The 55,923-nt window shown below is 68.2% G+C and carries 54 protein-coding genes and 1 tRNA gene (2 of these 55 running past the window's edge); 22 read left to right on the top strand and 33 right to left on the bottom strand.

What is annotated here, in order from left to right; translation table 11 throughout:
* The 4 genes from sucC to EPL03_RS15380 all read right to left on the bottom strand — a co-directional run.
* On the bottom strand, positions 1-448 hold the beginning of the coding sequence (sucC, locus tag EPL03_RS15395) for an ADP-forming succinate--CoA ligase subunit beta (RefSeq protein WP_135830220.1). Its footprint begins 701 nt before the window's first position; 448 of the gene's 1,149 nt are visible here — the first part of the coding sequence; it begins with the start codon at positions 446-448; its stop codon lies beyond the left edge, outside the window.
* 125 nt (positions 449-573) lie between these two features.
* Entirely contained in the window at positions 574-738 is a 165-nt protein-coding gene (locus tag EPL03_RS20145; RefSeq protein ID WP_168216279.1) for a twin-arginine translocase TatA/TatE family subunit, read from the bottom strand.
* A 122-nt stretch (positions 739-860) separates the two neighbouring features.
* On the bottom strand, positions 861-1,064 hold the full coding sequence (locus EPL03_RS15385; RefSeq protein WP_135830218.1) for a hypothetical protein: 204 nt from the start codon (positions 1,062-1,064) through the stop codon (positions 861-863).
* Between the two features lie 32 nt (positions 1,065-1,096).
* Positions 1,097-2,290 carry a redox-regulated ATPase YchF gene (locus EPL03_RS15380; protein ID WP_135830217.1) on the bottom strand — a complete coding sequence of 398 codons (1,194 nt, stop codon included), beginning with the start codon at positions 2,288-2,290 and terminating at the stop codon, positions 1,097-1,099.
* A gap of 750 nt (positions 2,291-3,040) precedes the next feature.
* Here EPL03_RS15380 and EPL03_RS15370 point away from each other — a divergent pair.
* Positions 3,041-4,360, top strand: coding sequence for a CDP-glycerol glycerophosphotransferase family protein (locus tag EPL03_RS15370; RefSeq protein ID WP_135830216.1), 1,320 nt, complete (start codon positions 3,041-3,043; stop codon positions 4,358-4,360).
* Positions 4,361-4,463: 103 nt separating this feature from the next.
* A complete protein-coding gene (locus EPL03_RS15365; protein ID WP_135830215.1) occupies positions 4,464-5,363 on the top strand; it encodes a glycerophosphodiester phosphodiesterase in 900 nt (299 codons plus the stop codon).
* A 15-nt stretch (positions 5,364-5,378) separates the two neighbouring features.
* On the opposite strand, the gene EPL03_RS15360 is transcribed toward EPL03_RS15365, so the two are convergent.
* Entirely contained in the window at positions 5,379-5,726 is a 348-nt protein-coding gene (locus EPL03_RS15360; protein ID WP_135830214.1) for a zinc ribbon domain-containing protein, read from the bottom strand.
* 119 nt (positions 5,727-5,845) lie between these two features.
* Positions 5,846-6,016: an HEWD family protein gene (locus tag EPL03_RS20140; RefSeq protein ID WP_168216278.1), complete on the bottom strand. Its 171-nt coding sequence runs from the start codon at positions 6,014-6,016 to the stop codon at positions 5,846-5,848.
* Between the two features lie 229 nt (positions 6,017-6,245).
* On the opposite strand from EPL03_RS20140, the gene EPL03_RS15355 reads away from it, so the two are divergent.
* On the top strand, positions 6,246-7,118 hold the full coding sequence (locus EPL03_RS15355; RefSeq protein ID WP_135830213.1) for a DUF7551 domain-containing protein: 873 nt from the start codon (positions 6,246-6,248) through the stop codon (positions 7,116-7,118).
* Here EPL03_RS15355 and EPL03_RS15350 read toward each other — a convergent pair.
* Positions 7,115-7,576, bottom strand: coding sequence for a hypothetical protein (locus tag EPL03_RS15350; protein ID WP_135830212.1), 462 nt, complete (start codon positions 7,574-7,576; stop codon positions 7,115-7,117). The genes EPL03_RS15355 and EPL03_RS15350 overlap by 4 nt on opposite strands.
* A 204-nt stretch (positions 7,577-7,780) precedes the next feature.
* Here EPL03_RS15350 and EPL03_RS15345 point away from each other — a divergent pair, with 204 nt between their 5' ends.
* From EPL03_RS15345 to moaC, 8 genes are read left to right on the top strand one after another with little or no spacing between them, the layout of a single operon-like run.
* Positions 7,781-8,926, top strand: a complete 1,146-nt coding sequence (locus tag EPL03_RS15345; RefSeq protein ID WP_135830211.1) for an extracellular solute-binding protein — start codon at positions 7,781-7,783, stop codon at positions 8,924-8,926.
* 3 nt (positions 8,927-8,929) lie between these two features.
* Positions 8,930-9,859 (top strand): ABC transporter permease, encoded by a 930-nt coding sequence (locus EPL03_RS15340; RefSeq protein WP_135830210.1) that lies wholly within the window; start codon positions 8,930-8,932, stop codon positions 9,857-9,859.
* Entirely contained in the window at positions 9,859-10,692 is an 834-nt protein-coding gene (locus EPL03_RS15335; RefSeq protein WP_135830209.1) for an ABC transporter permease, read from the top strand. Before EPL03_RS15340 ends, EPL03_RS15335 begins: the two co-directional genes overlap by 1 nt.
* Positions 10,693-10,695: 3 nt before the next feature.
* Positions 10,696-11,718, top strand: coding sequence for an ABC transporter ATP-binding protein (locus EPL03_RS15330; protein WP_135830208.1), 1,023 nt, complete (start codon positions 10,696-10,698; stop codon positions 11,716-11,718).
* Positions 11,715-12,524: an HAD-IIA family hydrolase gene (locus EPL03_RS15325; protein ID WP_135830207.1), complete on the top strand. Its 810-nt coding sequence runs from the start codon at positions 11,715-11,717 to the stop codon at positions 12,522-12,524. Before EPL03_RS15330 ends, EPL03_RS15325 begins: the two co-directional genes overlap by 4 nt.
* Positions 12,521-13,405, top strand: a complete 885-nt coding sequence (locus tag EPL03_RS15320) for a glycerophosphodiester phosphodiesterase (protein WP_135830206.1) — start codon at positions 12,521-12,523, stop codon at positions 13,403-13,405. The genes EPL03_RS15325 and EPL03_RS15320 overlap by 4 nt, the downstream gene beginning before the upstream one ends.
* Positions 13,406-13,430: 25 nt before the next feature.
* A complete protein-coding gene (locus EPL03_RS15315) occupies positions 13,431-14,870 on the top strand; it encodes an NAD(P)H-hydrate dehydratase (protein ID WP_135830205.1) in 1,440 nt (479 codons plus the stop codon).
* On the top strand, positions 14,863-15,354 hold the full coding sequence (gene moaC / locus EPL03_RS15310) for a cyclic pyranopterin monophosphate synthase MoaC (RefSeq protein WP_135830204.1): 492 nt from the start codon (positions 14,863-14,865) through the stop codon (positions 15,352-15,354). Before EPL03_RS15315 ends, moaC begins: the two co-directional genes overlap by 8 nt.
* 15 nt (positions 15,355-15,369) lie before the next feature.
* On the opposite strand, the gene EPL03_RS15305 is transcribed toward moaC, so the two are convergent.
* The 6 genes from EPL03_RS15305 to EPL03_RS15280 all read right to left on the bottom strand — a co-directional run bounded on the left by EPL03_RS15305 (position 15,370) and on the right by EPL03_RS15280 (position 21,865).
* Complete coding sequence (locus tag EPL03_RS15305; RefSeq protein WP_135830203.1) at positions 15,370-16,221, bottom strand: ABC transporter permease subunit; 852 nt, start codon at positions 16,219-16,221, stop codon at positions 15,370-15,372.
* Positions 16,218-17,156, bottom strand: a complete 939-nt coding sequence (locus EPL03_RS15300) for an ABC transporter ATP-binding protein (protein WP_135830202.1) — start codon at positions 17,154-17,156, stop codon at positions 16,218-16,220. Before EPL03_RS15300 ends, EPL03_RS15305 begins: the two co-directional genes overlap by 4 nt.
* Positions 17,157-17,234: 78 nt before the next feature.
* Positions 17,235-18,530: a GTPase HflX gene (hflX, locus tag EPL03_RS15295; protein ID WP_135830201.1), complete on the bottom strand. Its 1,296-nt coding sequence runs from the start codon at positions 18,528-18,530 to the stop codon at positions 17,235-17,237.
* A complete protein-coding gene (locus EPL03_RS15290; protein WP_135830200.1) occupies positions 18,527-18,883 on the bottom strand; it encodes a DUF2209 family protein in 357 nt (118 codons plus the stop codon). The genes hflX and EPL03_RS15290 overlap by 4 nt, the downstream gene beginning before the upstream one ends.
* A gap of 148 nt (positions 18,884-19,031) precedes the next feature.
* Positions 19,032-20,513: a glycosyltransferase family 2 protein gene (locus tag EPL03_RS15285; RefSeq protein WP_135830199.1), complete on the bottom strand. Its 1,482-nt coding sequence runs from the start codon at positions 20,511-20,513 to the stop codon at positions 19,032-19,034.
* On the bottom strand, positions 20,513-21,865 hold the full coding sequence (locus tag EPL03_RS15280) for a DUF2334 domain-containing protein (protein ID WP_135830198.1): 1,353 nt from the start codon (positions 21,863-21,865) through the stop codon (positions 20,513-20,515). The genes EPL03_RS15285 and EPL03_RS15280 overlap by 1 nt, the downstream gene beginning before the upstream one ends.
* A gap of 215 nt (positions 21,866-22,080) precedes the next feature.
* On the opposite strand from EPL03_RS15280, the gene EPL03_RS15275 reads away from it, so the two are divergent.
* The gene (locus tag EPL03_RS15275; RefSeq protein ID WP_135830197.1) at positions 22,081-22,401 is read left to right on the top strand and encodes an FUN14 domain-containing protein; all 321 of its coding nucleotides are present in this window, start codon (positions 22,081-22,083) and stop codon (positions 22,399-22,401) included.
* A gap of 22 nt (positions 22,402-22,423) precedes the next feature.
* Here EPL03_RS15275 and EPL03_RS15270 read toward each other — a convergent pair whose 3' ends face one another.
* The 6 genes from EPL03_RS15270 to EPL03_RS15245 form a co-directional block, all read right to left on the bottom strand.
* A complete protein-coding gene (locus tag EPL03_RS15270) occupies positions 22,424-23,149 on the bottom strand; it encodes a ribosome assembly factor SBDS (RefSeq protein WP_135830196.1) in 726 nt (241 codons plus the stop codon).
* Between the two features lie 89 nt (positions 23,150-23,238).
* A complete protein-coding gene (locus EPL03_RS15265; RefSeq protein WP_135830195.1) occupies positions 23,239-23,688 on the bottom strand; it encodes a UPF0179 family protein in 450 nt (149 codons plus the stop codon).
* Positions 23,689-23,749: 61 nt separating this feature from the next.
* Positions 23,750-24,028, bottom strand: a complete 279-nt coding sequence (locus EPL03_RS15260; RefSeq protein WP_135830194.1) for a hypothetical protein — start codon at positions 24,026-24,028, stop codon at positions 23,750-23,752.
* A 106-nt stretch (positions 24,029-24,134) separates the two neighbouring features.
* Positions 24,135-24,209: transfer RNA gene (locus tag EPL03_RS15255), tRNA-Glu, on the bottom strand.
* Between the two features lie 112 nt (positions 24,210-24,321).
* Complete coding sequence (locus EPL03_RS15250) at positions 24,322-25,002, bottom strand: NUMOD3 domain-containing DNA-binding protein (RefSeq protein ID WP_135830193.1); 681 nt, start codon at positions 25,000-25,002, stop codon at positions 24,322-24,324.
* 91 nt (positions 25,003-25,093) lie between these two features.
* Positions 25,094-27,073, bottom strand: a complete 1,980-nt coding sequence (locus EPL03_RS15245) for a 3-hydroxyacyl-CoA dehydrogenase/enoyl-CoA hydratase family protein (RefSeq protein ID WP_135830192.1) — start codon at positions 27,071-27,073, stop codon at positions 25,094-25,096.
* A gap of 114 nt (positions 27,074-27,187) precedes the next feature.
* Here EPL03_RS15245 and EPL03_RS15240 point away from each other — a divergent pair, with 114 nt between their 5' ends.
* Both EPL03_RS15240 and EPL03_RS15235 read left to right on the top strand, forming a co-directional pair.
* Complete coding sequence (locus EPL03_RS15240) at positions 27,188-28,342, top strand: acyl-CoA dehydrogenase family protein (RefSeq protein WP_135830191.1); 1,155 nt, start codon at positions 27,188-27,190, stop codon at positions 28,340-28,342.
* An 83-nt stretch (positions 28,343-28,425) separates the two neighbouring features.
* Entirely contained in the window at positions 28,426-28,842 is a 417-nt protein-coding gene (locus EPL03_RS15235) for a hypothetical protein (protein WP_135830190.1), read from the top strand.
* A gap of 31 nt (positions 28,843-28,873) precedes the next feature.
* On the opposite strand, the gene EPL03_RS15230 is transcribed toward EPL03_RS15235, so the two are convergent.
* Entirely contained in the window at positions 28,874-29,272 is a 399-nt protein-coding gene (locus EPL03_RS15230; RefSeq protein WP_135830347.1) for a GtrA family protein, read from the bottom strand.
* A 459-nt stretch (positions 29,273-29,731) separates the two neighbouring features.
* A complete protein-coding gene (locus EPL03_RS15225) occupies positions 29,732-31,102 on the bottom strand; it encodes an NAD(P)/FAD-dependent oxidoreductase (protein WP_135830189.1) in 1,371 nt (456 codons plus the stop codon).
* A 157-nt stretch (positions 31,103-31,259) separates the two neighbouring features.
* On the opposite strand from EPL03_RS15225, the gene EPL03_RS15220 reads away from it, so the two are divergent.
* From EPL03_RS15220 to EPL03_RS15210, 3 genes are all read left to right on the top strand, one after another.
* Positions 31,260-32,462, top strand: a complete 1,203-nt coding sequence (locus EPL03_RS15220; RefSeq protein ID WP_135830188.1) for an amidohydrolase — start codon at positions 31,260-31,262, stop codon at positions 32,460-32,462.
* Positions 32,463-32,573: 111 nt separating this feature from the next.
* A complete protein-coding gene (locus EPL03_RS15215) occupies positions 32,574-33,269 on the top strand; it encodes an archaellin/type IV pilin N-terminal domain-containing protein (RefSeq protein ID WP_135830187.1) in 696 nt (231 codons plus the stop codon).
* 61 nt (positions 33,270-33,330) lie between these two features.
* Positions 33,331-33,900: a hypothetical protein gene (locus tag EPL03_RS15210; protein WP_135830186.1), complete on the top strand. Its 570-nt coding sequence runs from the start codon at positions 33,331-33,333 to the stop codon at positions 33,898-33,900.
* Positions 33,901-34,238: 338 nt separating this feature from the next.
* Here the strand turns inward: EPL03_RS15210 and EPL03_RS15200 are convergent, their stop codons facing one another.
* From EPL03_RS15200 to EPL03_RS15180, 5 genes are all read right to left on the bottom strand, one after another.
* Positions 34,239-34,448, bottom strand: coding sequence for a hypothetical protein (locus tag EPL03_RS15200; RefSeq protein WP_135830185.1), 210 nt, complete (start codon positions 34,446-34,448; stop codon positions 34,239-34,241).
* A gap of 15 nt (positions 34,449-34,463) precedes the next feature.
* Positions 34,464-37,628, bottom strand: coding sequence for a SpoVR family protein (locus EPL03_RS15195; RefSeq protein WP_135830184.1), 3,165 nt, complete (start codon positions 37,626-37,628; stop codon positions 34,464-34,466).
* 22 nt (positions 37,629-37,650) lie between these two features.
* Entirely contained in the window at positions 37,651-38,964 is a 1,314-nt protein-coding gene (locus EPL03_RS15190; protein WP_135830183.1) for a YeaH/YhbH family protein, read from the bottom strand.
* Complete coding sequence (locus tag EPL03_RS15185; protein WP_244605292.1) at positions 38,955-41,225, bottom strand: PrkA family serine protein kinase; 2,271 nt, start codon at positions 41,223-41,225, stop codon at positions 38,955-38,957. The genes EPL03_RS15190 and EPL03_RS15185 overlap by 10 nt, the downstream gene beginning before the upstream one ends.
* A gap of 107 nt (positions 41,226-41,332) precedes the next feature.
* Entirely contained in the window at positions 41,333-43,396 is a 2,064-nt protein-coding gene (locus EPL03_RS15180) for a PrkA family serine protein kinase (protein ID WP_135830181.1), read from the bottom strand.
* Between the two features lie 544 nt (positions 43,397-43,940).
* Here EPL03_RS15180 and EPL03_RS15175 point away from each other — a divergent pair.
* From EPL03_RS15175 to EPL03_RS15165, 3 genes are all read left to right on the top strand, one after another.
* Complete coding sequence (locus tag EPL03_RS15175; RefSeq protein WP_244605283.1) at positions 43,941-44,387, top strand: DUF5820 family protein; 447 nt, start codon at positions 43,941-43,943, stop codon at positions 44,385-44,387.
* A 43-nt stretch (positions 44,388-44,430) separates the two neighbouring features.
* Positions 44,431-45,444 carry a D-2-hydroxyacid dehydrogenase gene (locus EPL03_RS15170; RefSeq protein WP_135830180.1) on the top strand — a complete coding sequence of 338 codons (1,014 nt, stop codon included), beginning with the start codon at positions 44,431-44,433 and terminating at the stop codon, positions 45,442-45,444.
* A gap of 74 nt (positions 45,445-45,518) precedes the next feature.
* Entirely contained in the window at positions 45,519-45,746 is a 228-nt protein-coding gene (locus EPL03_RS15165; RefSeq protein ID WP_135830179.1) for a glycine zipper 2TM domain-containing protein, read from the top strand.
* Positions 45,747-45,785: 39 nt separating this feature from the next.
* On the opposite strand, the gene EPL03_RS15160 is transcribed toward EPL03_RS15165, so the two are convergent.
* From EPL03_RS15160 to pyk, 3 genes are all read right to left on the bottom strand, one after another.
* The gene (locus EPL03_RS15160; protein WP_244605282.1) at positions 45,786-46,439 is read right to left on the bottom strand and encodes a DUF7500 family protein; all 654 of its coding nucleotides are present in this window, start codon (positions 46,437-46,439) and stop codon (positions 45,786-45,788) included.
* 89 nt (positions 46,440-46,528) lie between these two features.
* Entirely contained in the window at positions 46,529-46,729 is a 201-nt protein-coding gene (locus EPL03_RS15155; RefSeq protein ID WP_135830178.1) for a DUF7312 domain-containing protein, read from the bottom strand.
* 118 nt (positions 46,730-46,847) lie between these two features.
* A complete protein-coding gene (pyk, locus tag EPL03_RS15150; protein WP_135830177.1) occupies positions 46,848-48,614 on the bottom strand; it encodes a pyruvate kinase in 1,767 nt (588 codons plus the stop codon).
* Positions 48,615-48,730: 116 nt separating this feature from the next.
* Between pyk and EPL03_RS15145 the strand changes: the two genes are divergently transcribed.
* Positions 48,731-49,015, top strand: a complete 285-nt coding sequence (locus EPL03_RS15145; protein WP_135830176.1) for a GYD domain-containing protein — start codon at positions 48,731-48,733, stop codon at positions 49,013-49,015.
* 21 nt (positions 49,016-49,036) lie between these two features.
* Here the strand turns inward: EPL03_RS15145 and EPL03_RS15140 are convergent, their stop codons facing one another.
* Positions 49,037-49,801 (bottom strand): class I SAM-dependent methyltransferase, encoded by a 765-nt coding sequence (locus tag EPL03_RS15140; RefSeq protein WP_210425013.1) that lies wholly within the window; start codon positions 49,799-49,801, stop codon positions 49,037-49,039.
* 76 nt (positions 49,802-49,877) lie between these two features.
* The gene (gene metG / locus EPL03_RS15135; RefSeq protein ID WP_135830175.1) at positions 49,878-52,013 is read right to left on the bottom strand and encodes a methionine--tRNA ligase; all 2,136 of its coding nucleotides are present in this window, start codon (positions 52,011-52,013) and stop codon (positions 49,878-49,880) included.
* 553 nt (positions 52,014-52,566) lie between these two features.
* Between metG and EPL03_RS15130 the strand changes: the two genes are divergently transcribed.
* Complete coding sequence (locus EPL03_RS15130) at positions 52,567-53,769, top strand: M24 family metallopeptidase (RefSeq protein ID WP_135830174.1); 1,203 nt, start codon at positions 52,567-52,569, stop codon at positions 53,767-53,769.
* Between the two features lie 55 nt (positions 53,770-53,824).
* Here the strand turns inward: EPL03_RS15130 and EPL03_RS15125 are convergent, their stop codons facing one another.
* Both EPL03_RS15125 and EPL03_RS15120 read right to left on the bottom strand, forming a co-directional pair.
* The gene (locus tag EPL03_RS15125) at positions 53,825-54,802 is read right to left on the bottom strand and encodes a restriction endonuclease (protein ID WP_135830173.1); all 978 of its coding nucleotides are present in this window, start codon (positions 54,800-54,802) and stop codon (positions 53,825-53,827) included.
* Positions 54,803-54,887: 85 nt separating this feature from the next.
* Positions 54,888-55,923 carry the 3' portion of a BGTF surface domain-containing protein gene (locus tag EPL03_RS15120; RefSeq protein WP_135830172.1) on the bottom strand. The gene runs 494 nt beyond the window's last position, so only the last 1,036 of its 1,530 coding nucleotides appear in the window; its start codon lies off the right edge, out of view; it ends in the stop codon at positions 54,888-54,890.

Below are 55,923 nucleotides of genomic sequence, written 5' to 3'. Positions count from 1 at the left end.
AGGGGTGCATCCCGAACGCGGGGTCGACGTGCTCGCGCGCGATGGCGTCGGGGTCCTCCTCGGCGACCTCCTCGATGTCGACCCCGCCCTTGGTCGAGACCATGGCGACCGGCTTGCCCTCGCCACGGTCCATCGTGACGCCCACGTAGAGTTCGTTCACGAAGTCGACGGCCTCCTCGACGAGGACCGTCTCGACGGTGTACCCTTTGAGGTCCATGCCGAGGATGTCCTCGGCGGCCTGCTCGGCCTCCGCGCGGTCGTCGGCCAGCTCGATGCCGCCGGCCTTCCCGCGCCCGCCGACGTGAACCTGTGCCTTGACGGCGACCGGGTAGCCGATGTCCTCGGCCGCCTCGACGACCTCGTCTACGGACGACGCCAGCGTCGATTCGGGCGTCGGAATCCCTGCGTCGGCGAAGACCTGCTTCGCCTGATACTCGTGTAGTTTCATCAGTAGCTCGGCCGGTACTTCTCCCGTCCGAGAGTTAGTAGTATCGAAACGAAGCTCGGTCGAGCGCGCGAAAAGCGGCAAGAAACGTGGGTTGGACCGCCCGCGCGGTCCCGTCGGCGACCGCGTCACCGGGTGCCCGGCCGACCGCTGGAGTCGTCGACTTGCTCCTCGGCCTTGCCGCGAACGTATCCGAACGTTTCGCCGAGGGCTTCGCCGGCGTCCGGGAGTCGATTCGCGCCGAACAGGAGCAACGCGAGTACCGGGACGATAGCGAACTCGATAGGCCCCAAGTTCGATGAGAGGAAGTGATGGTCTGTATTCGTTACGTCGCTATCGGCGTGGGTTCTACGGAAAGACGGGCGTATTCTGTGAGTATCGATGGGCTTCGAGATTCGATTTCGGGGAGCGGTTGTCACTCCTCGGCGTAGAACCGGACGAGTCCGCACTCGGGACAGGCGCGCGCCGAGAGGTCTTTCGATTCGGTCACTCCGAGCGACCCCAGAAAGCCGTCGCGCTTCTCCCCGCTGTCGAGCGTGAGTCCGAAGCCGTCGCTGGTATGCACGTTCACGCGTTCCATCGTCACGCCACAGTCGGGACAGCGCGGGTCGGTGTCCATGCCCGACCGTAGGACGGTCCGCGCCTTAAACGTCAGTTCGTCGTGACCACGTCGATGACCGCCCTGTCGTCGAGCGCGTGGTCGGCTCCGACCTGTCGGTCGGTCCGGCAGTCGATGCCGTGGAGGAATCCCTCGCCGATGTCGCTGTGGACGTGGTAGGCGAAGTCCTCGGCGGTCGCGCCCTCGGGCAGCAGGAAGCAGTCGGGCAGGACCTCGCCGCGCTCGTTGCCGAGTCCGTTCGCGCCGCCGGGGAAGACGGGAACGACGCCCAGCTCGTCGAACAGCGCGGCTTCGAGCGCGCGCTGGACGCCCGTGCCCTCGTACTCGTCGACGAACCCCGCGATGGCGTCGAGGCCCTCGCGCTGGTCGGCGGCGAGGTCGCCCACGATTTCGAAGTCGGCGTCGCCGGGGCGGTACTCGACGACGCCCTGCTCGTCGGCGCGCTTGAGCGCCTTCTCGGCGTGGGCGCTGACCGGGACGAACGTGAGGTGGTCGTAGTCGGGGTCCGACGCGATTTCCTCGTAGTTGGCCTGCGCCTCGGGCGTGTCCATCTTGTTCGCGGCGACGACCATCGGCTTGGTGACCTTGCGAATCTCGCGCGCGAGGTCCTCGCGGTCGGTCTCGTCCCACGTCGCGGGGTCGAGGTCGAGCCCGAGCGACAGAATCTCGCGCTTTATCTCGTCTTTGTTCGTCCGGAACGCGCTCATCTGCTCGGCCAACTCGACCTCGATGTCGTCGTCCTCGCCGTCGTAGCCGGTCTCGTAGCGCTCGATGCCCTTCTCCAGGACTTCGAGGTACCACATGTCGAGTTCGTCTTCGAGGAAGTCGATATCCTCGCGGGGGTCGTGGCCCTCGGTGGGTTCGCCCTCGGCGTCGGTCGTGCCCGAGAAGTCGACGACGTGGACCAGCACGTCGGCCTCGTTCAGGTCGGTGAGAAACTGGTTGCCGAGGCCGTTGCCCTCGTGTGCGCCGGGAATCAGGCCCGCCACGTCCACGAGTTTCGTCGGGACGAATCGGGTGCCCTCCTCGCAGAAGCCGACGCTCGGGGTACACGTCTCGCCGAACTCCGGGGCGGCACACTCGACCCGGACGTAGGCCTCGCCGACCGAGGGGTCGATGGTCGTGAAGGGATAGGCTCCCTCGGGCACGTCGTTCATCGTCGCGGCGTTGAAGAAGGTGGACTTGCCCACCGAGGGTTTGCCCACGAGACCGATTCGGTAACTCATTGCTCCGACGTGGCGGGTCGGCGGCTAAAAGCCTCTCGAAGCCGGGAACGAGAGCTAAGGTTTGACACGGGTGAGAGTCGCACGGGGGCCCCGTTCTCGTGGGTTCTTGACCGATGCCTTCAGTAACTCCCGTGGACTCTCGACCAAGCCTACGGTCGGCGCGCGCCGGCGCGAGTTCATCTCGCGCCAAAACGCGCGAGGGCTGAGTAGCGCAGGCCTTGGCCGAGCAACGCAAGCGGTTGGGGAGGACGAGGCCGTCGCGGTGCTGTGCGGTCGCGGTGCTGTGCGGTTGCGGTGCCGTGCGGTAACTCATCGGTCGAGGCAGTAGCTCGCTTCGCGTCTCGTCCGACGCTGGCGGTCGCTGCGTGAGGACGTGATTCAGTCCTCCCGGAAACTGCGACCGTACAGCGAGTCGTGCTTGAACCGATGAAACCGCCACCGCAACAGAATCCGCGACCACCTCCGCCACCACAACAGCCACCACATCCGCATCCGCCACCGCAACAGCGACCACATCCGCCACCGCGACCGCACGGCGAGTCACGCTTGAGCCAATGAGAACCGCATCCGCAACAGCGACCGCCACCGCAACAGCGACCACAACCGCCTCCGCGACCGCAACCACCGCCACCGCATCCGCAACCACGCTCGCACCCACGACTACCCGCTCCTCGGACTGCCTTTTTGTCGCCGGCCGTCGTGCGTTCCGTCGATGATTCCCCGACCGCCCCCGACTCACGGGCCGAACCGATGACGCTTGCGACCCGACTCGCCACGCTCGCCGACCACCTTACGACCCGACTCGCCACCCTCGCCGACCACCTCTCCGTCCTCGCTCAGTGGCTACTCTACCGGATTCTCCTCCGTCTCGAACCCTTGCGCGAACGCCTGCCCGGACTCGGCCGCGACCCCGCGCTGTGGGCCTTCGGCGCGCGCGGCGGCGAGGCGTTTACGGGCAATGCCAAGTACCTCTACCTCCACGTCGCGGCCGAGCGCCCCGAGGTCAGGCCGGTGTGGCTCTCGAAGGACCCGACCGTCGTTTCCGACCTGCAGTCGGCCGGCTACGAGGCGTATCACTGCTACTCGCTCCGGGGACTCCTACTGAACCTCCGCGCGGGCGTGGTGCTGTTCACGCAGGGCCACCGCGACCTCGCGATGCCCTGCTGTGCGGGGGCGTTCGCGGTCCAGCTCTGGCACGGGGTCCCACTCAAGCGCATCTCGTGGGACGCCGAGTTCCCCGACCTCCCGCGCCCCGTCAGACTCGCCCACGCCGACATGGCCGACGAGGTCGACCTGCTCGTGGTCCCGGGCAGCGCGCTGGTCGACACCTTCGCGTCCGGCCTCCGAATCGACCCCGACCGGATGGCGCTGGCGGGCTACCCGCGCGTCGACGCGCTCGAAGGGGCGATTCCCGGCGAGGACGTGGCGACCGACGCCGGCGCGCTGGCTCGCGTCCGGGACCTCGCAAGCGACGGGCGACTCGTCGCCTACCTGCCGACCTACCGGGCGCGGACCGACGAGTCGGTCGCCGACCACCTCGACTTCGCGGCGCTCGACGACGTTCTGGCCGAGCGCGACGCGACCCTCCTCGTCAAGGCCCACCCGAAGGAATCGCTCGACGTGCCCGACGACTGCTCGCGGGTCGTCTCGCTCCCGCCCGGAACCGACCCCTGCCCGCTGCTCCGGCGCGCCGACGCGCTCGTGACCGACTACTCCTCGGCCTACGTCGATTACCTCGCGCTCGACCGCCCGCTCGTCTTCTATCCCTACGACCGCGACGACTATCGCGCTCGCCGGGGATTCTATCTCGACTACGACGCGGTCACGCCCGGCCCGGTCGCGGAGACGTTCGCTGGTCTGCTCGACGGTCTGGACCGCGCGCTCGCCCGTCCAGAGGCCGACACCGAGCGCAGGCGGGCGGTCCGCCGGCGACTCCTCGACGCCGACCCGACGGTGCGCGATGGCGACGCGACGACCGACCGGTCGGAGCCCGACGAGTCGCCCGCTCCGCGCTCGGCGACCGTCTACGCCCTGATTCGGGGGCGACTCGCCGGTTCGAGCGACTCCTGACCGGAGGCAGGCGACGCGGGTGCGTGGAAAGCAAGCTTCAAGTCGGCCTTGTGCCAACCCCGGACGAAGCGCCGACGGTCCGTTCGGGAGTGTCCGAACCCCCATGGAATCGACGACCACCACGACGCGACAGGCCAGGCAGAATCGACGGGACGCGACGCTCATCGCCCACCGAGGGTTCGCGGGCGTCTACCCCGAGAACACGGTCGCGGCGGTCGAGCGGGCGGCCGCCGAGTCGGTCGGCGGCCGCCCGCCCGAGATGGTCGAGGTCGACGTCTACCCGACCGCGGACGGCGAGGTCGTGGCGTTCCACGACGACGAACTCGGCCGGGTGACCGACGCGCCGGCCGACCTCGCGGGTCGCCCGGTGTGGGAGGTCCCCTACGACCGGCTCGCGGCCCTCGACGTCCTCGGGACCGGCGAACCCGTCCCGCGACTCGCCGACGTACGCGACGCCCTCCCGCCGGAGGTCGGCCTGAACGTCGAGTTCAAGAACCCCGGAACCGACCGGATTCGCCCCGGCGAGAACCTCCCGTCCGGCGAGCGCGCCGAGCAGGCCGACCTGTGGCGTGACTTCGCCGAGACCGTCCTCGCGACGGTGGCCGGCGACGACCGCGAGGTGCTGGTCTCGTCGTTCTGCGAGGGCGCGCTGGCGGCGGTCCGCGAGGTCGCGCCCGACGTCGACGTGGCGGTGGCGTTCGCCGGCTCCATCGCCGACGGGATGGAGGTCGCCCGGCGCTACGACTGCGAGGCGGTCCACCCGCCGTGGAACGCCGTCGCCGGCACGCCGCTGTTCAACGCCGAGTACGACTCGCTGGGGCCCTACGAGGACATCGACCTCGTGGCGGCCGCCCACGAGGAGGGCCGGGCGGTCAACGCGTGGACGGTCGAGAGCTGGTATCAGGCCGACCAGTTGCGCCGGGCGGGCGTCGACGGCCTCATTGCCGACTACCCCGGCGTCGTCCGGTTCGACGACGACGCGGCGTCGGGACGACGTCGATAGCTGGGGACGCCCCGACTACCAGTCGAGTTCGTCCAGACACTCGCCGCAGTATCGCGCGCCCAGCATGTTCGACGAGCCACAACGCCCGCAGTCGACGGTCTCCGAGCGCGGCCGGTGGGTTCCGGAGCGCCGACCGGGGTCGCCCGCATCCGCGCGTCCGCCGCCGTCCGCACGCGGGCGTCGATTCTTCAGGGCGCTGTCGGCCATCCGCGACACGTCCGCCGGCGCGTCGTCGCGCTCGGCGAGACTGGTCAGGAGGGCGTCGTCGCGGAGTCGTCGGAGGCCCGCGAGCAATCCGAGGTACAGCAGGGTCGGCGCGGCCACGACGACGCACGCGACCGCGAGTCGGAGGGCGAGGGTCACGTCCGGCGGAGGTGAGCGTGGCGGCTTAGTTGTACCGGAACGGCGGGGTTCGGGTGGCGTCCCGACGCAGCTGGGGGTCTCGGGCGACCGAGCGCCGAACGCCGGCGGCCCCGGTGCTCTCACTCCCTGATGGGGCGGTAGGTTCCGTTGATGTCCCACTCGTGGATGCAGTAGGCGTTCCCCGCTCGCGCGCCCGACTCGATTCGCCAGCCCGTCGCGTCGGGGTCCCAGACGTCCCGGCGTCCGCACTGCTGGCACTCCCGTTCGGTCGGCGGGTCCAGTTCGACCATGGCGTGAGAGAAGCGGGGGCAGACACTTAAGTCGGTCCACTGGCCCAGAGTTTGCCGGGCGGCCCTGCCGCGCGTATCGACGGCGACCGAGGAGCCGAACGCCCAGCGTTCGGAGGAGCCGAACCGGCCGAGGGCCTCCGTGGGCCCTCGCCGGCCCACCGCGTGTCTGGACGCTGTCAGTACCGGAGCCCGTAGTTATTTACGACGCGAGTTTTTAGGTTAGCCTAAAATGGTCGGCGACACCCTGCGAGACCTGCGCGAACGAATCGCGGACCGCCACGAGGCTGACGGCCGCTTCTACGTCAGTTGCGCCCGCACCGGCGAACGCCCCGTCCCGGTCGCCGGGAAGCGGTTCCCGGACCGCGAGACCGCGACCGAGGCGGTCCAAGCGGCGGCCGCCTACCGGGCCGAACTCCGGCGGTACGACCCCCGGCTCCCGTGTTACGACCTCGTGGTCTCGGAGGACCCGTTTCTCGACTCGGCGGCGGCCGAGCGCGCAGACCGGGGCGACCGCCTCGACGCACGGACCGACGGCGGGACCCGGATGGACTTCTGCCACGACGTGGCGGCCGCAGTGTTCGAGGCGCTGTCGGCGCTCGACGCCCGGTCGGTCGAGCGGGCCGTGATGGACGCGTACCTCTACTCGGCCGAGTCGGTGGCGGACCCCGACGACCTCTGTCTGGTGTTGCTCTCGACGATGGCAGCGGAACTCGACGCCCGACTCGACCCCGACCGCCAGCACGCGGTCCTCCGGAGCGCGGCCGACCGCCTCGGCGTCGAACCGACGGCCGAGGACCCGGTCTCGACGACGCTCGGCCGGTTCGCCGGGCGGTCGCTGCTCGACGACTACGCGGTCGCGCCCGAATCCGATTCCGCCCCGGACGGGCGGTCGTGGGCGGTCACGCTCGACGGGTACGCCTTCGAGGCGTCGACCGGAAATCTGCCGACGCTCCCGCTCGCGGTCGAACTGCTCGGCCGGTGTCCCGACGGGGCGATAGCCATCACCGACGTCAGTCGCGTCGGCGACGGGTGGGAGTGCGTCGTGACCGCCGGGGTCGACCGGTCGGTCGGCGTCGCGACCGCGGCGGTGGCCGACGATTAGGTCTCGAAGTCCGGCAGGTCGTCGGGGGCCTCGTACTCGCCGTCCCAGTCGATGTACTCGTCCTCCAGCACGTCGCAGACTATCTGGCCGAACTCGGTCAGCGCGGCGTTGATGCCCGAGACCGTGTTCCACGAGTCGACGTCGGGGTGGTAGTCGCGTTCCTTCCAGTCCTCGGGGATGCCCGGCGCGTGGTAGCCCACGCGTGTTGCGAACGAATCCCAGAAGAAGTCGTACTCCGCGAACATCCCGAGGTCGCGGGCGATGGCGAACTCGCCCTCGTCGAGGTCGGTGTGGGCCGCCCACTCCTCGAAGGCGTCGTCCCACGCGCCGTCTTCGAGGTAGTTTTCGAGTTCGTCGCGGCGGTAGTCGTCGCCCTGCACGTCGGCGTCCTCGTACTGCGAGACGTCCACGTTCGTCGAGAGCGAGGGCGGCGCGGGCGCGTCGACGTCGAGTGTCATGCCGGTGGCTACGCTCCCGCCGGCCAAAAAGGTGATTCTCCGCGCCCGGCGGTCGGTCGCGCCCGGCCGACCGCCTATCTAAATAGTAGTATGTTCGGCTCTATTCTACTGTAGAGGGATACGACGTCAATTGACACATCTATTGAATATTTATAGTGCCAACGAAGGGTTTATCATGAGTCTACCTGATTCTCAACCCGTTGCATGACGGATACTCGACTCACGCGGCGGAAGCTACTCGCGGGTTCGGCGGCAGCGCTCGGTGCGGGCACTGCCGGTTGCATCGAAAGCTTGCAGGGCGGCAGCGGTGGCGGGGGCGGCGAGAGCTACGACGTCGGCTACGGTGACTACGAGACGACAGTCAACTCGGCGGACTTCCCCACCGACGAGAAGCTGTACTTCTACTGCGTCCAGTCGGGCTGGATGAACTGGCCGTCGGTGATGGAGGCGTTCAACGACGAGTACGGCGTCGAACTCAACGACGACGACCGCTCGTCGGGCGAGGCGCTCCAGGACGCGCGGTCCCACGCCCAGAACCCGACCCACTCGGGATTCAACGGCGGCTACACGTACAACATCCAGGCCCAGAAGGACGACCTCACGCAGGCGTACAAGCCGGCCAACTGGGACAAGGTCCCGGACGACGCCAAGACCGACGACGGTCACGTCACCGGCACCCGGAAGGTCACGACCGCGCTCACCTACCGGAAGGACATCTACGAGGAGCGGGGCCTCGACGAGCCCGAGACGTGGGAGGACCTGCTCCACCCCGACATCATGCAGGACCTCGCGCTCCAGACCCCGCAGGCCGCGGTCGGCCTCGCGGCGGCGCTCTCGATCAACAGCGCCCGGGGCGGCTCGCTCGACGACGTCCAGCCGGTCGTCGACTACTACAACCAGATTCAGGAGGGCGGCGCGGAGTTCACCGACAACTTCCTCGCGCAGTTCACGCGGGGCGAGTACGCCTCGTTCATCCGGTACGACTACTCGGGGCTCGACATCAAGTACAACAACGACGACATCGCCGAGGAGGACGTCGGCGTCGCCATCCTCGGGAGCGAGGACGGCAACCCGAGCGCGTACAACGCGCTGTACGGCTACTCGCTGCTCGCCAACGCGCCCAACGAGGCGGCCGCCAAGCTGTTCATGGACTACGTGCTCTCGCTCGACGGCCAGCAGCACTTCCTCGACGCGTACGTCCGCCCGATTCGCGCCTCCGAGATGGAGATGCCCGACGACTTCATCGACCAGAGCGAGTACGAGGGGACCGAGTTCACGGTCGACCAGCAGGAGCTCATCGACAAGCAGGAGGGAATCATCGAGGACATCACTCGCGGCGCGAGTCTGTAATCCATGGCTGCAGGCGCAGACGCAGACGTTTCCGAGGCGCGAATCGGCGAGCGATTCCGGTGGGCGGTGTCCTCGCTGCGGTCGCCGACCACGGAGCGACAGCGCGAGCTCCGCCGAGTCGTCGCGCTCTGTTTCCCGTTTCTGGCGCTGCTGACGTTCTCGGGTATCTTTCCGCTGACCGAGATGTTCCGCATCAGCTTCTCGGAGTCGCGACTGACCACCGAGGGGTTCACGCTCGAATACTACAGCCAACTGGTCACCGACCCGTACTACCGGACCATCGCCGTCAACACGCTGTGGTTCGCGGCGGCGACGACCGTGGCTTCGATAGCGGTCGCGGTCCCGGTCGCCCACTCGCTGGAGAAGTACGACCTCCCCGGGAAGTCGGTGATACTCACGGTGCTGTCGTTCCCGAACAGCCTGCCGGGCATCGTGGCCGCGTTCATGATTATCGTGCTGTTCGGCAACACCGGCATCGTCACCAACTTCATCGCCGCACTGTCGGGCCAGTCGCCCATCGACCTCGCGATGGCCACCAGCGTCGTCGGCCTGTTCTTCGCGTATCTGTACTCGATGATTCCGCGCGCGCTGCTGTTGTTGCGCGGGACGTACGCCGAGGTCAACACCGACGCCGAGGAGGCCGCGCGTAGTCTGGGCGCGTCGCCGCTGAGGACGTTCTGGTACGTCACGCTCCCCCAGATAAAGCCGGGGCTCATCGGGGCGTGCATCCTGGTGTTCCGGACCGCGCTCGCCATCTTCGGCACCATCCTCATCCTCAAGAGCCTGCTGGTCTGGACCCTCCAGATAGACCGCGAGATAGCCCAAGGGTTCAACATCGCGCAGGCGTCGGCGATGGCCACGGTGTGGTTCGCGTTCGTGTTCCTGTTCACGCTGCTGGCGCTTCGGTACACCAGCGCGGAGGTGAGCATCTGATGAGCACCCGCTTCGACGAGGGCAGCCTCTCGGCGCGGTACGGTCGACAGTTCGTGACGCTCGTGCTGGCGGTCACGCTCGTCTTCCTCGCGCTCCCGGTCGTGATGACGTTCGTGAGTTCGTTCGCGGGCGAGTGGATGGGCGCGCTCCCCAGCGACTTCGTGACTCTCGAACACTGGAACGACGTCGTCGTCGGCACCGGCGTCGGCGCGGACGTGTCCGTCGGCTCGTCGCTGGCGTACAGCGCGGGCCTCGCGCTCGGCGGCGTGGTCATCAATCTGGTCGTCGGCGTGCCCATCGCGTACGCCATCGCGCGCTACGAGTTCTGGGGCCGCGACTGGGTCAACGTGTTCGCCATCCTGCCGCTCGCGCCCGGCATCATTCTCGGCATCGCCTTCCTCCGGACGTATCCGGACCTCTCGACGTCGGGCATCGCGCTGGTCATCGGCTACTCGCTGCTCAAGGCCCCCTACATGGTGATGGCGGTCCAGTCGAGCTTCCAGTCGATGGACCTCCAGCAGATAGAGGAGAGCGCGCGGTCGCTGGGCGCGTCGTGGCCCCGGACCTTCCTGACGGTCATCGTGCCCAACGCCAAGGCGGGCATCGTCGCCGGCTCCATCATCTCGTGGACGCTCGCGGCGGCCGAGTTCAACTTCTCGTACATCGTCTACTCTCGGGGGACGCCCCCGCTCTCGATATTCCTGTTCAACAACATCACGAACGCGTCGTTCCTCAACGCCGCCGCGGCCGTGTCGGTGTTCTTCCTGCTCATCGCGCTCGTGACCATCTCGCTCCAGATCGTCGGCAACAGAGGCGCAGTACGGAGGATATGACCCATGTCTGAAGTCACACTACAGAACGCGACGAAACGGTTCGACTCGACGCTCGCCGTCGACGACGTCTCGCTGACCATCGAGGACGGCGAAGTAATGGGAATCGTCGGCCCATCGGGCTGTGGCAAGACGACGACGCTGCGGATGGTCGCGGGGTTCGAGACCCCGACGAGCGGGTCGATACGCTACGACGACGAGGACGTCACCCACGTCCCGCCCGAGAACCGGAACGTGGGGCTGGTCTTCCAGTCGTACGCGCTGTTCAACAACATGACGGTCCTGGGCAACGTCACGTTCGGCCCGAAGATGCAGGGCGTCGGCCAGGAGGAACGCCGCGAGCGCGCTCAGGAACTGCTCGAACTCCTCGACATCGGCGAGCTTGGCGACCGCGACCCCCAGACCCTCTCGGGCGGTCAGCAGCGCCGGGTCGGGCTCGCGCGGGCGCTGGCCATCGAGCCACACATCCTGTTGCTCGACGAGCCGATGACCGGGCTGGACGCCAAGCTCAAGCAGACCCTCCGGAAGGAACTGGGCGAACTCCTCGCGGACTTGGGCGTGACCACGCTGTACGTCACTCACGACCAGGAGCAGGCGATGTCGATGTGCGACCGCATCGCGGTGATGAACGACGGCGTGGTCGAGCAGGTCGGCGCGCCCAGCGAGGTGTACGAGTCGCCCGCAAACGAGTTCGTCGCCAACTTCGTCGGCACGTCGAACCTGCTGGAGGGGTCGATAAGCGACGGCCGGGTCGACTTCGGGTTCGCGCAACTCGACGCCGGCGGTCTGCCCGAGCGCGAGGACGCCACCCTCGCGGTCCGGCCCGACGACTTCACGGTCGGCGAGGGGCCGATAACGGCCGAGGTCCGGAACCTGTTCTACCTCGGCGAGAAGGTGCAGGCCATCGTCACGCTCGACGACGGCACCGAGTTGACGCTCGAACTCGACCGCCACCGCGACGCGCTCTCGAAGGGCGACACCGTGACCCTCGACATCGACGCGACTCACGTCCACGTGGTCCGGCAATGAGCGGCGAGCCAGCTACGAACGCCCGCGACCGACCCGTCGCGGGAGCGCTCGTGGACCTCGACGGCACGGTGTACCGCGGCGACGGACTGCTCGCCGACGCCGACGAGGGAATCGAGGCGCTCAGGGCCCGCGGCTCGGTGGTGTTCGTCACGAACAAGCCCATCGAGCGCCGGGCCCAGTACCGCGACAAGCTCGACCGACTCGGCGTGCCCTGCGACCGCGACGACATCATCACCTCGGCGACCATCACCGCCGACTTCCTCGCGGACCGCCACCCCGACCGCTCGGTGTTCGTGGTGGGCGAGGACCCCCTCCGCGAGGAACTCCGCGAGGCCGACCTCGGCGTGACCGACGACCCCGGGGCGGCCGGCGTGGTCGTCGCCTCGATGGACCGGTCGTTCGACTACGCCACCCTCTCGGACGCGCTGGCCGCCCTCGACGACGGGACGCCGTTCTACGCGACCAACCCCGACCGGACCTGTCCGGTCGCGGACGGCGAGATTCCGGACGCCGCCGGGATGATCGGCGCGATAGAGGGCGTCACCGGCCGGGAGCTCGACCGGGTGCTGGGCAAGCCCTCCGAGACCACCGTCGAGGCCGCGACCGGGCGACTCGACGCCGACCCGGCCGACTGCCTGCTGGTGGGCGACCGGCTCGAAACCGACGTCGCGATGGGCAACCGGGCGGGCATGACGACCGCGCTCGTGCTGACGGGCGTGACCGACCGGTCGGACCTCGAATCGGCGTCGATTCGGCCCGACCACGTCGTGGAATCGCTCGCCGAAATCGGCGAGATACTGCCGTGAGCCTCCCCGACGACTCCGGCGACGGGGGCCTCGAATCCCGGGGCGACGACCGCCCGGCGATACTCGCCCACCGGGGCTTCGCCGGGGCCGCGCCCGAGAACACCGTGGCCGCCGCGCGCCGCGCCGCGGCCGGGCCGGGCCGCGCGGCGATGGTCGAGGTCGACGCGATGCCGACCGGCGACGGCACCGTGGTCTGCTTCCACGACGACCGCCTCCACGCCGAGGGCGGGAGCCGGGGACTCACCGACGCTCGCGGGACGGTCTGGGAGACGCCCGACGACGTCGTCCTCGACGCGGAGGTCCTCGACAGCGGACAGACGGTGCCCCGACTCGCGGACGTGTTCGGTGCGCTCTCGGACGACGTGGGCGTCAACGTCGAGTTGAAGAACCCCGGAAGCCACGACCTCAGGTTGGCCGAACCGCTCGACCCGGCGGAACTGGCCGACCGGCGAACGCTGTGGGACTCGTTCGTCGGGGACGTTCTCGCGGTACTCGACGACCACGACAACGACGTGCTGGTCTCGTCGTTCTACGAGGCCGCGCTCGCGGCCACCCGCGAGGCGGACCCCTCGGTTCCGGTCGGGGTCCTCGCGTGGGACGCGCTCGACGACGCCCTCGAAATCGCGGCCCGCTACGACGCCGAAGCGGTCCACCCGCCGGTGAACCTCGTCGCGGGGACGCCGTTCGCCGGCGAGCCGGGCCACCTCGACGCGTCCCCGGACGTGACGACCGACGTGGTCGCCCGGGCCCACGACGCCGGGCGGGCCGTGAACGTCTGGACCGTCTCCACGTGGTATCAGGCCGCACAGCTCCGGCGGGCGGGCGTCGACGGCCTGCTCGTGGACTACCCGTGTCTGCTGGCGGCCGACGACAGGACTTAACGCCGTCCCGGCCGAACGCCCGGACATGATTTCGGCAGCACGGATGGCCCAGGTCGACGCCAACGCGGCGGCGCTGGGCGTGCCGCGCAAGCAGTTGATGGAGTCGAGCGGCAACGCCGTGGCCCGCGAGGTCCGGGCGGTCGTCGACCCCGGCGCGCGAATCGCAATCGTCGCGGGCCGCGGCAACAACGGCGGCGACGCCTTCGTGGCCGCCCGCTTTCTGGACGACTACGACGTGTCGGTCCGCCTGCTGGGTCGCGCCGAGGCCATCGCGACCGACATCGCCCGCGAGAACTGGGCGGCGCTCGGGCGCGCCGAGTACGACCTCGCCGAGGTCCGCGACTCGCGGGACCTCGACCTGCCCGACTGCGAGGTGGTGGTCGACGCGATGCTGGGCACCGGCGTCGCGGGCGCGCTCCGCGAGCCCGAAGCCAGCGCAGCGGCGGCCATCAACGACGCGGACGCCACGGTGGTCTCGGTCGACGTGCCGTCGGGCGTGGACGCCGACACCGGCGAGGCGGCGGGCGTCGCGGTCGAGGCCGACCGCGTGGTCACGTTCCACGACGAGAAACCCGGCCTCGCTGCGCTCGACGCCGAGGTGACGGTCGCGGACATCGGCATCCCGCCGGCGGCCGAGCGGTTCGTCGGCCCGGGCGACATGCGCCCGGTTCGTCGGGGCGGGCCCGGCGACGAGTCCCGAGCCTACGTCGTGGGCGGCGGCCCCTACACCGGCGCGCCCGCGCTGGCCGCCCAGGCCGCGCTCCGGGCTGGTGCGGACCTCTCCTTCGTCGCCGCGCCCGAACCCGTGGCCGACGGGATTCAGGGCTACGCCGAGGACCTCATCGTCCAGTCGTACGAAGGCGACCGGCTCGCGCCCGAGCAGGTCCCCGACCTCGTCGCGACCGCCGAGCGCTACGACGACGTGGTGGTTCTGGGCCCCGGCCTCGGCACTGCCGACGAAACCCTCGTCGCGGCCGAGCAGTTCCTCGCCGAGTTCTCCGGGCCGACCGTGGTGGACGCCGACGCCCTGCCAGTGGTGCCCGACGTCGACACCGACGCCGCGCTGGTCTGTACGCCCAACCGCAAGGAACTCGCGAAGATGGGCGGGCCCGAAATCGAGTCGGACGAACCCATCCGCGAGTACGCCGACGAGATAGAGTCCTTCGCTGCCGACCTCGGTCACGTCGTCGTGGCGAAGGCGGCCGAGGACGTCGTCTCGGACGGCGAGCGCACCAGAATCTCGCGGGCGGGCACGCCCGGCATGCGGGTCGGCGGGACCGGCGACACGCTCGCGGGGATACTCGCTGGGCTGCTGGGCGACCACGACCCGTTCCGAGCGGCCTGCGTGGCGGCATACGCCAACGGCCGCGCCGGGGAACTGCTCGCCGACCGCCACGACGGACTGGTGGCGTCGGACCTGCTCGACGCCCTGCCGCGCGCACTCTGGGGTGAGGGGGATGAGTGAGGGCGACGGGAGCGACCTGACCCACACCGACGAGGAGGGCGACGTCCAGATGGTCGACGTGGGCGACAAACCCGACACGGCGCGTCGCGCGGTCGCGGCGGGGGAGATTCGCCTCCGGCCCGACACCGTGGCGGCCATCCGCGACGACGAGGTGAGCAAGGGCGACGTGCTGGCGACCGCGCGGGTCGGCGCGGTCCAAGCGGTCAAACACGCGTGGGAGACCATCCCGATGTGCCACCAGATTCCCGTCACCAACGTCGAGACCGACTTCGAACTCCGCGAGGACGGGGTCGCGCTCGAAGTCGCGGTCGAGACGACCGGCAAGACCGGCTGCGAGATGGAGGCGCTGGAGGGCGTCACGACCGGGTTGAACGTGGTCTGGGACATGGTGAAGGCCGCGGAGAAAGACGCCGACGGCCAGTACCCGGACGCCGCCATCGAGAACGTGCGGGTCGTCGAGAAGGTCAAACGCGAACTGGAGTAGCGCCGCGGGAGCGAGCTACAGGTCGGCGTCGCGGAAGCGCAGGTGACCCAGCACCACGGGAATCACGGTCCACGCGACCAGAACGACCACCATGAACCAGTCTTCGAGGTAGAACGGGGTCGGTCCGGAGACCCCGCCCGTCAGCGCGGCCGGGCCGCCACCACCCGCACCGGGGAGGTCGGCCCCCGAGAGGGCGGCGTCGACGAGTTGGCCGAACGCCCGCGAGGGGTTGAGTCGCTCGACCAGCAACTGCCACGCGGGCACCGACGCGCCGGGCGTCGGCAGGTTCCCGGTCCGGAGGTAGGTTATCGCCAGCATGGCGAGGTCCCACAGCAGCGCGAACACGAAGAACGCCCCGACCGCGAGCGACATGGCCCGCGAGCGGGTCGCGGTCGCGGCCGAGATGCCGACCGCGAGGCCGACGAACGCCACTCCGAGCGCCGCCGTCAGCACCGCGACCGACGCCAGTTCGGCCACAGCGAGTTCGCCGTAGACCACGAGCGCGACCCCGCCGGCCACCAGAAACCCCGCCAGAATCCCCGCGACGACCACGGCCGACCGCCCGACCAGTTTCCCGACGGTCACGTCCGCCCGCGAGTGGGGCGCGCCGAGCAGAATCTTGATGCTCCCCGACTCGCGCTCGCCCGCGACCGCGAGGTAGGCCGCGACCAGCGCCGTGATTGGCACCAGCGTCGTCGCGAGGTCGGCGGCGAAACTGTAGCCCAGCACCGGCCCGCCGATGCCTATCAGTTCGGGGGCGAGCGTGGCCACGCCGAGCAACAGTGCGAATATGCCGACGATGCCCCACAACATCCGCGACCGGACCGCGTCCGCGAAGTCCTTGCGTGCGACGGCGACCCAACTCATCGCCGACCCTCCCCGCCGACTGCTTCCGTGGCTCGCTCGGTGGTGTACGTCGTGAACAGGTCCTCTAACGACGACTCGCGGGTCGTGAGGTCCCGGACCGTCGCTCCCTCCGCCCGGACCCGGTCGAGGACGGCCAGCTTCGCCTCCGGTTCGAGACAGGTCGCCCGGATTCGACCGTCGAGTGCGGTCACCTCGCTGACGCCCTCGATTTCGAGCGCTTCGATTCCCTCCGGAACCCGGTCGACCACGAGTTCGACGGTCGACCCGCTCCCGACCGACTCGCGCAGTCCCTCGATGGTGTCGACCGCGACGAGTCGCCCGGCGCGCATGATGCCCACGCGGTCGCAGACCGCCTCGACCTGCCCGAGGACGTGGCTGGAGAAGAACACCGTCGTCCCGCCGTCGGCGAGGTCGCGGACGATTCGGCGGACCTCGCGCGCCCCGTTGGGGTCGAGCCCGCTCGATGGTTCGTCCAGAATCAACAGGTCGGGGTCGCCGACCAGCGCCATCCCGAGGACGAGTCGCTGAGCCATCCCCTTCGAGTAACCCCCGACCGCGCGGTCGGCGTCCTCTGCGTCGAGTCCCACGAGGTCAAGCACGCGCTCGGGGTCGTCGTCGGCGCGCTTCGAGTCGACCATGAACTCGACGTGCTTGCGGCCCGAGAGGCGATCGTACAGGCCGTACCCCTCGGGCAGGACGCCCACGCGCCGGCGAATCGCTGTCGACTCGGCCTGCGCGTCCCGGCCCAGCACGGTCGCCGACCCCGAACTCGGCCGCACGAAGTCGAGCAATACGTCGATGGTGGTGGACTTGCCCGCGCCGTTCGGTCCCAGAAAGCCGAACACCTCCCCGGCCTCGACGGTGAGGTCGAGGTCCTCGACCGCCGTCACGTCTCCGAACCGCTTGGTGAGCCTCTCGGTCTCGATGACCGCCATGGGCCGGATACATCGAATCCGCAATTATAGCTACGCGTCAGTTCGACGCGGACGAAAGCGACAAAAATCGGGCGGTCGTCAGGCCGACGCCGCGCTCGCCAACTCCCCGGCCTTGGCGCGGGACTGCTCGACGATGGCGGGCCGGGCCTCGAAGTCGACGACCACCTCGCTGTCGCCGTAGGTCACGTCGTCGACGCGGGCGTGGTCGTGAATCCACGACACCACGCTCATGGTGTCGTCGGTCATCGGCAGGACCAGCTTCTCGCGCTCCCAGTCGGGGAGTTCGTCGTCGATGCGCGCCCGCAGGCCCGCCAGATTCAGCTGTTCTTTCCCCGACACCGCGATGGGGTTCGGGGCCAGCGCCGACAGCGCCTCGGTCTTCTCGCGGAGTTCCCGCTCGCTCACGGCGTCGATCTTGTTCAGCACCGTCACGATGGGGGCCTCGTTGCGCTCGTAGAGGGTGTCGTGGGAGGTGACCAGCTTCTCGCGAATCTCGTCGATGGGCTCGCTCACGTCGACCACCAGCAACACGAGGTCGGCGTAGTACACCGCGTCGAGCGTGGACTTGAACGACTCGACCAGCCAGTGGGGCAGGTCGCTGATGAACCCGACCGTGTCGGTGAGCAACACGTCCCGGCGCTCGACGTCCATCTTTCGGGTGGTGGTGCCCAGGGTCGTAAAGAGGCGGTCCTGTGCCTCGGCCGTCGTGTCGAGGTCGGGGTGCAACTCCTCGTTCTCGCCAAGTTCGAGGTCGGCCGCGAGGCTCTGCATCAGCGTCGACTTGCCGGCGTTGGTGTAGCCAGCCATCGCCACGAGGTCGAACCCCGACTCGCGCCGGCGGTCCCGGCGGTCGGCCTCGGTCCGCGCGATGGCGTCGAGTTCCTCCTCGATGCGGCTAATCTGGTCCTTGATGTCCTGCTCGCGGCTCTCGTCGTACTCGCCAAGTCCCATGAACCCCGGCCGCTCGTCGCGCTTGGCGAGGCTCGTCTTGGCCTCCGCCCGCGGGAGCTCGTACCTGAGTTCGGCCAACTCGACCTGCAGTTGCGCTTTCCGCGTCCGCGCGCGCTGGCCGAATATCTCGAGGATGAGCCGGAAGCGGTCGATGACGCGAGTATCCTCGGGCATCTGCTGGCCGAGGTTGAACGTCTGGTACGGGCCGAGTTCGTTGTCGAACACGACCACTCCCGCCCCGGTCTCGGCGACGGCTCGGCCGATCTCGGCGGCCTTGCCCTCGCCGACCTGCGTGGCCGGGTCCTCAGTGCGGGACTGGGTGAACACTCCCGCGACCTCGTAGCCCGCCGCGCGGGCGAGGTCCTCGATCTCCTCGGTGTCTGGCGTGCCGTCGTCGACTCGTTTCGCGATTATCGCTCTCATAGGAACAGTTTGCGGGCGGCGTACGCGGCGTGGTGTGCAGCCTGCACGGTCTCCCGTTCGGCTATACTCTCGACGTACTTGAAACTCGGGCCGAGGAACTGCTCGACCCGAATCGCGGGCTCCTCGTAGAACTCCCCGCGCTCGGCGACCACCGGGCAGTCGGGTGGTTCCGGGAGGCCGTCGACGGCGTCGGCGACGACTCCGGCCGCGTGCTCGAACGTCGGCGGGTTCCGACTGGTGGCAAAGCCCATCCCGCGAACGGAGTCGAGTCGGTTGGCGTCGACTCCGGCGTGGACCGCCGCCGCCACCATGAGGTACTCGCCCGACTCCTCGTGGCGACCGCTGACGTCCACCCCGACGACGCTAGCCTCGCCGGGCCTTCACCTCGGTTCGGCCGGCCGCGGTGCCCATGTTCCGGCGTACGAGTTCGGCCCATTTGAATCAACCGCCGCGAGTCATGGCCCGGAGAGGTCACGCCACGCACGGGAGCGGAGTCGACCGTCAGTCCGACCGGGACTCGGCCACCGTCGTCTCGCGCTGGTCCGCCCGCGTCGCACTCGTCCACGTCAGTTCGCGGTCTCTCAACACGTCGAGGACGCTTTTGACCATCACGAGGTCGTGGAAGTGCTTGTATCCGACGACGAAAAACGGCGAGTAGAGGACGTATCGAGGGCTCTCACCCTCGATTCTGATAGCGAGGAGGTTCACGAGGGCGACGATAGAGACGAAGAGCGCGAACACCCACAGGACCGCGAGCAGGCCGGTCGTCACCGCGAGATAGGCGACGACGCCCAGAATCAGCCAACTCGCCACGGGCATGAACCCCATCGTGACGAGCGCCAGCGGCAGATGTATCCGCCGGAGATAGCGGTTATCGGGGTTCACTCCGTCGAACAGGTGTTTTTTGACGGTCATCACGTTTCCGCGATACCACCGCAATCGTTGCTCGTAGAGGTCCCGCCACGTGTCGGGACCCTCGGTGTACACGACCGCCTCGCTGAATCGGACCTCGTACCCCTGCTTCAGCAGCTTCATCGTCGTGTCGTAGTCCTCGGTCAAGGTGTGCGGGTCGTATCCGAGGACGTCGTCGAGCGCACGGCGACGATACGCGCCGAGACAGCCAGGAACGATGGGGACCGCGCCGACGTAGTCGAAGAGCCGCCGGTAGATGTTGATGCCGAAGACGTATTCGAGCGTCTGGCACTTCGTCACGAACGAGTCCCGGTTGAACAGTTTGACGTTGCTGGCGACGGCACCGATGTTCGGCTCGACCTCGAACGGGGCGACGATTTTCCGGAGCGCGTCGGCGTCGACCACGCTGTCGGCGTCCACCGTGACGATTATCTCGGTGTCCGCGAACAACAGTCCGTAGTTGAGCGCGGCGTACTTCCCGCCGTTTTTCTTCCTGACTACGGTGACCCTCTCGGACTCGTACTGCCGGGCCTCCTCGTAGGTACGGTCGGTGCTTCCGTCGTCGACGACTACGATTCGTTTCTTCCCGTCGGGATAGTCGGCGTCGAGGAGGCTGGCGACGGTTCGGCCCACGTATCCCTCCTCGTTGTACGCCGGAACGAGTACCGTAATCGGCGGATACTCCGACGCGGATTCGAACTCGCTCCGCGCGCTCGACGCGTGGGAGAGCGCCGCGAGCATGACGAACCAGTAGGTGAACACGAGCGCGATGGCCGCCAACTGGACGAACGCGACCGGCGAGCGCGGCATCCACCCGAGCGCGAGGACCGAGACAGTACAGACGGCAAGCGCGACGCAGAGCGTCTTCGGCGAGCAGACGTGTCGATACGCCGGCCGGTACTCGACGACGACGTACGACCAGCCGAGGTACGCCGCGACGACCGCCGCGTACGACCCGAGTGCGTAGAGCGTCCGCCGGTCCATCGCGTCCACGAGCAGCAGGTACGCGCCGAGCGTCACCAGACAGACGAGTATCGAGCCGGGGTCCCGGGCGGAGAGCCGCGACGCCATCACCGCGCCCCCGGCATCGAGTGTGACGTGAGTCGCTCCCACAAGTGCCGTCCGGCGTCTGCGACGCGCTGGGACGCGGGTTCGGAGTCGTCGCCGGTCGCCTCGACGCGCCACCCCTCGGCAGTCCGAGTCAGTCGTCCGTCCCGGTACTTCCGAGCGAACTCGCCGACCGTCATGAACGCTACGTCCTCCTTCGATTGCATGTGGTGGATGAGTCCGCGGAGCCGGTCGCGCTTTGCCTCGTCGGTGAACGTCGGATAGTGGAGCATCTGGACGTACACCTCGCCGTTCCGATACGCCTCGTCGAATTGGCGTTCGAGATGTCGCTGGTCGTGAAACTCGTTTGTCGTCCAGTTTTTCACGAACGACTGTGCGTTGGGCAGGTGGACGACACCGCCGTCCTCGAACGGCCCCGTCTCGTCGTAGTACTCGGCCGCGAACCAGCCGCCGCCGGAGACGACGGTGTAGTTCCGGGCCGCGAGCGCGCTCGCGGTCTCGTCGTCGTACGTGTCGAACGGCGGCACGAACGTCGCCGGCGTTCGGTCGACGCAAGATTCGAGCGCCCTCGTCCCCTCCGCGAGGAGTTCGCGCTGGCGGTCCGGAGCGACGCCGCCGAACTCGCTACCGCCGTGGAACTCCGACCGTCGCTCGTGGGTGTAGCCGTGGAGCGCGTACTCGAACGTGTTCGGATGCTGGCGCATCTGTGTCCGCAGGTACCGACAGAATTCCCCCTCCGGGTCGAGTCGTTCGTCGCCGATGGCGGGGACGACGCCCTGCGTTACCGGCACGCCTTCCTCGACGAACACGCGGTCGACTGCACGCATCTGGTCCGAGCGGTAGTTCGGTTGCACGTCGTCGTTCCGGAAGACGACGATAGTCCGGTAGTCGGTCGCGGTGCTGTTCGCCGACCCGTCCGCACGGTCGGTGACGGCGGCCGTCCCGAACACCCCCACGGCCGACACCGAGACGGCGAGAAAGAGGACGGCGACGACCAGCACCCGCCTCGGCCAGCGCGACTGGCGGGCCGACTGGTCGGCCGCCGCGATGCGGTCGCGGACGCTCGCAAGCCGGTCGTCGGTCCCGTCGGCTTCGCCCGCGTCCTCCGCGTCGGGTCGCTCACCTCCCGCGAAGTTGTACCCGCACTTCGCACACGTCGAGGGCGAGCCTCGGGCGACGTATTCGACGTCCTCGCACGCCGTCTCGCATTCGGGACAGACCACGCCGTCGTCGGTGACGAACGCCGACACCGGTTTGATGGCTCCGCACGACTCGTGTTCCATCGCGCGAAGCGGACGCACGGCGGGAGACCCGCAGTTCGGACACGCGTCGTCCGTCTGCGCTCCGTCTGGCATTATCGGATAGTGGACACGTTAAGAGTTAGTTATACGCCGTTTGCCGGCGGTTACGAGCGCCCTACGCGACTCCGGCTTCCGAGTAGCCTTCCTCTGTCGTCACGTCGGTCGCAGTCGGCGACAAGCGCTGTGATTCCGGCCGCTTCGTCCCTACCGAGCGCACGCCGCCGACCTGACCACAAGAGTCTTAATGTCTCAATGAGGGAGATTCGTCCATGGACGTAGGTCTAGATCCACAGCAACTCGGCCTCGAACTCGGGACGGGCGCGGTCATCGGTGCCGTGATGGGGTTTGCGGCCAAGAAGGTCGCGAAGGTCATCGCCGTGCTGGTCGGTCTCGAACTCGCGCTGTTCAAGTTCCTCGAATCGCGGGGCATCCTGTCGGTCGACTGGGACCGGCTGAGCGCCGGCATCCTCCAGACCGGCGAAGTCGCGCAAGGGAGTACGCCGCCCTCGTGGGTGAGCAGCATCCTCTCGACGCTGTCCATCGGCGCGGGCTTCACCGGCGGCTTCATGGTCGGCTTCAAGAAGGGATAGTTCGGCGCTGGCTCTCGGAGCGTCAGCGCGTCTGAATTTCGTCCTCGTCTTTGATTATCTGGGTCTCGGCCTCGCCGCTCGTGTGTTCGTTCACGAGGTCGTAGAAGTCGTTTTGCATCCCCGCCGGGAAGGTGAGCACCCCGACCCACGAGCCGTCGTTCTGCCACTCCTCGCGCTCGAGGTCGCCGAACTGGCGAATCTTGGCCTGCGCGCTCCCGGCGTAGTCGGCGGGCACCTGCACCGCCACGGTCACCTCGTCGAACCGGATGGGGATGACCGGCTTGAGCGCGTCGAGCGCGTCGTCGACCTGCGGCTCGACCGGTTCCATCGGGTCGATGCGGAAGTCGGTCTCCTCCAGGGCGGACTCGATGCGCTCGGGCGGGTGGGGTGCGTCGTCCATCTGGGGGTTGACCGCGTTGCGCGCGATGCGGTTGACCAGATTCCTGTGCTTCTGTTCTTGCATCTCGCGGCGCTGCTCGGCGGTGATCTGTATCTCGCCGCGCTCGATGACCTCCGGGATGATCTCTAGGGGCTCGGTCGTCTCGAACACCTCTTCGAGCGCGCTCTCGGCGGGTCGGTCGCCGCGGCTCGCGTTCTCGAACACGTCCTCGGCCGCGATGACGTCCTCCAGTTCGCCGTCGAACTCGCCGCGCCTGATGGCCAGCGCGGCGTCAGGGTCGACCAGCACCTCGAACCGCTCGCCGTGGGATTCGAGGCGCGCCGTCACGGCCTCTTCGAGTGGTATCATAGGCTACGGTAGTCCCCGCCGTCTCAAATAAGCTTGCCCTCGGCGGATTCGGTCGACGAGACCCCGGGTGGGGTCGGGAGCGGCCCGCGTCACTCCTGGGTCGGTCCGAACTCCACGAGCGTCAGCTCCCTATCCAGCATGCAGTAGTCGTGGGGCGGGTCGCCCTTGATTTCGGTTATCCGGCGGTCCTCGTCGAAGTCCACGCCCATGGGCTCGCAGTACTCGTGGCTCGGGCACTCGGTGTGCGGGCACGGCCCGGCGAGGCTGGCCTTGCTCCCGGCGTAGGCGTTCTTCGCGGGAACGTTGGCAGTCACGCCCACCGGTTCGACCTCGACCGCCGTGACCCCGGTGTCGTGGACGCCACACGCCAGCGTCTGTGCGCCCTCGCGCACGTCCTCGACCCGGTAGCGGACGCCCTCGCGCAGGTTGAGACACTGGTCGCGGTAGGGACACCCCTCGCAGGCGGGGGCCTCGCCCCGGTAGACGAACTCCTGTCCGGTCTCGGCGAGGCGAGTTCCGACGAGCGTGATGGATGACATAGCAGGTCGTACGGAGGCCTCGCGGTTAAGCCCCTCGTCCCGCGCAGCCGGTGATGCGACCCTAGGCGTCCCGACGCTCCTCGGCCAGTCGCTCGGCCGTCGCGCGCAACTCGTCGTCGAGGTCGTCGACGAGCGACCGGAGCATCGCCGTACACTGTGGCGACCCGAGCGCCCGCACCGCCTGGCGGCGATAGCGGTCGGCCAGCGAGTCGTCGCGCGCGAGGTCGGCCAGCATGTCGCACTCGTTGGCGGTCCTGAGCCCGTCGATGGCCTCCTCGCGGCGCTTCTCGCCCTCCGTGTCGTCCCCCGCTATCTCGAAGTTCCGCTCGGGCGTGCTCATGGAACGCTAGCCGTACGCTATCGACGATTATAGTCGTTGAGGTGCGGGGCCGCGAAGCCGACGGCGCAGAAACGACTCGTGGGTTTCGACTGCGACTGCCTGAGAATGCTCGCTAGGGGATTTGAACCCCTGTCACTGGCTCGAAAGGCCAGAATGATTGGCCGGGCTACACCAAGCGAGCGCGCCATCCGGAGCGTCCGGACGTACTCGGACAGTTGGCCTGGACGCTTATAAACCCCACTAATTCAACCGACGCCAGTGACGCGGTCCGGCCGAAGAGTCGACTTCCGCCGTCACGTCTCGAACAGGACCTCGATAGGAGCGTCGAACTCTATTTTCCCGTGGTCGGCTTTCCCGTGACATCGCTTACAGAGAAGTACGAGGTTGTCCTCGTCGTGTGCGTCCTCGACTGCGAGGTGCGGAGTCTGCCGAAACACTCGAACCGGGATTACGTGGTGGACTTCGAGGCGGCGATTGCTACCGTCGTGTCCGCAGTGCTGGCACACGCCGTCCCGCTCCCGAACGCGCTCACGAGCAATCGACCATCCCGAACCGTACCGATGACTGTAACCGCCGCGCCAGTTGGGGTTGTCTTCACCTGCTGTCGACTCGCTCATCTTTTTTCGGGTCTCCGGCGGTCGAGTCGTTCCTTCCAGTGAATCGGCAATTCGTTCGCGGACGTCGTCCGGTATCTCGTTGTCCGTGTGTGACTCCGACATTCGCCGACGGGTTTCCTCGGAGAACGAGCGGTTCGCCAGCGTTTCGGAGATTTTCCGCTTCGTGTCCTCGCTTCGCTCTCGACCGTACATGGGATGGTTCTCCCCGCGAATCTCTCGGGTCGGGATGTCGTATCGCCGCATGTACGTCCGGACTGTCGCGGGCGAGACGCCACACTCGTCGGCGATCTCGCGCTGGATGAGCCCTTCCTCCCAGTACTTGGTTTCGAGCCACCAGCCATTCCGATATCGCTTCATCGGTAGTCACTTGTGACTACATCGCTTATAAAATTCAGGTCGGTGGCGGCCGAATCGGGGCGACCTCAGTTCGCGTCCGCTCGAACTGGCCTCACTTCCCCTCGAACTCCGGCTCACCGTCGCCCATGAACGCCGTGACGCCCTCCATCAGGTCGTCGGTGTTCATGAGGTGGCCGAACGCCTGGGACTCGACTTCCAGTCCGGCGTCGGTGTCGTCTCGGCCCGCGAGCATCGCGCGCTTGGTGTACTGCTGGGCGACGGGCGGGCCGGCCGCGAGGTCGGCCGCCAGCTCGAAGGCGCGGTCCTCGAACTCGTCGACGGAGACGACCTCGTTGACGAAGCCGTAGTCGGCCATCGTCTCGGCGTCGAAGCGGTCGGCAGTGAAGATTATCTCCTTGGCGCGGCCCTCGCCGACGACGTGTTTCAGGCGTTGAGTGCCGCCCCACCCCGGCAACAGACCGAGGTCGTGTTCCGGCTGGCCGAACTCCGAGCGGTCGCTGGCGACCCGGAGGTCCGCGCAGGTCGCCAGTTCCATCCCGCCGCCCAGACAGTAACCGTCGACGGCCGCCACCACGGGCATCGGGCTGGATTCGAGCTTGCCGAACGTCTCCTGGCCCTTCTTCGAGAGTTCGACCGCTTTCAGGGGGTCGCCGCCGCCCGCCGCCATGCTCTGGACGTCCGCGCCCGCCGAGAAGGCGTCGTCGCCCTCGCCGACCACGAGCAGCGCGCGCACCGCCTCGTCGTCGGCCAGCGTCTCGACCGCGTCGGCGAGTTCGTCCAGCAGGTCCTCGCTGACCGTGTTCATCCGGTGGGGGCGGTCGAGCACGACCTTGCCCACCATCTCGCCGGGCTTCTCGACCCGGACGGTGTCGTAGTCGTAGCGGTCGCTCCCACCGCGGTCGCCGTCGCCGCCGTAGAAACCGCCGTCTTCGGCGGCCTCGCGGAGGTAGTCGGCGGCCTCGTAGCGAGCCGCGCCGGTGTCCTCGTGGCGGTCGTCGAGTTCGTCGACCAGCGAGTCGAGGCCGGCGTCGTCGGCCATCTTGGCCGGGCCGTCGGGGAAGCCCGCGCCGAGCATCACGGCCTCGTCGATGGCGTCGGGGTCGGCCACGTCGCCGCCGACGAGCTTGGCGACCTCGTTGGCCATCACCGCTTGCAGGCGGCGGACGATGGCTTCGTCGCCGGCGTCGGTGGGTACCTCCGCACCGCCGTCGTCGTAGTCGTAGAAGCCCTCGCCGGTCTTCTTGCCGAGGGTCTCGGCTTCGACCTTCTCGGCGAGGAGCGGGCAGGGCTCGTAGGCGTCGCCCAGCACGTCGTGCATGTAGTCGAGCACGTGGTAGCCCACGTCGATGCCGACCTGGTCGGCGAGTTCGAAGCTGCCCATCGGGAGCCCCAGTTCGAACTTGGTCGAGCTATCGACCTGCTCGACGGTGTACTCGCCCGACTCGACCAGCCACGCCGCCTCGTTCATCAGCGGGACGAGGATGCGGTTCACGACGAACCCGGGGCTGTCCTTCCGGACGCGGACCGGCGTCTTGTCCATCGCTTCCGCGAGGTCCTCGGTGAGGTCCAGCACCTCGTCGTCGGTGTGCGCCCCGGAGATGACCTCCACGAGCTGCATCCGGACCGGCGGGTTGAAAAAGTGCATCCCGCAGAACCGCTCGGGGCGCTCGGTGACCTCCGACAGTTCGGTGATGGAGAGGCTGGAGGTGTTGGTGGCGAAGACGGCCTCGTCGGGCGCGTACTCCTCCAGTTCACCGTACACGTCCTTCTTTATCTCCATCTTCTCGGGGACGGCTTCGACCACGAAGTCGGCGTCCTCGACGGCCGCCTCGAAGTCCACGAGGGGCGTGACCCGGTCGAGTGCGGCGTCGGCCTCGTCGTCGCCGATTTGGTCGTTCTCGGCGAGCTTGCCGAGGCTCCACTCGATCTGGTCGTAGCCGTCCTGGACGAACTCCTCGTTGATGTCCCGGAGGTTCACGTCGAACCCCGCGAGGGCCGCGACCTCCGCGATGCCGTGGCCCATGTTACCGGCTCCGAGAACCGCGATGGTGTTGATATCGTCGACTTCCATGTTCGAAGCCTCGGTTGCCGGGCGTTTCAACGTTTCCCTCTCGAGGCTAGAAACTCCGTCCGAGTTTACTCCGGGTTACAAAGGGATTTACGGGAGTGCGTGCAATCGTGACGCATGGACTTCGGACTCTCCGACGAACAGCAGGCCATCCGCGACGAAGTGCGACGGTTCGCCGAGAACGAGATCGCGCCGGTCGCCAGCGAGTACGACCGCGAGGAGAAGTACCCGTGGGAACTCATGGACAAGGCCGCCGAGATGGGCCTGACGGGTGCGAACATCCCTATCGAGTACGGCGGCGCGGGCTACACGCCCCTCGAAACCGCGCTCGTGGTCGAGGAACTGTTCGCGGTCGACCCGGGTATCGGCCTCTCGATAACTTCGGCGGCGTTCGGCGCGGACGCCATCCGCGAGTTCGGCACCGAGGAGCAAAAGGAGGAGTACCTCCGGCCGGTCGCGGAGGGCGACGCCATCATGGGCACCGCCATCAGCGAACCCGACACCGGGTCGGACGTCTCGTCGGTGTCGACCCGCGCCGAGAAGGACGGCGACGAGTGGGTGCTCAACGGCAACAAGATGTGGATTACCAACGGGTCGGTCGGCGACTACTTCGTCGTGATGACCGAGACCGACCCCGAAATCGAGGACCGCTACTCCGGGTTCTCGCAGTTGGTGGTGGAGGCCGACCGCGACGGGTTCGAGTCCGAGAAGATAACCGGCAAGCTGGGAATTCGAGCGAGCGACACGGCCGAACTCATCTTCGACGACGTGCGCGTCCCCGAGGAGAATCTGGTGGGCCAGCGCGGGATGGGCTTCCTCCAGCTCATGCAGTTTTTCGACGAGACCCGGACGATGGTGGCCGCCCAGGGCGTCGGCATCGCCAAGGGAGCCTGCGAGCGCGCGCTGGAGTACGCCCAGGACCGCGAGCAGTTCGGCCGCTCCATCTCGGAGTTCCAGGCCATCCAGCACAAGCTCGCGGAGATGCACACCCAGACCGAGGCCGCGCGCAACCTCACCTACAAGTCGGCGTGGAGCATCGACAACAAGGACGACCAGCTCACCCAGCTCGCGTCGATGGCCAAGGAGTTCGCCTCGCGCGTGGCGGTCGAGTGCGCCGACGAGGCGGTCCAGATTCACGGCGGCGCGGGCTACGTCGACGACTTCGACGTCGAGCGCCTCTACCGCGACGCCAAGATAACCCAGATTTACGAGGGGACCACCGAGATTCAGAAGAACGTCATCGCGCGCGAACTGCTCGGGAAGGGAATGTAGGCGACGCGCGGTCGCTTCCGGTCCGGCTCGAGCCTCTCGACGAAACGTAATATTTTTGCCTTTTCTCGAAGACGAAGCGTAGCATGCTCTCGCGGAGACGGGTGCTCCGACTCGGCGCTTCGGGGACTCTCGTGACGGTCGCCGGGTGCAGTCGCTTCCGGACGAACGGAACGAAGCCACTGCAGGTCAGCGTGATGAACGTCACCGAGGAGTCACACTCCGTGACGGTGTCCGTTTTCGACGACGCCGGAGACCGACTCGTCGAACAGGACGCCGAGATAGCGGCCGCAGAACCCAACGACGGCACCCAGATACACGCGGTCGTCCGAACCGAGTCGTATCCCGAGGCACCGACGTTTCGAGTCGAAGCGACGCTCGACGACGACGTGACCCGCGAGACGTCGGTGCGGGGACGGTGTGACTCGGCGTTCGACGGCGTAAACGTCATCGCCCGGATTCACTCCGGGCCGGACCTGACGATAGACGAGTCCTGCTTCTAGTCCCGAACTGCGAGGTGGAGTCCCGGTCGATTCAAATCTGCCACGTCCACCGCGAGTCCAGATAGTACCGGTAGAGTCCGCTGATGAAGATGGCGAAGCCGTTGGCGAGCAGGTACATCAGCCCCGCCCAGTTCACGAACGCCCACAGCAGTCCGACCTGTAGCGGAATCGCCGACCCGCGCACGACGTTGGTCCGCACGAGTCCGAGGAGGAAGTCCGAGCGCGTGGTGTGGCCCGCGTGCTGGAACGTCCACGCGTTGTTCACGAAAAACTGGAGTACGATGGTCACCTCGATGGAGGCGGTCGCGGCCACGAGGTAGTTGAGGTCGCCGAACTCCACGAGCAGCCACAGCAGTACCGTCTGGATGCCGGCGGCGAACGCGCCGACGGTCACGAACCGGTAGAGCCGCACGACGGTCGGGTGGTCCATCGCGGCGCGGTACAACGAATCGTCCACACCCGCCCGAAGAGTTCGAGCGGGGAGTACGTTCTGGTTTCGGCGAGGGCACTGGTTCGGGGGGAGACCGCGCTAGCTTCTGCCCGAATGGAGAGGGAGAGGAACAGACCGCGTTAGCTTCTGCCTGTATGGAGAGGGAGAGGAACAGACCGCGCTAGCTTCTGCCTCGACCGATGAGTTACCGCACCGCGACCGCACAGCGGGAGCCTCACGCCTCCCCAGCCTCGGGGCGCATAAACGCGCCCCTCCCTCGCGCGCGTTGCTCGCGCGCGCCGAAACACGCAGACAGAGTCTTCGGGCATCGCATACAGGTAGTCTTCGAGCATCGCACACAGGTCGCCTTCGAGCATCGCGCGAGGGAGCGTCACGGAAAACGGCGACTGACGCCACGGGAGACGACCGCTGACACCTCCGGGGGCGACGACCGCCGCCTCAGACCTCGTACTCGTCCTCGCGGAACTGGACGTACTTGCCGTTCCGGTACGTGCGCTTGGTCATCTTGTACTTGCCGACCAGTCGCGCGCCCCGGATGCCCGACGAGACCCGGTACTTCAGCAGTCGCCCCTCGCCCTCGTCGGCCAGGATGTCGCTGGCGACCGCGAACGCCTTGTCCCAGTCGTCGGGTCCGTAGTCGGCCACGATGTCCGCAAAGGTGACGTTCCGGAGAATCTCGTCGCCGATGGCCTCGTGCCACCGGTCGTTGTAGCCGTCGAGTCGGCCCTTCCCCGCCAGCTCGCCCGCGATGCGTCCGGTGCGGACCGCGACGTGGTACCCGCCCTCGTGGAACGCCGACGTGGTGCCCATCGCGCCGCCCGCGACGGCGACGTTCGCGGCGGTCGGCGACTCGATTGGGCGCGTCGAGGAGATGGGGTAGGTCTCGGTGCCGCCGCGCTTGCCCCGACCCTCGACCAGCGGGAAGTCCGAGAGGTCGTACTCGTCGCCGTACTCGCGTTCGAGCAGGCGCTCGATGTAGGTTCCGCCGCGCGGAATCCGGTCGTCCTCGGGCCGGAGCAGGTCGTAGTCCTCCCGGTTCGGAATGGCGTCGACGTCCATCCCGATGGGCATCGTGAGGCCGACGCGCGCGACCGTGCCGTCGTTGGGGAACACCCACGGGTACGCGGTCTCGCCGGGCATCAGCCCCCACCAGAACTTGAGCGACCGCTCGTCGAACAGTTCCTCGGGAAACTCCCGGTACTCCTGGTAGGCGATGTGGTTGGCCTCGTTGGGGGCCAGCACCTCCGAGACGGGGCGGTCGTCGGGCGCGAACCGGTCGAGGACCCGCATCGTGACCTGTCGCTGTGGGCCGTCGGCCAGCACGAGGTAGTCGGCTTTCACGTCCTCCCCGTCCGCGAGCTGGAGGGTGTGGGTCGGCGAACCCGACAGGTCGGACTCGACGTCGGTGACGCCGGTCCCCACGCGGTACTCCGCGCCGGCGGCCTCGGCGCGCTCGCGGAGCCAGTCGTCCATCCGGGCGCGGTGGAAGGTGAACCCGAACCCGTCGTACGACGAGTCGATGCCGGTGGCTTCGAGGGTACACGACTCGGTCGGGCCGAAGAACTCGGTCCGGTCGAGTTCCTGTAGGACCACCTCGTCGGGGATCTCCTCGTACGGGATGCCCATGATGTCGACCCAGTAGTCGAGCATCCCCGCCGCGTCGGTCGAGTCCGGTCCCAGCTGTTCGCGGTCGGCCCGCGGGACGCCCTTCTCGACGAGGAGCGCGTCCGCCCCCTGCTCGGCGGCCGCTCGCGCGGCGGACGCCCCGGCCGGGCCGCCGCCGACGATGGCCACGTCGACTCGCTTCATACCCCTACGGTTCCGCGCCGGGTATTAAAGAATTCACCTTCCGGGTTGGGGACGACGCCCGGATTCGCTCGGATGTCCCGTGTCGCCGACGAGCGAGCGACCGCATTCGGCGTTTCGAACCGAAATGCTCATGCGCGCGCTGTCACACGAACGACCCGTGCGAGCGATTGTCAATGGAACGGTCCACACGCTGACCGAGCGCGGGACCGTCGACGGCGGCACGGTACTGGTCGACGGCGCGGAGATAGCGGCGGTCGGAGCCGACGGCGAAGTAGACGTCCCGCCGGACGCCGAGACGTTCGACGCGGGGGGTCGACACGTCACGCCCGGCCTCGTGGACGCCCACAGCCACGCCGGGATGGCCGAGTGGGGCGAACCCGAGGACGGCGACTTCAACGAGGTCTCGGACCCGGTGACCCCGCACGTCAACGCGCTCGACGGGTTCCACCCCCGCGACGACGAACTCAAGCACGCGTTTCAGGGCGGGGTCACCACCGTCTCGGCTCGGATGGGAAGCGCGAACGTAATCGGCGGCATCATCTGCTCGATGAAGACCTACGGCGAGGTGGCCGACCGGATGTTCATCCGGGAGGACGGCATGAAGGCCGCGTTCGGCGAGAACCCCAAGCGCTTCCACGGCGACGAGAAGGACCGCCAGCCCGCAACCCGGCCGGGCGTGGCCGCCACGCTCCGGCAGGCGCTGATGGACGCCGAGGACTACGCCGAGCGTCGGGCGTCGGCCCGCGAGGCGGGCGAGCCGTTCGAGCGCGACCTCGGGCTGGAGAACCTCGCCCGCGTGGTCGAGGGCGAGTTGCCCCTGCGAGTCCACGCCCACCGCGCCGACGACATCGCCACGGTGTTCCGAATCGCCGACGAGTTCGGCATCGAGGCCCTGTCCATCGAGCACGCGACCGAGGGGTACGTCCTCGCAGACGAGTTCGCCGAGCGCGACGTGCCCGCCGTGGTCGGCCCCTCCATCTCGTCGGCCACCAAGTACGAACTCCGCAACATCACCTTCGAGACGCCGGGCATCCTCCACGACGCCGGCGTGAAAGTCGCCATCCAGACCGACGCACCCATCCTTCCTCAGGAGCACCTGGACGTCTGCGTTGGGCTGGCGGTCCGCGAGGGGCTGCCCGAGGAGGTCGCGCTCCGAACCGTCACTCGCAACCCGGCCGAGATTCTGGGCATCGAGGACCGCGTGGGCACGCTCGCGGCGGGCACGGACGCCGACGTCGTGGTCTGGGACGGGCCGATGTTCGACCTCGACTCGGACGCCCGACAGGTGTTCGTCGAGGGCGAGCGCGTCTACGACCGCGAGCGCGACGACGTGGACCCCCGTGACGACTACGCGTGGTGACGGTCGGCTACCGACTCCGACGTGGAATCGTCGGGCTGGGTCCGGCTCGTCGAATTATCACGAGCGAAAATCGACGCCACGTCTAATATACGTCACCGAGTGTCCGCGAGTATGTCCGAAGACGAGTCGTCGTCCGAGCGCGGGCAGGTGGGCATCGGTACGCTCGTCGTGTTCATCGCGATGGTGCTCGTCGCCGCCATCGCGGCCGGGGTCCTCGTCAACACCGCGGGATTCCTCCAGTCCAAATCCGAGCAGACCGGACAGGACTCGACCGCGCAGGTCTCGAACCGCGTGCAGGTCGTGAGCGCCTACGCCGAGGTTGGGTTCACCGACCTCGGGTTCCCCACGGCGGGTGGAACGTACAAGAGCGGTGGGGACGTCGTCGACTACGCCGAGGTCGTGGTGACCAGCGGTTCGGGGGCTGGCACCGTCGACCTCAGGGACGCGACGATAACGTGGAACGGACCCAACCGGACCCAGCACCTGACGTGGCGCGACCCGTTCGACCGCGAGGAAAACGCCGCGAAGATAGCCGCCAACACGACGCGGTTCTCGGCTGTGAGCCTCACCGACGACGACCCGGCGCTGCTCGACGAGACCGGCGACCGACTCAAGATAGCCATCGACGCGGAGGCCATCTCCGACGATGCCAACGACGACGCGTACGTCGGCGACACCGACCCGCCGGGCGGGTTCTACCCCGGACAGGAGGCCACTATCCGCATCACGACGAGTTCGGGCGCGGTCACGACCTATCAACTGACCGTGCCGGACACGCTCGCCGGCAAGCACGCGGTCTCGCTCTGAACGCGCCGCCGCTGACGGGAACCTATTTCCCGATTCCGTTCCGTACTATCGACCGACACGAATGAGTCCCACCACGCGGACCCTCGCCCGAGCGGTCGAGCGCGCCATCAGGTACGGAATCGTCACGGTCTTCGGCGAGGGGTTCCGCCGACGGAATCCGGGGGCGGTGGTGAACGCGGCCGTCACGTTCGCGGCAACCTTCCTGCCCGACGCCGTGGAGACGCTGTGGAACGTCGAGTTCCGCCCGTGGCAGCGCGTCTACGCCGGCGTCGCCATGCTCGCCCACGCGGTCGGGATGCTCGGCCCGTACGACGAGACGTGGTGGTGGGACCACGTGACTCACACGCTCTCGGCGACGCTGCTGGGCGGGGTCGTCCACGCCGTCTCGCGGCGGCGCGACCGCGACCCCCGGCCGCGCGTGCTTGGCGTCGTCGCCGTGGGCGGCGTGGTCTGGGAACTCGCGGAGTACGCCATCCACGCGGTCAGTCGCCGACTCGGCATCGAGCCGATTCTCGTGACCTACAGCAAGCGCGATACCCTCCTCGACCTCGTGTTCGACGCGGTCGGCGCGCTGGTGGTGCTGGCGCTGGGCGACCGACTGCTCGACAACTTCGTTCCCAACGACGACTGAATGCCGAACTCAACTCCCGCCAGCGGCCGGGTGGGCGTGGCCGACGGCTCGCTCGAACAGCGAGTACGCCAGCAGTCCCGCGACCGCGCCGATGGCGTGGCTCCCGACGACGGTGCGCTCGGTCCGGTCGATTCGGCGCTCGAACGCTCAAACGCTTTGCAATCGGGACGGGCCGTGTACGGCTGTAGACTGGAACCCGGCTGCGGTTGCCGTCACGGTCGCGGTCGCGGTTGCTGTCGCGGTCGCGGTTGCTGTGGCGGTGGCCGTTCTCATTGGCTCAAGTATCGATGTGGTCGTTGTTGTGGCGGTCGCGGTTGATACTGCGGATTAGGTCGCAGTCACGGTACGGCTTTCAGGAACACGAAGAGAATTGCGGTCACGACCGGTGAACCACGTCGAACCGACACCGCGACCGCCACTATCACTCCACCAGTGAACACCGCCACCGCAACCGCGGCCGCCACTGTCGCTCGACCAATGAAAACCGCCACCGCAACCGCTACTATCACTCGACCAATGAAAACCGCCACCGCCACCGCGACCGCCACTATCGCTCGAAAGCGCTACGCCAGCCAGTCGTCGGGCTTGGTGTCGTAGTCCACTTCGTCGGCCGCGATGTCCTCGACCTCGCTCCAGTCGAGGTCCCGCATCGTGAACTCCTCGCCGTCGTATCGCAGGAGCTTGCCCACCTCCTCGGGTTCGGGTTCGCGGTCGCGCCGGCGGGCGATTTCGGCGTCGCGGTCGTCGACCTCCTTCACGATGGTCTTGAGGTTGACCGGCCGGCCCCAGAGGTCGAACGCGCGTTCGAGCGTGCGCTTGGCCTGCTGGAGGTCGAGCATCACGCCGTTGTAGTGGTGGCCGAGCAGGAGTTCGTTCCGGTTGTCGTAGTTGCCGTCGTACACCGCGACGGTGGGCTTGCCGAAGTTGGTGAACTGCAACATCAGCTTCTTCTTGACGTCCTCGTAGTCGGTGCTGGCGACTCGGTAGTCGCCTGTGGTCTGGCTGAACTCGTAGGTGAAGTACTCGTTGTCGGTGACGAACTCCTGGGTCAGGAAGCTGTCGAGGAAGGTAACGTCGTTGTGGCTCTCCCGTACTTCCCGCATCCGGTCCCAGCCGGTGGCGTACTCGACGTCCGCGACGGCCTCCTCGACCGCGTCGTACCGGGCGTCGTCGACGACGTACCGGGCGAACCGTTCGAGGTCCTGCTGGGAGGTCGACCGGAGGAACCCCCGGTTCTGGCGCTTGCACAGCGAGAAGTGTCGCTCGGCCAGCCCCTCGTAGGTCAGCAGCTTCCACGGGTACCGCTCGACGTCTATCTCGCCGGCCTGAGCCCGGTCGAGCGCCTCGCCGTCGACTTTCTCCGGCACGAGTGAGTGTAGCTCGCCGAGGTTTTCGGGGTCGATGCTGTCGATTCGCGGGTCGGGCGCGAGCAGGTCCTGTATCCGGTCGAAGTCGACCGTGTCGTGGAAGTTGCGCCACGTGACGCCCTCCACGCGCAGGAGCTTCCGGGCGACCTCCCGGCGGTTCTCGGTGTTCTCGACGTACTCCCACAGCTCCTTGCCGAGCTGGTAGGGGTTGAGGCCGGGCGAGTTGAGGACCCGGGCCTGGTGGTCGGCGTACTGGAGGAACTCGTCGTCGCCCGCGAACGCCTCCTCGCCCATCATCATCGACTCCCAGTAGGAGTTGTGATTGACGAATCCCGCGCCAGCGTACCGATGCGTCTCCTCGACGGAGATGTCGTACACCGTCCCCTCGTCCGCTTCGATCTCGACGACTTCGTCGGTCCACGACTCGTCTTCGAACCACGCTAGTTCGTCGAGGTAGGTCCCGAGAGCGTCGGCTTTTTCGGGGTAGCCGAATCCGATCTCGTCGGCGAACCGCTTTGCAGACCGGCCCGTGAGGTGGACGTGGTAGCACCCGTCGTGCTGTTCGCGTCGCCGACTCAACACGTCGAAGTTCGTCAAGAGCAACTGTACGGTCTCGCTCATCGCCTCGCTCGTCGTGCTGAGGATGGCACCCTGCTCGCCAGCGTAGCCGTCAGCGTCCATCAAGCCTCTGATGAACTCGGCCACGACCGACTTCGGCGACCGAAGGACGTGTTCGGGCACCGCCTTTTCACGGGCGGCGTTTCCGACCGGAAGTCCGAGTTCGTTCACGAGCAGGTCTTTGAGGTTCTCCGAATAGGCGTAAACCCGCCAGCGCGAGCCGTCTCGTTCGACCTTCGGGTCGATCCCGAATAGCTCGTCGGTCAATCCAGCGAACTCCTCGGCGTGGTCTCTTTGTGCCGTCGTGAATCCGACGTGGCGCGAGTCTGTGGAGACGTGGCCGTCGCCGACGAAGAGCCCCAAGAACCTCCCGAACCGTTCGTTCACCTCGCCCGGAACTCGGATGGGTTCCCGTTGGGCGACGCTCTGATTCTCACCCTCGTATCGGGTTAACGCATCCTCTATCGCGTCGGCCTTCTCCGCTCGCCCGGTCTTCCGGTACCGCATCACGGTCCAGACCGACACGCCAGCGTGTTCGGCGACGTCTTCTAAGGTCACGTAGTCCGGAGTATCCCACTCGATAGACGCGAACTCCTCGGGCCAGACACCGTTGCCACCAGACACTTCGATCTCGTCCCCTTCAGTTAGTTCGTCCAACCGGACCCACGAACCGTCGGGACGGCGGATGCGGTGGTTGTTCGACCCCGTGAGTTCGAATCCCCGACGAGTTTCGATAGTCACGGTCTCGTGATTAGGGATGACGTTGGAGTCGTAGACCGCTCGTGTCTCTTCACCGTCCGAAACGGGCGTGTGGTTCTCGACTACCCTCTGCATCGAAACGAGCCCGTCCGACGTGAATATCGGTGTCTCGGGAGCCACACAGGCCCAGCCCTCGTTCATGACCTTCGTGAGCTTCTGGGCCGCGAAGTAGTAGGATTCGGCCCGGAGCATCTCCAGAATCTCGCGCTGCCACTCGGTCATCTCCTCGGCCTTGCTCGACTCCTGGTCGTAGGCCTTGCCGTGGTCCCGGAGGAAGGCCAACACGTCCATCTCGGGCTCGTCGAGGTCGGCCGTCGCGTCCTCGTCGAGGTCTTCCTCGTCGAACACCTGCTGGACCACCTCGTCGCTGAGGTCCATCTCGTCGAGCTTCTCGGCGAGTTCGGCCTCCTCGACCTCCTCGTCGGCGTCCTCGCGCTCGTACTGGCGCTTGAACGGCTCGTGCTGGTCGATGTTGTCTTCGAGACACAGCACGCTGTCTATCCACTCCTCGACCGCCTCGCGGTCGACGTCGGGGTCGGCCATGTACGCCTCGATGCGCCGGGCGTGGCGTTCGAGCATCGCGGCGGCGTCCAGCTCGTCGGCGAACATCCGGTACCACCGGTTGTTGGCGAAGAAGTCGGCGTGGGCCTCGACGTGGGTGATGACCGCCTTCTGATCGGCCAGCCCGTTCGACTCCTGGAGGAACGCGTGGGAGGGGTCGTCGTTGATGACGATCTCGAACGCCTTCCCGCCGGCGTACTGGCCCTGCTTTTGCTGGCGGTCGTACTGCATTCCCCACCGCCAGTGGGGGTAGCGCTCCTGGAAGCCGTTGTACGCGATGAGCTCGTTCATCTCGTCGTAGTCGACCACCCAGTAGTTCACGTCGTACGGGTCGAGTCCGAGCGTCTGGGCCAGCTTCCGGGCCTCGCTCGCGGGTTCCTGTAGCGGTTCGGCCGCCCGTTGGGTTCGGGGTCGCTCTCTCATGGGTCTGTCTCCGTAGTGGGTGTCACGATTCGGCCTCCGTGCTGAGTATCTCGTAGATGGCGTCGGTCACGTCCTCGGGGCTGTTGACGTAGCTCACCGCGACCTCGTCGGAGTCGGCGAAGTACTCGTCGACCTCCTCGGCGTGGGTCGCGTTGATGGCCTTCCCGTCGGGCTGGGTCTCGACGTAGGCGTGGAGGTTGGCCGGAATCTCCTCCATCAGCGGGACCACGTTCTCGCTGGTGTCGTTCCGGGAGTTCTCGCTGTCGCCGGCCGCGAACACGTAGCGGTTCCACTCCGACCACGGGTAGCGCTCGTCCAGAATCGCGGCCGCGAGCTCGTAGGCCGACGATATCTTCGTTCCGCCGCCCGACCGGATGCCAAAGAAGTCCTCGCGGGAGACCTCCCACGCCTCGGCGTCGTGGGCGACGTAGACGAACTCGGCGTTGTCGTACTTGCCGGTCAGGTACCAGTCCAGCGGCGTGAACGTGCGTTCGACCAGTTCGCGCTTCTTCTCGCGCATCGACCCCGAGACGTCCCGGATGTTGACGACGACGACGTTCTTCTCGCGCTCCTCGATTATCTCGGGGTAGCGGTAGCGCTCGTCCTCCTTCCGTAACGGGACGTGCCGGATGCCCTCCTCGGTTATCTTCCGGGCGGCCGACCGCTGGTCGGTGTTGTCCTCCATCTCGTCGATGCTGGACCACCTGGTGCGCTCGTCGGCCGGAATCGCGTCGTACTGCTCGTCGAGCCAGTGCTTCGAGACGTTGATGTTGCGCTCGCGCGCCCACTCGAACGTGCGCTCGGGGCCCCAGCCCTCGACCTTCAGCGCCTCGCGCACGTAGTCGGGGTCGAAGTCCATCGCCAGCTTGCGCTTGAGCCCCTCCTTGAACATCCGCTCGAAGTCCAGCGTCGAGTCGGGCCCCGTGCGGGTCATGTCGGTGAAATCGCCCTCCATCTCCTCGACGACCTCCTTGCCCTTCGGTTCGAGGTCGAGGCCGAGTTCGTCGTCGAGTTCCTCGGCGAACTCCTCGGGGTCCATCTCGTAGTAGTCGTGCTCGCCGCCCTCCTCGCCGGGGTCGTCGCCCTCCTCGCCGTCGTCGCCGGGCTGGGGCTGGGGCTCGCCGACCGGGTCGCCCACGTCGGGGTCGCCCTGCCCGACGCCGCCCCGGTCGCGCTGGTCGTACGCGAACTCCGGCAGGTCCACGATTTTGATTGGGACGTTTATCTCGTCGGGCAGACTCCGCCCGAGGTCGCCGTACTGGATGAAGTCCGCGAGGTCCTCGCGCTTGGCCTCGCCGACCTCGCGATAGCGTTCGAGGTCGTCTCTCAGTCCCATTTGTAGCTCACCTGGCTCATGACGTGCTGGCTGGTCAACTCGGCCGACGCCTCGGAGTAGCCGTACAGTTCGACCAGGTTGGCTATCGTCTCGGCCTTCACGGCGGCCGTCTCGGTGTCGGCCGGCGGGTCCGACCACTGGGTCGGGTCGAAGTCCTCGAACACCCGTCGGACGTCGTCCCAGTCGTAGTTGGCCAGCACGGTCCGGATGATGGGAATCTCCTTGGGTTCGATGTCGCCGACCTCGAACCCCTCGTCGCGGTTCTCCCACGCGTGGCGGTTCAGGGCGGTGATGACCTTGTTGCGCCGGAACTCCTCGACCGCCGGCGAGGGCGCGTGGTCGGTCCCGTAGCTCTCGGGGGAGAACCGGCCGAGGTGGTCGGTCTCGAACACCTTCATCTTGAGCGCGTCCGGCCCGACGCGCTCGCCCCGGTCGTTCTCGATCGTCTCGTCGGTCGCCCACGCGTAGACGTGCTCGACGTACTCCTCGACGGTCTCCTCGTCGACGCGCTTGTCGGCCATCATGGCGTCGAGGACGTCCTCCTGCTGGCGCTGGAAGACGTGGTTCTTGACTGGGACGAGCCGGTTCTCGTACTCGGTGCGTTCGGCGGTCGAGAACACGGGCGCGCCCGTCAGGCGCTCGGCCATCGCGTCGAGCACGTCCCGGGGCATGACGACCTCCTCGACCGGGTAGTCGGCGTGGGCGCGCTCGCTCCCCTCGTTGAGCAGGTCGGCGACGACGTCCCGGGTGTAGGTCACCGGGATGCCCTGCTCGCCGTCGTCGGCGTCGTCGTCGAACTCGAAGTCGTCCTTGTCGAGGCGGTCGTCGCCGTCGAGCAGGTACCCGCGGTCGAACAGCTCCGCCTTGTCCACGAGGTCGAGGCCCGCCGGCACGTCCTCGCCGTCGAGTCGGGTCACGACGCCGTACAGCGCGGCGGCCTCGACGGCGTGGGGCGCGAGTTCGCGCCGGGAGACGCCGTCGTCGTCCTCGCTCCGAACCTGTATCGTGAGGGACTCGCGGATGCGCTCTTCGAGCTCGTCGTAGCTGTCGGCCCGCCACACGTCCGTCTCGTCGGTCAACTCGCGTCGGACGAGTTCGGCTTCGAGGCTGAGGTTGGTGAGGTACTTGAACCGCCGTCGGTCGAGCCGGCGCTTGAGCGCCTTCAGCGGGTCGGCCCCGCCGGCGTCGGCGTGCTGGTTGAGCTGTGCTTCGAGGTCCGGGTTCGAGATGATGACCAGTTGGGTGTCGACGTCCATCCCGATGCCCTTGTCGAGCTTGACGGTCTGCTCGTCGGGCACGTTGAGCAGCTTCTGGAGCAGGTCGGCGTGCTGGGCGGCGTCCTCCACGATGGTCAGCAGACCGTTGCCCTGCGAGAGCACGCCGTCGTAGCTGAACGCCTGGGGGTTCTTGCGCCCGCGCGAGTCGAGTTCCTGCAACATCCCGCGCATCCACGACCCGACCAGCCGCTCTTTGGGCGGGCCGGCGTCCTCCGAGTGGAGGACGCCGATGCCCCGCCCCACGTCCACGACGTAGTTTTTCACCCGCAGGTGGCTCGGGTCGGTGATGGCCGAGAACAGGTCGTCCTCCCCGGCCCGGCGGTACTGCTCTTCGAGGTAGTCGTACGCCTCTCGACTGAACGGGTCGAGCGAGCTGTCGACTTTCACGTCGATGTGGTCGTCGGTGCGCTCGTTCAGCCGGGCGAGGACGTCCTCGCGGACCGGCTCGGGGAACACCGAGAGCGGGTTGGCCTGCACCGGGCTCGCGAACCAGTTCTCCTCGTCGGCGGCCGCGCGGTCGTCGCCGTAGCCCAGACCCCGGGAGTCGCTGGCGCTGGCGACGTTCCACTCGACGGTGTAGCGCCGGCCGGCGTCGGTCTTGGAGAACTCCCGGAGGCCGTTGACCAGACACCGCTTGAGCTCGGACTTGCCCGTCGCGGTCGGGCCGTCGAACCAGATTATCTTCTCGGCCTTGCCCCGCTGGGCCGCGATAGAGCGCAGGTCGTCGACGAACGCGTTGAGGACCTCCGTGTTTCCGAGGATGGCGTGCTCGCCGTCGTTGTGCGGGTCGTCGAAAAAGCGGTAGCGCCGCTTCTCCTCGCCCTCCTCGACGACCGTCCGGGTGCCCATCGACTCGATGGCTTCGAGCAGGTACTTGCTGGCGTGGGCCGCCACGGTCGGGTTCCCGAACGCCTCCTCGACGAACGCCGGGAGTCCCTTTGGCTCCTCGTAGGTCTCCCGGAGCTCGCGGTCGGCGGCCTCCACGAACGTCTCGCCGTCCGGGGAATCGTCCCGGCGCGAGGGGTCGTCGCGGCCGCGCGTACGGTCGTCGCGATCGCGGCCGGTCCGCCCGTCGTGGCCGGTCGCCACGGTCAGTCCTCCATCTCCGCGCGGGCGACCTCGGCTCCGGCGAACTCGAGCACCTCCTTGGCACCGTCGCGCGAGTACCCCTGGTCGACGAGCGCCTCGACCCACGCGTTCTGCTCGGCGTCGTCCATCTCGTTGGACGACACCAGCGCCGAGAAGTTGATGTTGTGCTTCTTGTCCTCCCAGAGCTTGCGTTCCAGGGCCCGCCGGAGCCGGTCGTTGTCCTGCGGGTCGAACGGCGAGCCCTCGCGGGCGCGCCGGCTGACCCAGTTGCTGACCTCCTGGCGGAAGTCGTTCTTGCGGTCGCGCGGGATGTCGAGTTTCTCCTCGACCGCCCGGAGGAAGCTCTCGTCGGGGTCCTGCTCGCGGCCCGTGAGTTCGTCCTCGACCGTGTCGTCGTCGATGTACGCCATCACGTGGTCCATGTACTTCTCGCCCTGGCGCTGTATCTCCTCGACGTCGTAGGCTAACGCGTGGCGCACGTCCTCGATGGCGCGGTCCTTGTACTCCTCGCGCACCAGTTCGAGGTAGCGGTAGTACGTCTCGAAGTTCTCCTGGGGAATCGAGCCGTGGTTTTCGAGGTTCTCCTCGAAGTGGTTGAACACCGACAGCGGGCTGAGAAAGCCCTTGTCGCGGTGGGTGGAGTTCATGATGGCCTCGGCGATCTCGTCGCCCACGAACCGGGCCGAGACGCCCTCCATCCCCTCGCCGATGTCGGCCTTCTCCTCGCCCTCCTCGCGGAGCTTCTTGACGTCGACGTCCTCGCCCTCGTCTATCTCGCCGTTGTACGCCTTGACCTTCTGGAGCAGGTCGACCGTCTCGGTGTCGGGCTCCTCGACCCGGGTGAGCACGCCGAACAGCCCGGCCATCTCCAGCGTGTGGGGCTCGATGTGGACGTCGGGCACGTCGGCGTTGCCCAGCATCTTCCGGTATATCTGGGCCTCCTCGTCGTACTCGAGGACGTACGGGAAGTCGATGCGCTTGGTCCGGTCGTTGAACGCCTCCATCTTCTCGTCGCCCTTCTTGTCGCGGTACTCGGGCATGTTCGTCCGACCGACGATGACCTGGTCGATGTCGATTCGGGGGTTGTTCTTGGGCTTGATGGTCTGCTCCTGGGTGGCGTGGAGGAAGTCGTAGAGGAACTCCCGCTGGAGCTTGAGCAGTTCCTCGCCGCTGAAGATGCCCCGGTTGGCGTTGCAAAAGGCCCCCGAGTAGTCGAAGGCCCTGGGGTCCGATTCGCCGTAGATGGCTATCTTCGAGTAGTTGACGTCCCCGGTCAGTTCGGTCTCGTCCTGGTTCTTCTTGTCCTTGGGCTCGAACGTCTCGACGGCCTGGCGCTTGTTCTCGTCGGCGGTGAGTCGCACGACCTCGACGTGGTTTTCGAGCACCTGCTGGATGTCGTCGTCGTAGTACGCCAGCAGTTCGTCCATGTAGAACGCCGACGCGGGGTCGAGGCTCTGCTCGTTCTGGATGGTGTACGGCGCGTCGAGGTTCTCGTTGAGGTCCGCGACCACGCGCTGGCGCTGCTCGACCGGCAGCAACACCAGGGGGTCCTGGTTCATCGGCGACCGGACCGTGTCGTCTGCGGGGTCCTGGTCGTGGACGACGTCACAGAGGTTGGTCCACCGGTAGGTGTACATCCGGCCCTCCTCGCGGAGGGTGTAGTCCTCGAAGTAGGTCCGGACCTGCCGGTCGAAGTCGGACTTGCCCGACCCAACCGGGCCGAGCAGGAGCTTGATGCGTTTCTGGGGCCCGAGCCCCCGAGCGCCCGACTTGACCTTGTTGACGAACTCGTGGATGGCGCGGTGTATCTCGTGGCCGTAGAAGGTGTTCTCCCCGTCGTGGAGCGGGTCCTCCGAGGCCAGCAGGTACTCCACCACCCCGGCGTCCTCGTCGTACTCCGTGCCGTAGTAGTCGAACATGTCCGCGACCCGCTGGTGGGCGTTGCGGGCCACCTTCGGGTCGCGGGACACCTCGTCGAGGTACCAGTCGAACGACTTGGTCTCGCGGAGGTCCTCGGGCATCGATTCCTGGTAGCGCTGGCTGAGTTCTTCCAGTGTTTCTGTCATCGTATCACGCGTTTGGTTGGGAGAGCGCAGAGAGAGCAGGCGACTGCCGAGTCGCAGCCACGGTCGGAGTATGTGGTAGTCGCACACGCACTAAGGTCTGGCGGCCCCCCTGCGATTCGGCAACGACACCCGGGCGTAGCGCCGCCGCCACGTCCCCCGTCCGGGCCGCCGTGTCCCTGCGCGGACGCAGGGGTCGTTGTCGAGCCGTCATGTGCGTGCCATCCCACTCCCCATCCACGGCGTCGACGCGTCGGAGGGCGACGATATCGGAACGTGAACAGGTTCTGGTAGTCGCTATCGAGTACCGTGTGGGTCGCTACCACCGATACTATCTATTGGTTGTGTTCGAGCATCATATACCTTCGCATCTATCAGATATCATGATAAGCTGAGTGATTCCATTGAAACCCGTGATCTCGGTGACCCCCCTGCCATCGGCGTGTCGATGTGGATTGTTAGCACGTTCTACTTTTAAGAGAATCCGCGCCGAACCGTCCCGCTCCCGACCGCCAAGACCTTATCGGGCGGCGACGAACGACCGGACATGACCGACGGCGACGCGTCCGAGGCGACGTCGGGCGTGGGGAGTCCGGACGGGGACGGTCGGGACGAGCCGAACCTACCGGCGGGGTGGCGCGTGTGGAACGACGAACCGGGCGGTCGGCGCATCCTCGCGTATCGGCCCGACGTGTTCGACACCGAGCGGTTTCCCCCGGCCTGTCTGCCGACGCTGTACGTCGCCGCGGGCGCGCCGAACCGGCCGGCCGCCGAGGCCGAGTACGGCACTACCGACGCGTGGCGCGTCCAGTTCTTCCTCGAACCCGAGGTGGAGCTGGTCCCAGCTCGCACGTACGACGACCGCGAGGCCGCGCTGGCGGGCGCGCGCGAACTCGCGGCCGAGTTCGCACGCGGGGAGTTGGACCACCGGGGAGCGTATCAGGTACCCAGGGAGGCGTACCTCGACCGGCTCGACGACCTCACCAGCGGGTGACCGCAACCGACGATTTATCCCCCTCCGCCGTAACGCCGAACACATGCCCGAACCGAGCGACGACTCCGACAGCACCGACGCCGCCAGCCGTACCCCCGACGAATCCGGCGGTCCCGACGTACTCGTCTTGCGTCGGGGCACCCACGGCATGCCGGTCGACGAGTACGTCGACCGGCTCCGCGAGCGCCTGCCCGACCGCGACGTGCGGCTCGCCGAGACCCCGACCGAAGAGCGGGAACTCGCGGCTCGCGCGCCCGTCATCACCGGGATGGAGGTCGACGACGACTTGCTGGACCACGCCACGAACCTCGACCTGTTCGCCTGCGCGTACGCCGGGACGGGCCATCTCCCGATGGACGCGCTCGAAGACCGGGGCGTGGCGGTCACCAACGCCTCGGGGGTCCACGGGCCGAACATCGGCGAACACGTCGTGGGCAACCTGCTCGTGTTCGCCCGGCGGCTCCACGAGGGATGGCGACGCCAGCAGAACCGCGAGTGGCGACACTTCCGGGCCCACGAGCTACAGGACAGCACCGTCACGGTGGTCGGGCTGGGAGCCATCGGGCAGGCCGTGGTCGAGCGCCTGCAGGGATTCGGCGTCGAGACGGTGGGCGTACGCTACACCCCCGAGAAGGGAGGCCCGACCGACGAGGTGGTCGGGTTCGACGGACCGGGGTTCGAGGACGCGCTGGCCCGGACCGACTACCTCGTGCTGGCGTGCCCGCTGACCGAGACGACCCGCGGGCTGGTCGGCGAGTCCGAACTCAAGACCCTGCCACCCGAGGCCGTGCTCGTCAACGTGGCTCGCGGGCCGGTGGTCGACACCGACGCGCTGGTCTGGGCGCTCCGGACCCACAACCTCCGGGGCGCGGCACTCGACGTGACCGACCCAGAGCCGCTGCCCGAGGACCACCCGCTCTGGAATCTGGAGAACTGCCTGATAACGCCCCACTGCTCGGGCCACACGCCCGAGTACTACTCGCGGCTGGCCGACATCGTGGCCGAGAACGTCCGGTGGCTGGACGCCGGCGAGGAGCTGGACAACCGGGTGGCGTGAGCGGCCGGCCGCGCTGCCGCCCGCCGTTCAGGACAGCAACTACATTTATCCGCATCGCTCCCGACGTTCGAAATATGCGAAAACGTCTCAGGCGCGTTCTGAACCGAGCCAAGTACGCGGGAATGGGAGCCGCCGTCGGCGGAACGCTGGGCGGACTCGTGAGTCGGCGCGGCGCGAGCACCGGAGCCAGCGTGGGCGCGCTCGTGGGCGCGACCGTCGGCGAGAAGCGCGGGTCCGTCGACGCCGTGGTCGAGCGCGTCCGCGAGGAGCGTCCGACCGAGCGCGTGTTCCTCGCGGACTGACGTCCCGAGACCAGGCACCGAGGACTCCCGACGACGCGCTCAGACGTTCTCCGGCGGGAACACCATGCCCCGGTCGTCTTGCACCGCTTCGACGAGGTCGGCGATCGTGTCCTCGGGCCCGAGCTGGTAGGATTCGAGGATGGCCTGTAGACACGACGGCGAGTACCGAACCCGCACGTTCGACTCGGTGAGCAGGATGCCCAGCACGTCCTCGACGGCCGTCTCGGTCGTCAACTGCTGGGCGTACCACCGCAGGAGCCCGTCGAACACCGTCCCAACGTCGTCGGAGAACAGCTGCTGGTGGCTGACCGCGCCCTCGGACTTGGCCGCGACGTGGAACCCGTACTTGGCGCTGGCCCCTTCGAGGTCGGCCTCGAGCCACTGCTTGACCGCCCCGGAATCGACGCCCTCGCCGGTCGGAATCGCGTCGCGGCCGTTCGGGGCCGGTCCGGCGTCGGCCCCGCCAGGGTCCGCCTCATCCGACCCACCGGCCTCCCGGCGGTCGTCGGGGACCTCCGGGTGCTGGTCGGTACCGATGACGAACCGTCCCTCGTCGAGTTGGACGACGTTGTCCTCGTCCTCGATGTCGAGGTCGTCGGGGGACAGGGCCGACCTGTCGTCGCCGCTCGCCGCTTCCTCGGTCGGGAGCGGCGGTTCGTCGAGGTTCCGGCCGTCGTCCGGCGTCGGACACATTGTGGCATACTACCGCTCGATTTCACATAAATTCTCCGCCTGTCTCGGGGCACCGGTCGGACGGGCGTCGGCACCGACCGAGCAACCGCCTACCCGCCGACGACCGCCAGCACGCGGGCGAAGAGGAACAGCATCGTGGCGACGCCGAGCGCGACGAACAGCGTGTTCTCGGCCGTCGGCGAGCCTGGTTCGAGGGGTTCGAGCTCCGGTCGGTCCGGGTCGGCCGAGTCGGGAGCGTTCGGGTCGGCGTCCTCGCCCACCTCGTCGACGTCGTACTTCCACTCGGACATGGCCGGCGGTACGCGGTCGAGCGCCAAAAGGGTGGCCCCGACAGCGAGGTCCGGCGTCGCCGGGAGCGGCGCGTCCGACCCACGCGGGTCGCTTCCGCGGTGGTCCGTTCCGCGGCGGTCACGTCCGGTCGGGACGTGTCACGTCGCCGTCGTACACCACGCCGCGCTCGGCGTCGAGGGTCACGGTGTCGCCGTCCCGGACCTCGGGGTCGAGGGGCGCGCCGCTTATCATCGGCACGTCGAGTTCCCGCGCGACCATCGCCGGGTAGCCCGTCATCCCCGGGCGGGCGTCGACGATGCCGACCAGTGTGGCGGGGTCGCCCGCGAACTCGCCCTCGAACTCGGGTTCGACCGCGAGGACCGACCCCGCCGGCACGTCCGAGAGGTCGCCGTCGGCGGTCCGGGCGACCGGCGCGGCGACCCGGCCGCTGACGACGCTCCGACCCGTCGCGATGGTCTCGGCCGCGACGTGGACCTTCAGCGTGTTGGTCGTGCTGGTCCCCTCCAGTTCCGACATCATGCCCGACAGGACGACCACGGTGTCGCCGCTCTCGGCCGCGCCGGCGTCGAGGGCGGCCTGCACCGCGTTCTCGATGACGTTCTCGACGCCCGAGGACATCGGGGTGTACTGGGCGTCGACGCCCCACGAGAGCGCGAGTTGGCGGCGCACCTCGTCGTTGGGCGTTGTCGCGACCACGGGGACCTGCGGTCGGAACTTCGCCACCTTGAGCGCGGTGTAGCCGGACTCGCTGGCGGCCACGACGGCCGACGCGCCGATGTCGCGGGCGAGGTAGCGCGCCGACCGGGCGAGGGCGTCGGTCCGGGCGTCGTCGGCGGGCGGGACGCGCTGCTCGCGAATCTCGTCGTACTCCTCGCTGGCCTCGACGTCCCGGACGATGCGGTCCATCGTCTCCACGACGCGCACGGGGTGGTCGCCGATGGCGGTCTCGCCCGACAGCATCACGGCGTCGGTGCCGTCCAGTACCGCGTTCGCCACGTCCGAGGCCTCCGCTCGCGTGGGCCTGCGCGCGGTGACCATCGAGTCGAGCATCTCGGTCGCGGTGATGACCGGCGTGCCGGCCTGCTGGCACTTCCGGATGATGCGCTTCTGTATCATCGGCACGTCCTCGAGCGGGCACTCCACGCCGAGGTCGCCCCGGGCGACCATCACGCCGTAGGCCGCGTCGATTATCCCGCCCAGGTTCTCGACCGCGCCCCGGCGCTCGATTTTGGCGACGACGGGGATGTCGGCACCGAGGTCCTCCAGCACCTCGCTGACCTCGAACACGTCGGCGGCGCTCCGGACGAAGCTCGCGGCCACGAAGTCGACGCCCTTCTCGGCGGCGAGTTCGAGCTCCCGGCGGTCGGAGTCGGTCACCACGTCGAGGTCGAGCTCCACGCCGGGGACGTTGACGCCCTTCCGACTGCCGAGGTCGCCGCCGCTGTCGACGCGGGCGACGACGGCGTCGGAGTCGCGCTCCCCGTCCGACTCGACGGCCTCCACGGTGGCCTCGATGCGACCGTCGTCGAGCAACACCGCGTCGCCGGGCTCGACGTCGGTGATGGCGTAGCTCAGCCCGACCTGTTCGGGCGTGGCGTCGTCGCCGACCACGAACCGCACGGTCGAGCCGGTTTCGAGGTGAACGGGGTCGTCGAGTTCGGCGGTCCGAATCTCGGGTCCCTGCAGGTCGAGCATGACCGCGAGCGGGTCCTCGGTCGTTTCGTCGACGTCCCGGACGCGGTCGACGAGTTCGGCCCGGTCCTCGCGGCTGCCGTGGCTCGCGTTGAGCCGCGCGACCGACATGCCGGCCTCGGCCAGCCGGCGGACGGTCCGCCGGGAGTCGGAAGCGGGCCCCAGCGTGCACACGATCTTGGCGTTTCTCATGGGTCGGCGTACGCCCGTCCCTGGCAAAAACCCCCGGTGAGCCGGTCACGTTCACTCGAAGGCGAGTTGCTCCACGAGCCCAACCGCTTATTGCGTCCGCCTCGAAAGACGTAGCTATGCCCACGTACGCCTCGCTGGTTACGGTACGCAAGGACTTCCAGAACCCCCAGGAGCTCACGTCCATCTGGGGCGACATCCGCGCCGACCTCGAGGAGTTCGACGCCGAGTTGACCGACACCTACGCGGTGCTGGGCGAGTACGATTTCCTCGTCGTCATGGACGCGCCGGACCGCGACGCCGCGTATCAGGCGGGCATCGCGCTGGAGCGCCACGGCCTCGACGCCCAGACCATGGAGATCGTCCCGACCGACCGGCTGGCGCAGGTCGTCGAGGACGTGTGAGTCCGGCGAGCGACCCGCGCGCTACGCCGGCTTTCTCGCCCGGACCAGCGCCGTCAGGTTGGCGAACTCGGCCACCTCGCCGCGCTCGACGGTGACGCCGTAGGCGGCCTCCGCCTCGGGCGTCCGGACCAGTTCGGCGAGTCGCTCCCGGTCGGCGGCCGGCGGGTCGGTCCGGTCGACCCAGTCGGCGAAGTCGAGGTCGAGCCGCCCGGCCGTCGCTCGCTCGACCGCCAGCCCCGCGTCTCGCATCCACGTCTCCCACCGCGAGAGCGGGTGGGCCTCGACGTGCGAGCCGTCCCGAAGCGTCTCGACCCGATTCACGAAATCGGCCAGTCCGGGGTCCTCGGGCGCGGCGACGTCCTCGAACGCGAACACGCCGCCGGGCGCGAGCACCCGGCTGGCCTCCCGGACGAACGCCTCGGGGTCGGGGAAGTGGTGAGCCGCGACGCGACAGGTGACTGCGTCGAACGTGCCCGGACCGAACGGCAGTCGCTCGGCGTCGGCGACGACGCCGGCCACCGGGAAGTTCGCCGCCGCAGTCCGGACCATCTTCGGCGTCGCGTCGGCCGCAACGACCGCCTGGACGCCGGCCTCCGCGAGCGCGTTCGCGGTGTGGCCCGCGCCGCAGGCGACGTCGAGCGCCCGCGAGGCGTCGGCCGACCACGCGGCCAGGGCGTCGAGGTCCTCGCCCGCCCGATGCACGTCGCTGTCGAGATACGCGTCGGCGGCCGCGTCGAACGACGCCATCGCCTCGCGCTTGGCGCCTCGACCGTCGTCGGAGTCCATGGCGGGGCGTCGTCGCCCGGCGGCATGGGCGTGGCGGTGGTCGCAAGAATCGTCGGACGTCGGGGGCGGTGCCGGCCTACCGAACCTTCGTCCCCGGCTCGCTGTCCTCGTGAGTCGTCAGCAGGTCGGCGTCCTCGCCGGCCGCCAGCACCATGCCGTCGCTCTCGACGCCGAACAGCTCGGCCTTCTCCAGGTTCGCCACGACGACGACCTTCGTCCCGGGCAGGTCGTCGAGGTCGTGGAGTTGCTTGATGCCCGCGACTATCTGGCGGGTCTCGACGCCGATGTCGACCTCGAGCCGCGCGAGGTCGTCCGCGCCCTCGATGCCTTCCGCGGCCTCGATGCGGCCGACGCGGACGTCGAGGTCCTTGAACTCCTCGAAGCCGACGCGCTCGTCGGCGACGGGTTCGAGGTCGACCGCCTCGGGGTCGTCGCCTTCGGCGTCCGCGTCGTCGGCCGCCCCGTCGTCGGCCGTCGCGGCGTCGATTCGCTCCTCCAGCTTCCGGTTGAGTTCGTCGACCCGCTCGTCCTCGATCTTCTCGAACAGTTCGTTCGGTTCGCCGAACTCGCCCGGCGGCGATTCGAGGCAGGCGTCCAGCGTCGCGTCGTCGACCGCCCCGTCCTCGCCCAGTTGCTCCCAGAGCTGCTGGGCCTTCCCGGGCAGGATGGGTGCCGACAGCACCGCGACCGCCTTGGCTATCTGGACGCAGTCGTAGATGACCTGCTCGGCGCGGTCGGGCTCGTCGTCCGTCAGGTTCCACGGCTCGTTGCGCTGGATGTACTCGTTGCCGAAGCCCGCGAGCGCGACGGCGGCCTCGCCCGCCGTCTTGAGCGAGTAGTCGTTTATCGCGGCCTCGAAGTCGGCGACGGCGTCCGCGATGCGCTCACTGACCTCCTCGGAGGTCTCGGCGTCCGGAGCACCGCCGTAGTTGCGCGCCGCAAAGAGCAGGCTCCGGTAGGCGAAGTTGCCGAGCGTGCCGACGAGTTCGCCGTTCACGCGCTCCTGGAACTTCTCCCACGAGAAGTCCACGTCGTGCTGGAACCCGCCGGTGGTGGTGAGATAGTAGCGCACGAGGTCGGGGGCGAACCCCTCGTCGAGGTAGTCGTCGGCCCACACCGCCCGGTTGCGGCTGGTCGAGAACGCCTTCCCGTCGAGGTTGACGAAGCCGCTCGCCAGCACCGCGCGCGGCTCGTTGTAGCCCGCGCCACGGAGCATCGCGGGCCAGAACACGGTGTGGTGCTGGATGATGTCCCGGCCGATGACGTGGATTATCTCGCCGGTGTCGGCGTCGGCCCACGTCTCGGGGTCGGCCTCGTCGGGCGCTCCGGCGTCGGGCGCGCCCGCCTTCCACGCGGCCTCCCAGTCGAAGACGTCGTCGCCGACGCGCTCGCTGTACTGCTTGGTCGAGGCCACGTACTCGATTGGGGCGTCGACCCAGACGTAGAGTACGAGGTCCTCCTCGCCCTCACCCGGGTAATCTATTCCCCAGTCCATGTCGCGGGTGATACAGAGGTCCTGTAGCTCGCCCTCAATCCACTCGCGGGGCTGGTTGCGGGCGTTGTCGGTTCCCTCCAGTCGGTCGATGAACCCCTGCAGGTACTCCTGGAAGTCCGACAGCCGCAGGAACTCGTGCTCGCGGGTACGATACTCCGCGGGGTTGCCGGTCAGGGTCGAGGTGGGGTCCTCGATCTCGCCGGGTTCGAGGTGGCGCTGGCAGCCCTCGTCGCACTCGTCGCCCCTGGCCTTCTCGCCGCAGTACGGGCAGGTTCCCTCGACGTAGCGGTCGGGGAGCGGCTGGTCGGTCTCGGGGTCCCACGCGACCTGAATCTCCTTCTCGAAGACGTGATCGTTGTCTATCCACGACCGGACGAACTCCCGGGTGAGTTCGACGTTGGCGTCGTCGTGGGTGTGGCTGTAGTTGTCGAACTCGACGTCGAACTCCGGGAACGTCTCGGCGTACTTCTCGTGGAGTTCGAGCGCGTACTCCTCCGGGTCGACGCCCTCCTTCTCGGCGTTGACCGCGACCGGCGTCCCGTGCATGTCGGTCCCGGAGACGAGCGCGGTCTCCTGGCCGAGCGTCTCCAGGGCGCGGACGTAGGCGTCGCCGCTGACGTAGGTCCGCATGTGGCCGATGTGCAGGTCGCCGGTCGCGTACGGCAGGCCGCACGTCACCACCGCCGGACGCTCCGTGGGGAAGTCGTCGTGGCTCATACTACCCAATCCTCCTTCGCGGGTGTAAAACCCGCCGATTTCCGTGTTCGTGCATGCGCGTCGTCGTGACGTGGTCGTCGAATCGATTCTCGGCGCGCGACCGCGTCGTCCGCCGTGGTAGCCCCGACGGACGACGCGGTCGCGACTGGCGGGCGATTCGGTCGGCCGGTCGGGTTTCCCCGCCGCGAGAAACCGTCCGCGTGTCACGGTCCGGGCGGGTCCTCCCGACGCTACGCGTCGCTCGGCGTACGCATACGCATAGCGCGGGCGGGTGCCGTCGAGCGTTCGAGCGCGCGGACGAGTCCGCGTGCTCGAACGCCCCGAGTCGGGTGAACCGTGACTGGCACGCCCGACGGTTGGGGGTCGCGATAGGTAAACGTTCGTCCGGCGCGCGACTCGTCGCGTGCGGGACCTCGGCCGTCCCGTCGCGTGCGGAACCTCGACCGCCCGCGCGGTCGCCGCGCGCGGCGACCGCGCTGCGTCCTTGCACGCCGTCAGCGTTCCCCTTGCCCACACGTCAACGTTTAACCGCCCGGATTGCGTGCGTGGAGTCATGCCCACGCGCGTACCCGACGCCGAGTTCCGGGACCGACTCGCGGCCGTCCGCGACCGCCTCGCCGGCACCGACGCCGACGCCGGAGTCTGGTTCGGCGCGACCAGCATCGAGTACCTGACCGGCTTCGACCACGTCCAGACCGAGCGCCCGGTGGTGCTGGCGGTGACCGACGACCGGGTCGCGGTGACCGTGCCCCGACTCGAAGTCGAGCGCGTGGAACCCAACCCGCGAATCGACGCGGTCCGCCACTACTTCGACTACCCCGGCGGGGAGCCGATTCGCACGGCGGCCGGAATGCTGTCGGACCTCGGCGTCGAGTCGGTCGTCGCCGACGCCGACGGCGCGCCCGGCGTGATGGGCTACGAGGGGCCGACGCTCTCGGAGTTCGTCGACGTCGAGAGCCAGAGCTGGGTCGACCGGATGCGCTGGGCCAAGTCCGACGCCGAGGTCGAACTGATACGCGAGTCCGCCCGGTGGGGCAACCTCGCCCACCGCTACCTCGCCGACTTCACCGAGGTCGGCGAACACCCCGCGACCGTGAGCCAGCGCGCCTCGATGGAGGCCTCGCGCGCGATGCTCGACGCGCTGGGCGACGAGTACGTCCCGCGAACACGGGCGGACGGGCCCGCCCACGCGGGGTTCATCACGGGCGAGCAGACCGCCCTGCCCCACGGCCACACCGCCAACCGACGCCTGCAGGAGGGCGACGTGCTGGTCACGGGCGCGAGCGCCAACGTCGACGGCTACCACTCGGAACTGGAGCGCACGATGTTCCTCGGCGAGCCCTCCGACGAGCAGGCCCACTACTTCGAACTCATGCTGGAGGCCCAGACCATCGCCATCGAGGCGCTCGGGCCGGGCGTCCCGCTGGCGTCCGTCGACGAGCGAGTGACCGACTACTTCGAGGAGCAGGGCGTGGCCGACCTGGCTCAGCACCACGTCGGCCACAACATCGGACTGGGCGGCCACGAGCCGCCGTACATCGACCACGGGTGGACCGACCACTGCGCCGAGCGCGAGGGCCGGGAGGACGCCGACGCCGAGATGGAGCCGGGCCACGTCTACACCATCGAGCCGGGCATCTACACCGACGAGTACGGCTATCGCCACTCCGACACCGTCGCCGTCACCGAGGACGGCGTGGACTGGCTGACTCACTTCCCGCGCGACTTAGAATCGAACGTCATCCGCGTGGCGTAGTCGACCGTCGTCCGCGTGGACGAACCACGAACGGCAACAGCGAGCCCCCACAATGCTACAGCTGGGACTCGTTGACCGACAGGTCGGAGTTGCGAACGAACTCGACTTCGACGGTGGCCCGGGTCACGTTCTGGTCGTAGACCAGCGTTGCGGACTCGCCCTCCGGAATCGCGAACACGGTCCAGACCGGAACCGTCTCGCCCGGTCCGATGGGGAGGTTCAGGAACCCCGCGTGTCGCGCCAGCGTCTGGTTGGCGTGGGTCGTCCCGTTGGCGCGCAGCTTGAACGCGGTCTGCTTCAGGGGCACGGAGCCGTTGCCGGTGTTGTTTATCGCCATCCGCACCAGTACCAGCTGCTGGCCCTCGGGGGCCGGGTAGACGAGGTCGTCGGACTCGTTCATGTCGATGCTGTCGGTCACCTTCGCGTTCCACGTCACGTGGAGGCTGGCGTTCGCACCCTCCGGCGCGGTCGACTCCGCCGAGATGGCGTCACCCCCGCCGAGGAACGGCACCGACGGGCCGAACAGCACGCCCGCGCCGACCAGCGCGACCACCACGACGACCGCGACGAGGGGCACGTCCGAGGTGGCCTCGGCGGCGCGCGACGCGAGGTCGGTCGCCGCGTCGAGCGGCGAGCCGTCGGACCCGCCACCGCCGCCGTCCCCGCCGTACTGCTCGGCGAGGCCGGTCAGCTCCTTGCGCTGGAGGACCCGCTCGATGCCCTCGCCGTCGAGCAACTCGACTCCGGTGCCCTGGGCCACCTTCTCGGCGTGCTCGGAGAACGTCCCCGCCGTGACTATCGCGCCCTCCCCGACGTCGTACTCGTCGCACAGCGACCGGAACTGCTGGACCTGCTGGCCGCCGACTTCGCCGTCGGCGATCGCCCAGACCAGCCCCTCCTCGCCGGTCTCGGGCCGCTGGAGCGCCACGAATATCCGGCCGTCGTCGTCCTTGATCTGGGTCTGCCAGCCCTGCCGCTGCCAGAGCTCCGCCACGAACTGCCCGAACGCCGACCGGTCGATGCTCTCGAACATGCTCTCACGGGGACCTGTTTGGAACCATATCCTCAGTCATCGTATATAAAACGTCGGGCCCTCGGTCGATTCGCGCGTCTCGACGCTACAGTCGGCGAGCCGCCAGCGCGAGCGCGGCCGCCAGTGCGAGGAGGTTCGTGGCGGGTCCGAATCCGGGAACCGGAACCAGGCCGCCGCCACCGTCGTCGTCCTCCCGAACGGGTCGCTCGGTGAGCACCCCGTCGCTCGAATCCATCGCGACCTGGGTGATGCCCTCGGCGGTCGTGGTCGACGACCGGGTCGTCGTGGGGTCGTTGCCCCCGCCGGCAGAGGTAGTGGGGTCGGGCGTCGCCGTCGGCTGGGCCGTCGTCGGTGGCTGGGTCGTCGTTGGGGCGGGCGTCGCGGTCGTGGGGTCGGCCGTCGTCGGGGGTTGAGTCGTGGTCGCGCCCGCGACGACCCCCGGGACGATTCGGTCCTGGTCGCGGAGGCGGAACTCGAACTCGCTGCCCGGTTCGAGGTCCGAGAAGTCGAACGTCGCCCCGAACGTGCGGTCGTCGCTCACTTGGAGTTCGACCTGCTCGAACAGCGGCGGGGTGAGGTCTCGCCCGCGGACCGTGAGGTTGATGGTCGTTCCGGGGGTCAGCGTCGTCGTTCCCGAGATGGTGGTCTCGCCGTCCACCACGATGGCGTCCCTCGGGCTCTCGTCGTCCAGTTCGACCCGGCGCTCGACCACCCGGAACTCGGTCGAGACGTTCTGGGTCGAGTCCGCGAGTTGGCCCTCCTCGGGCACCACGAACGAGACGCGGTAGCGGTCGCCCGGCTCGATGTCGTGCTCGCCGGTGTCGACCGCGAGGTGGAACCCCCCGCTCCCGGGGTCGAGGAACAGGCGTTCGACCGCGTCACCACCGAACTCGTTGCCCGGTCCGTTCATCGGCGGGTTCGTCTGGACGAACTCGACCGCCAGGTCACCGCCCTCGCCCAGCAGCGACTTGTCGGGCGACCCGCGGACGCCGAGCAGCCCGTCGAGACCGGTGGCGTCGACTTGCAACAGCAGCCAGTCGTCGCGGGCGAGCGAGTCGTTCCACGGAGCCTGGGACCCAGACCGAACGTCGTCACCGCTGGACCACTCGGGCACGTTGGCC

Origin of the sequence: Halorussus halobius, from assembly GCF_004765805.1 — an archaeon.
Lineage (GTDB): Archaea > Halobacteriota > Halobacteria > Halobacteriales > Haladaptataceae > Halorussus > Halorussus halobius.
The sequence above is the reverse complement of the archived record's forward strand: the minus strand, read 5'-3'. Positions and strand labels throughout refer to the sequence as shown.

Bases quoted from the DNA above. Each gene is read 5' to 3' on its own strand.
- EPL03_RS15355 (WP_135830213.1), top strand. From the start codon at position 6,246: ATGGTCGGCGACACCCTGCGAGACCTGCGCGAACGAATCGCGGACCGC.
- EPL03_RS15175 (WP_244605283.1), top strand. From the start codon at position 43,941: ATGACCGACGGCGACGCGTCCGAGGCGACGTCGGGCGTGGGGAGTCCG.
- EPL03_RS15215 (WP_135830187.1), top strand. From the start codon at position 32,574: ATGTCCGAAGACGAGTCGTCGTCCGAGCGCGGGCAGGTGGGCATCGGT.
- EPL03_RS20140 (WP_168216278.1), bottom strand. From the start codon at position 6,016: ATGGTCGAACTGGACCCGCCGACCGAACGGGAGTGCCAGCAGTGCGGA.
- EPL03_RS15180 (WP_135830181.1), bottom strand. From the start codon at position 43,396: ATGACAGAAACACTGGAAGAACTCAGCCAGCGCTACCAGGAATCGATG.
- EPL03_RS15335 (WP_135830209.1), top strand. From the start codon at position 9,859: ATGAGCACCCGCTTCGACGAGGGCAGCCTCTCGGCGCGGTACGGTCGA.
- EPL03_RS15265 (WP_135830195.1), bottom strand. From the start codon at position 23,688: ATGTCATCCATCACGCTCGTCGGAACTCGCCTCGCCGAGACCGGACAG.
- EPL03_RS15210 (WP_135830186.1), top strand. From the start codon at position 33,331: ATGAGTCCCACCACGCGGACCCTCGCCCGAGCGGTCGAGCGCGCCATC.
- EPL03_RS15155 (WP_135830178.1), bottom strand. From the start codon at position 46,729: ATGTCCGAGTGGAAGTACGACGTCGACGAGGTGGGCGAGGACGCCGAC.
- EPL03_RS15330 (WP_135830208.1), top strand. From the start codon at position 10,696: ATGTCTGAAGTCACACTACAGAACGCGACGAAACGGTTCGACTCGACG.
- EPL03_RS15345 (WP_135830211.1), top strand. From the start codon at position 7,781: ATGACGGATACTCGACTCACGCGGCGGAAGCTACTCGCGGGTTCGGCG.
- EPL03_RS15245 (WP_135830192.1), bottom strand. From the start codon at position 27,073: ATGGAAGTCGACGATATCAACACCATCGCGGTTCTCGGAGCCGGTAAC.
- EPL03_RS15225 (WP_135830189.1), bottom strand. From the start codon at position 31,102: ATGAAGCGAGTCGACGTGGCCATCGTCGGCGGCGGCCCGGCCGGGGCG.
- EPL03_RS15235 (WP_135830190.1), top strand. From the start codon at position 28,426: ATGCTCTCGCGGAGACGGGTGCTCCGACTCGGCGCTTCGGGGACTCTC.
- EPL03_RS15190 (WP_135830183.1), bottom strand. From the start codon at position 38,964: ATGGGACTGAGAGACGACCTCGAACGCTATCGCGAGGTCGGCGAGGCC.
- EPL03_RS15315 (WP_135830205.1), top strand. From the start codon at position 13,431: ATGATTTCGGCAGCACGGATGGCCCAGGTCGACGCCAACGCGGCGGCG.
- EPL03_RS15350 (WP_135830212.1), bottom strand. From the start codon at position 7,576: ATGACACTCGACGTCGACGCGCCCGCGCCGCCCTCGCTCTCGACGAAC.
- EPL03_RS15140 (WP_210425013.1), bottom strand. From the start codon at position 49,801: ATGGACTCCGACGACGGTCGAGGCGCCAAGCGCGAGGCGATGGCGTCG.
- EPL03_RS15385 (WP_135830218.1), bottom strand. From the start codon at position 1,064: ATGGACACCGACCCGCGCTGTCCCGACTGTGGCGTGACGATGGAACGC.
- EPL03_RS15325 (WP_135830207.1), top strand. From the start codon at position 11,715: ATGAGCGGCGAGCCAGCTACGAACGCCCGCGACCGACCCGTCGCGGGA.
- EPL03_RS15285 (WP_135830199.1), bottom strand. From the start codon at position 20,513: ATGGCGTCGCGGCTCTCCGCCCGGGACCCCGGCTCGATACTCGTCTGT.
- EPL03_RS15125 (WP_135830173.1), bottom strand. From the start codon at position 54,802: ATGTTCGAGAGCATCGACCGGTCGGCGTTCGGGCAGTTCGTGGCGGAG.
- EPL03_RS15365 (WP_135830215.1), top strand. From the start codon at position 4,464: ATGGAATCGACGACCACCACGACGCGACAGGCCAGGCAGAATCGACGG.
- EPL03_RS15145 (WP_135830176.1), top strand. From the start codon at position 48,731: ATGCCCACGTACGCCTCGCTGGTTACGGTACGCAAGGACTTCCAGAAC.
- EPL03_RS15250 (WP_135830193.1), bottom strand. From the start codon at position 25,002: ATGAAGCGATATCGGAATGGCTGGTGGCTCGAAACCAAGTACTGGGAG.
- metG (WP_135830175.1), bottom strand. From the start codon at position 52,013: ATGAGCCACGACGACTTCCCCACGGAGCGTCCGGCGGTGGTGACGTGC.
- EPL03_RS15280 (WP_135830198.1), bottom strand. From the start codon at position 21,865: ATGCCAGACGGAGCGCAGACGGACGACGCGTGTCCGAACTGCGGGTCT.
- moaC (WP_135830204.1), top strand. From the start codon at position 14,863: ATGAGTGAGGGCGACGGGAGCGACCTGACCCACACCGACGAGGAGGGC.
- pyk (WP_135830177.1), bottom strand. From the start codon at position 48,614: ATGAGAAACGCCAAGATCGTGTGCACGCTGGGGCCCGCTTCCGACTCC.
- EPL03_RS15170 (WP_135830180.1), top strand. From the start codon at position 44,431: ATGCCCGAACCGAGCGACGACTCCGACAGCACCGACGCCGCCAGCCGT.
- EPL03_RS15230 (WP_135830347.1), bottom strand. From the start codon at position 29,272: ATGGACCACCCGACCGTCGTGCGGCTCTACCGGTTCGTGACCGTCGGC.
- EPL03_RS15260 (WP_135830194.1), bottom strand. From the start codon at position 24,028: ATGAGCACGCCCGAGCGGAACTTCGAGATAGCGGGGGACGACACGGAG.
- EPL03_RS15340 (WP_135830210.1), top strand. From the start codon at position 8,930: ATGGCTGCAGGCGCAGACGCAGACGTTTCCGAGGCGCGAATCGGCGAG.
- EPL03_RS15305 (WP_135830203.1), bottom strand. From the start codon at position 16,221: ATGAGTTGGGTCGCCGTCGCACGCAAGGACTTCGCGGACGCGGTCCGG.
- EPL03_RS15240 (WP_135830191.1), top strand. From the start codon at position 27,188: ATGGACTTCGGACTCTCCGACGAACAGCAGGCCATCCGCGACGAAGTG.
- hflX (WP_135830201.1), bottom strand. From the start codon at position 18,530: ATGAGAGCGATAATCGCGAAACGAGTCGACGACGGCACGCCAGACACC.
- EPL03_RS15195 (WP_135830184.1), bottom strand. From the start codon at position 37,628: ATGAGAGAGCGACCCCGAACCCAACGGGCGGCCGAACCGCTACAGGAA.
- EPL03_RS15165 (WP_135830179.1), top strand. From the start codon at position 45,519: ATGCGAAAACGTCTCAGGCGCGTTCTGAACCGAGCCAAGTACGCGGGA.
- EPL03_RS15370 (WP_135830216.1), top strand. From the start codon at position 3,041: ATGACGCTTGCGACCCGACTCGCCACGCTCGCCGACCACCTTACGACC.
- EPL03_RS15270 (WP_135830196.1), bottom strand. From the start codon at position 23,149: ATGATACCACTCGAAGAGGCCGTGACGGCGCGCCTCGAATCCCACGGC.
- EPL03_RS15300 (WP_135830202.1), bottom strand. From the start codon at position 17,156: ATGGCGGTCATCGAGACCGAGAGGCTCACCAAGCGGTTCGGAGACGTG.
- EPL03_RS15160 (WP_244605282.1), bottom strand. From the start codon at position 46,439: ATGTGTCCGACGCCGGACGACGGCCGGAACCTCGACGAACCGCCGCTC.
- EPL03_RS15380 (WP_135830217.1), bottom strand. From the start codon at position 2,290: ATGAGTTACCGAATCGGTCTCGTGGGCAAACCCTCGGTGGGCAAGTCC.
- EPL03_RS15130 (WP_135830174.1), top strand. From the start codon at position 52,567: ATGCCCACGCGCGTACCCGACGCCGAGTTCCGGGACCGACTCGCGGCC.
- EPL03_RS15275 (WP_135830197.1), top strand. From the start codon at position 22,081: ATGGACGTAGGTCTAGATCCACAGCAACTCGGCCTCGAACTCGGGACG.